Genomic DNA, 57,671 nt, shown 5'->3' with positions numbered 1-57,671 from the left:
CTACTCGATAAATATGAGGCGGTTGTATACCTCGCTCGTTATTTCGGTACCCATATTACAGAAGATAATAAAAAAGAGTTTATCGACTCTACTTTTTACGATATATATGCGGAAGATATCGGATACACTGAAGCGGAGCTGACAGAAAAGCTCCGCAACGAACATGATGCGGCAATCGACCGCTATCTCGCAATCGCGCACATAAAACGAAAGACACGAAGGAAAAACAAAAACAGTATACGGCGGATACAGCCATTGCACTGTTGAAAAGAAAACCCTCCCCAACCCGACTGGAACGTATCAGCCTTTGGAGATGGGTACGAAGACGTGCAAGCGAAGCCGATATCCAAAAACTTTCGAATGTATTTCTTGAAGCTGAACTGCCGTTGAAAAAAAGACTTATCCGATTATTCGAAGAACGGCAAATCAAAATTCCTGCACAGGTACTCTTCGATTCTTTTGAAGCAACTGAAAATAAGCCGTTTCGGCAAGATATTATCGAAGCGCTTGTTCCCTTCAATGATCCTGCCGTCTATGATTTTTTAAAAGACCGGTATGACGACAATACCAGAAATGCCTTTATAAAAGTCTGCTTGAAATATTACTCTGAAAACAAAAAGACTGAGCTTTTTAACTTGCTTGAGCTGTGCACTATCTTCGATATACATGAGATAAAACATACGGCTCTAGAGTCAAAGGCGTTAGCCGAAGATCCCGTGTTTAACGATATTCTCCGGATACTGTATCGTAACATGAAATGCCCCCTCTGCCGTAACACCATCGTTGAAAAGATGATTGAACGCCGCTGTATTGACGATAATCTCTATGAAGAAATACAATACGATGTAGATCCCGATACACGGGCATTGGCACGGAGGGAGCGATAGTAAGCAGTGGTAAAAGAGAAACCTCTAAAAACTTCTGTTTTTAGAGGTTTCCCATATCATTTTCATAGGCTTGATCCGAACCGAATTACAAATCGATACCTATAATACCTCGTTTATTTGTTCAAAATGGTAGGATTCTTCACCTTTATCAAAGGTGTAGTTATACGATTTTGCAGACTCTACGCTGATTTCCTGCTTGCTCGGTCCGTAGGATGTTGTAACGGTACGGTAAAAAAATCCGGGACGTGTTTTTGAAAAAGAAGATTCAACAACATGTGTTCCGGCAGCAACATAGAAACCTACCGAAAGTTTTTCTCTAAAAAAGAGCGGGCGCTGTCCGTCTACACTAATAACGTTCAGATGATTCCATGCTTTGGACAGGAAGCCGAGTAATGAAGTGGGCTTGGCGATATATACTTTTGCCGCATTCGGATTTTCATTCAGCCAGCCGGCAATGTGCGCTTTATCGGTTTTCACTTTAAAAAACATATACGCCAGATAGATAGCCACCGCTATTGGAATAATAATAAAATAATAAACTCGTGCCATTTGAATTCTCCTAGTTATTGTCTTTAGTGTGTACCGGTTCTTCGAGCTTAGTTACGGTATCTCCCGTAATCCCCAAATTCCCCAACAACTCGTTAAACTGGGAAACACCGATAAGTTCACAATCAACGGATACTTCCTGTTCACCCTGCCTCGTCAAATACAGTGTGCAGGATGTATCGCTGCCAGCTCGAGATCGGCCGTATGTTGTGGTAACGAGTTCTGCTCTGACGGCCGTTGTTGCAAGATCATACACATCCGTTTTTTTGCCTTTTTTTACAGTCAGCGTTTTTTCATCGACTTCTATAGTAATCAGATTACCAATAATAACAAGCCAAACATATCCCGCCAGAACAGCAATAAAAATAAGGGCTCTTATTATATTGCTCGATATAAAAAAACCTGCAACCACACTTATAACTGCAGCAACTGCCAATCCCATAGCGATATTTACAAGAATCCTGTAAATCCGCGCCTTGTAGGTGTGTATCATTATAAACTCCTAAAATAAAAATGTGTTAGAATCAAGCATTAGAGATGCATTGGAATAGGTCTCGAACAAAACATACCTTTACCAATGCCAATAATCGAATCCAACGAATCACCGCTCTTTAGATTAAGAAGTGAAAACCTCGTTTTGTAAAATCGGATTTACAAAACAAGGTTTTATTAGCGTGATTATAATTATTTGCCGTTCTTTGTCAATCGAAGATTCAGGGGTGATCAGTGATGGTAAGCTCAAAAGCCGCCAATAACACGAAATCCTTTGTATGTTGAATTCCTTTTTCAAATATTCCCTCTGCCGCAACACCATCATTGAAAAGATGATTGAACGCCGCTGTATTGACGATAATCTCTATGAAGAAATACAATACGATGTAGATCCCGATACACGGGCATTGGCACGGCTGGGGCGATAGTAAGCAGCGGTAGAATGAGAGTCGTATATTTCCAAAATATTGATGCATTTTATGGAAGGGAAAGATGACACAAAAGGAACGGCGTATTTTTTTAATCGAATATCTTTTAAGGGAAAATCCCAACTATCGCGATGTGCAGATGCCGAATGATGAGGATGAACAGAAGAACCTGCTCCGTTCTCTGATGAACGTTCGTCCGCCGCAGCATACAAGCGAAGAATTCTTGCGCATACAGGACAGCTATTTGCAGGAAGCGATCCGGCAGCGCGGCATTACCGACCTTGCCAATTTAAAACCGGCTACCGGACGGGGTAACGGGGATTGGTATGTGTGGCGGGGTGACATTACAACGCTTAAGGTCGATGCGATTGTGAACGCGGCGAACAGCGGTATGACCGGATGCTGGCAACCCTGCCATGCATGTATCGACAACTGCATCCACACCTTCGCAGGTATTCAGCTGCGCGCCGTGTGTGCCGACATTATGCAAAAACAAGGACACAAAGAGCCGATCGGAACAGCAAAGATTACGCCTGCGTTTAACCTGCCATGTAAGTATGTGCTGCATACCGTAGGGCCGATTATCAGCGGTCAACTTACCGACCGCGACTGCACGCTGCTTGCAAACTGCTACACGTCCTGTCTGAACCTCGCAGCGGAAAACGGCGTAGGATCTGTTGCCTTTTGCTGTATTTCCACCGGTGTGTTCCGGTTCCCTGCTCAAAAAGCTGCGGAGATTGCCGTCTCAACGGTTGAAGACTGGAAAGCAAAAAACAACAGCACAATGAAAATCGTGTTTAATGTATTCAGCAAACAGGATGAAGCCATTTATAACAAATTGATGTCTTGAGACATCCCCTGCTACTATAAGTAGCGAAAATTTCTCGGATTGTAATGTATCATTTCTTTCATAATTGCAGCTGCAAGGTTATTATCCGTCTAACATTACGGATGCCGAAGAACATCCGTGAAGGAGATGGATTATGAACTTTTCGAAAAAATCAGAAACCTTGCGACAGCAAAAGAATCTTGTGCAGGAAGAACTTACAGAAAAATGCAGTCAAAATCGTCAGGCAATAACCATATCGGTAGATTGCATAAACAAACCCTATATATACAGACCCGTAAGGTTTTATGTTACGACCATTCTAGCAACATGGGGCTTTTGGTTTTGCGCGCTTATTTTTAAAGAAGGTTTTATTTGTACACTCACAATGCTGCTCGGACTCCTTTCACCGGCAATAATTGCACTCATCACCGTGTTTGGTTCAAAAAGTAAAGAACTAAAAGCGGACTTTAAACGCAAGATCTTCAGGTTTTATAAATTAAGACTGAAATACATTTTTGCTGCCGTAATTGTTTTTGCACTGATAGTCAGCTGCTCAATTTTACTTTCAACGTTGTGGGGGCAGTCTTTAAATCAGTTTTCCGTCACGGAGGGTTTTTCTTTTACCGGAGCAGGAGTCACTTCCGCATTTTTAACGATTTTGCTTGCTTCGGTTTTGGAAGAAGTAGGTTGGCGCGGTTACGGTGAAGACTCAATCGCTCAATATTGCAGTTGGTTCACAGAATCGATTATATTCGGCTTTGTATGGGCATTATGGCACCTACCGCTGTTTTTCATCCCAGGCACCTACCATTTTGGAATACGTGAAATAAATGTTTTGTATATGTTCAACTTTTTTATTTCCGTTATTCCGTTCGGTTTTATAACAACATGGGTTTACGTGAAAAATAACCGAAGCATGCTTGCAAGTATTATTTTTCACCTTTTTGTAAACTTCATGCAGGAAAAGATTGCGATGACCCAAACGACAAAATGCGTCGAAACAATCTGTGTTACAGTTGCCGCTGTAATTATCGTTTTTACAAACAAAGATATGTTCTTTGAAAAACGCCATATAGGGAGAATATTGGAAAGCTGAGTTCAGGAAAAGGGTGGATGGTTGAATTTATCAACTAAACTTTCAAGTTACTATGCGGCATCTCTAAAAACCCGGTTGGTTTTCAAAGGTGCCCTATAGAATATTTCCAAAGTTTATCATTATTTCCACGGACGGTTTTTATCCCGCCATCCCTTTTCCTGCCAATAATCCGTATCTGCCCGATTCCGGATTTTATTTTGTAAGAGGCGTATGATATTGAACATCAGTTTTGTTTTTATTCCGGGCTTCGCTTTACCGTACTTATCGGTAATTTTTTTTGCAAGAGAGCTTAATGCTTTATCTATGGATTTTTTATCTTTTTCACTTACATCTTGCCATTTTACAGCCTGAACAGCTTTGCCGTATGTGTAAATTTCAGCAACTCCCCAAAAAAACAAACTGTCTGCCATATCTTTATTTGCAGATTTCATACCCCCACCCGCGGCAGTGGAAATACACACACCCTGCTTCGAAAACATTGTTTCCTCCGGCCGGTGTACCATCCAACGATATCCGTAATGATCTAAAAATGCTTTCATAGAACCCGTTGGGTGCATTACATATACGGGACTTGCAAGAATAATCAAATCGGCTTTGTCTATCGTCTCGGTAATAGGGTTAAGTCTGTCGAAATGCGGACATTGTTTTTCCGATTCTAAAAAACACTTTGTACAACCGGTACAAAACTCACCGAAATCTTTCGGCAAAAAAAACTCTTTTATGTTTCCCCCGACTTTCAATGCCAGATTGTTCGCAATATGATATGTTGATCCCTTATGATTTTGTCCGTGTATAATCACTGTTTCCATCGTCTAAAAATCATCTCCTCGGATTTCGATTTTACCGTTTATTTCATTGACGATGATATGATGATTCTCATCTTCAATAATTGTGTTCCATGTATTTTCCAGACGACTTGAATTTTCCGGAATATCTTTTTCGTGTAAAAACAGATATAGATTCAATAATTCAGACAAATCTTCTTTAACCGCTTCTCTTACCATAATCATAACTCCCCGGCCGATCTTTAGCTGCCCGCATTATATCACAAGTATTGAGCACTATCCATATTTCGTTTAGAATGCGGTGGAGTTTTGTATGAAAAATGCGGTTGTATATATACACGGAAAAGGCGGTTCTGCCGATGAAGCGCTTTACTATAAAAAGTTTTTTAATGATGATTATGAGCTTTTAGGTTTTAATTATGAATCGGAATTACCTTGGCAGGCCAATGAAGAATTTCAAAACTATTTTGATTCCATTATTCCGAATTATAATGAAATCCTATTAATTGCAAACAGTATAGGGGCATATTTTTCTATGTTGTCCTTATCGGAAAAACCGATCAAAAAAGCACTGTTTGTTTCCCCCATTGTCGATATGGAAAATATCATTTTACACATGATGAAACGGGCAAAGATATCTGAAGAAAAACTTAGACTGAAAAAAATCATCAACATTCCGTTCGGCGAACCTTTATCGTGGGAATATCTTTCTTTTGTTAGAAAAAATCCTATAGCATGGAACATTCCTACCGGCATTCTTTACGGTAAAAAAGACGATATGACTTCTTTAGAGACAATGACGAATTTTGCGAATAAAATACATGCGGACCTAACGGTTTTTGATAATGGAGAACATTGGTTTCATACTGAAGAACAAATGAATTTTTTGGATACTTGGTTTAGAAGATTCATTCAATAGATTTTTGTTCGAAGAGCTTTGTTGCTGTAAGAGATGAGCAAAAAAAGATATTAAAAGGGTTAGCGATGGGTTATCCTACGGCAGTCATCACCTTACCGATAAAGTAAATTCCCCAGATTACTCCGCCTATAATCAACAGCCTTACCAGAGACAGAAAAGCGATGGACCATGACTTTCTTTTTATATTTGTATCTCTTTGAAAACTCAAAGCAATAACAGCAAACTTCAATAAAATGCTGATGATGGCTATGGTTAGTCCGTACCGGAAAACAAGACCTACCATAAAAAAGCCGATCTCCACACTTCCAAGTCCCAGTGAAAAACCGATAACAAAGCATACACAAAGAGTGATGTCTAGGGCTATGGAGTCCCCCAGTATATATTTAATGAGCTTTTCGCTTTTATCCATACAAAGTTCCATACATTTGATGTTACCCTACTTAATCCAAATGAATTCCCTTGGTTTCCAAATTCTTGAGACACTCACGATAATAGCAATCATCATGTTCAGTATATATGGGGTTGAGTACTTCGATGACCGCTAAATTGTTATATGACGGACATCTCCTGCCGCGATAGTCTTTGTCCAACCACTCCGGACTGACCCTGTAGCCTCGCCGATTCATCTCTGCCATAATGAGTCGGTGATAACAATAAAGCAGATAGGGTGAATAACGAAAAACATAATTGACAGTTGCATGCTGCCTGCCCCAGCCGTTTCCGCGCAAGGCACAACACTCCCTATGTTGTCCCAACAGCTGTTGACGCGGGAGTTTGCTAATCATATCTTGATGCCACAGTCTCATCTTGTTCTCCGAATAATAGATGCGATTGCTGCAAATACTTGTTAGGGTAGACTGCAAGGAGCTTGCGCACAGCGCCCAACAAAATTTCCTGTTCCGCCTGACCGCTGCGATATTGCTCCAAACAATACATAAACTCCGCCTTTTCATCCTGAGTAGCCTGCTTCTTAAAATATCCCCAGATATGCTGAAACGCGTTGCAGACTTGTCCTCGATCCTCCGGTAAAGTGCACGCCTGATCAATGAGAGTCAACACATGCTGCACTTGTGCATTCTCCCGCTTTAAATACTCGCGAATCTCGTTATAAATAGAGCCGGACTTGCTGAGAACGAGATACTTATGTACTGCCCAAAGTTTCTGACATTCTTTTAATTGATTCGATTCTCTCATATCGTTTCTTTAAGTCTCGAACAAATTCGCTCAAGGTCAGGTTTTCGAGATGCCCTATCACTTATTCGGAATCCCCTGAAAAAATCGCTTTTAATTGACACTATGCGATTATACAAAAAAATATAAGTATTGAGAATATAGGCAATCCGACGTTGATCTGCCGACTGATAGAAAATGTATCTTAAAAACGATATACTATTTATAAATAAGAAGAGATAAAAATTGGCATAACGGAGATATAAAATGAAAACAGTACAGACAGAAATCGGCAGAGTATATGCGGATATAGTCGGAAAAACGGAAGAAGGCAGAACAGTGTATTCTATATTGAGCGTCCCCTATGCACAAGGAAAAAGATTTGAATATGCAAAAATTCTTAATAAAAAAGACTATACACCGGAAACAGTAATTAACCGAACGGAGACAGTATGCTTTCCGCAGAGAAAATATCCGCTGTTTTTAAATATTTTAATGAAACATCATATGCTGCGTCCGGAATTTCAACCGTTAAAAGATACCCAAACGGAAAATGCATTTGTAGTAAACATATGGGCACCTGACAATTTTACGAAAAAGAAACCGGTGCTTGTATTTTTACACGGCGGAGGAGAAGGATCGGGAACGGTTCCGATATACACAATGGCGCATATTGCCGAACAAGGTATTGTAGCGGTTACAATTACTTATCGAATAGGAAACTTCGGCTATATGCCTGTTTTTGAAAAAGGAGAAGTAAGAGGGTCGCTTTCCTACCTTGATCAGCAAGCAGCTTTAACTTGGATTCATAATAATATCAACTCATTCGGCGGAGATAATACAAACATTACACTTATGGGGCATTGCGGAGGCGCAGTCGCAGCCCTGTATCATTATTTAAATCCGCTGAGTAATAATCTGTTTCATAAACTCATGCTTTGTGCGGGAAATGTCCCGATACTGTCTGAATATGATTTCGCAAAAAATGAATATGAAAAAATGCTGTCAAAAAATCATTTAAACGGACTTGAAGACCTGAAAAAATTGTCGGCTAAAAAATTGATGAAACTAAAAGGAGGTCAAAATGATATCATTGACGGCAAGTTTTTTACAGAGCACCCGATGAATCTGTTGGAACGAGGATCATTCCCTTGTATGCCGGTACTGATAGGGTCAAATAAAGATGAATTTTCCATGATTGAATTACCGATGTACTACAAAGCCCTTGGAATTACAAAGAACAAAGAACATTTAAAAGAATTTCTGTTGAAAAAATACGGAGAATTTGCAGATTCTCTTGAATCCGAACTAAAACCGGAAGCGAACGGAATCGTAGACTTACAAATTCAAATCATGGAGTTGCTTGTATTTCACTCAAGTGCACTGTTCCTCATGGAAAAAATCGGAGAAAAATCTCCCGTATACGGATATAGAATGAATTATATTCCTAATCTATATAATGGACTTCGCGGCTCATATCATGGGGCGGAACTTGCATTTTTCTTCGGCACCATAGATAACATGAATATACACATTACCGATGAAAATAAGGCTGCCGTTATTGCAATTCAAAAGGACTGGATACAGTTTATTAAGTTCGGCAAAATAGAAGGGCGTCCGCTTTTTAATGAAACCGGAAAAATTACAGAATATGATAAAGATATCAAAACCATACCGTTTCCGCATGCAAATCTTATTCACCATATTCAAAAGAGCGGTATTGCCGATAAGCTCAGAAAAGAATATATACAGAACCGTAGATAAGTTTCCGTAAAAACAACAGAAAGGCATTGTGAAAAAATTATACAGCTCATAAAGAACTGAGCGAAGGGGAATATAAAAGAGGTTGTATGGAAAAAGATTTATGCTTTAAAGCACTGTTAAAGTTTTCTCTCGGCGTGGTGGCCATAGGAATTTTATTGTTTTTACCTGCAGGAACTTTTCATTATTGGAAAGCATGGTTGTTGATGGGGATATTAAAAGTTTCATTTTCAAATGGAAATGATTTTGTCATATCGCCTTGAACTGTGTTGATTTTTAAGCCTTCTCGTTTAGCAACCATATCATCTCTTTGTAATTGTGATTTAGAAAAATCCATTATGGTTACATCATAACCTTTTATAGCAAAAACCGGTCCCTGCTGTCCACCACCACAAGCTAAACCTAATATCTTTTTTCCGTTGGCTTTTTCAAACCATTCTTTCGGAACTTTTTTCCCAACAGTTAATGCAACAGAAATTGGATTATTTCTAACTTCTTCTAATTCTTCATGTGTCAATGGCTCAGTATAGTCATTTTTTACATTATTCCATCTATCTTCATTTAATTTTATATAATTGTTCATCTTATAATCTTCTCGTCCGTCTCATTATATCACTTTTTCCACATTTTGCCATTTACTCAAGCTAAATATCAATTAACCTGTGTGCTTATATTCAATCCTCTTGCTTTATTTCTTTGCTTTCTGTATAGATGTCAAACATTTGTTACAAAAATATATTAAAAAAAATGTTTCTTTCCTAATGTATCTTTAACCTACTGATTTTGCTTGTACTCTTTTAACACTTCATTTGGACTCTTAAAGCCTAGTACTTTTCTTGATATGTTGTTGTATCTTGTATTGTATTTCCTTATTGCCCTTAACAGTTCTTCCTTGCTTTTAAATTTCTTGTCTGCATAGTACTTGCTGTCAAGCCTGTGGCTTCTTTCCACTTTTCCATTCTCCCATGGCGAATATGGACGGGTTGTCACGTACTCTATCCCCTTCTCCTCCAGTTTCAGCTCAAACAGTGTTTTCTTATCACTTTCAGAATTTGTGAACTCTTTCCCATTGTCTGTCTGAACTTTCTTTATGTCAAATCCCTGCTCCCTTTCCAAGTTCTCTAGAAACTTTGCGGTCTGATAGGTGCTTTTTTCATCTGCTATCCTTAACACTCTTTTTCTTGTATATTCATCTAATGCCGTTATTTGATAATACTTCTGGTCACGTGTACCAAACTGTATGCATTCTTCCGGAACATATTTTATGTCTATCTGTACTCTTTCCCCAGGGTACTTCGCCTGTTCAACCTTTTTTTTTCTTTTATGCAGCTTTTTAGGCTTTTCTTTGGCATTGCCCTTCATTTTCCTTATTATCTTGCACATTGAATCGTATGTACGGCTATAGCCTTCCTTTCTCGCTTTGACATAAACTTCTGCCAGCCCTTCATAGCCAAATTTCCTGTACTTTTTCATAACCATCCCTACTTCTTCTTGCGTGTGCTGGTTTGGGTGGCTTTTAGGTCTTCTGCTTTTTGGCAGGAGAGACTGGACTGTGCCGTCGTATCTGTCTCTCCAACGTTTTATCTGCTGACGTGATGTCTTATACTTCACTGCTGCCTTTGAATTATTATTATGTTTTATTGCATACTCAATTGCCCGTTGACGAACACGGTATATTTCTGATATACTACTCATATGAAAGGTTTCTCCTTAATGTGGTTTGGTAGATTTACATTATATCAGAAACCTTTCTTTCTTCTAAATCGGTTAAATTTACACTCATAGACGCATCAACTGTATTTACTGACTTGAATTCATCTATTGATAGAATATTTTTTCTTCTCCTATCTTCAGTTAAACGGAGTATTCTGGCAATATTAGTAGGAGATACACAGTGTTCTCTTGCAATTAGGTCCATTGACTTAGTCTCACATAGGTTTAAAACTATAGACCTCTTAACATCATTCGATATGAAGCACCCCTTATCTACGATAGGTGTTTTAGCCATAAATGTTGACTCGCAATGCTTACAGAAAAATCTCTGCTTTTAACCATCAATATCAAAGGGGTTGTATTAACCCTATTAAAAAGTATTTTTACAGTCTGACTCCCATTTCTAATAATGTCATAATTTTCATTGACTATACCACACTTAGGGCAGCAAGCTGGCCTATATGAAAGCTTTCCCCTTAAGACTGTATATTCTATCTCCTTAATATTTTCTTTTTCGTTACCTAAAATTACTAAATTCTTATCGTTAATTCCTAAGATTTCTGTTATACTAGCATTAGAACACATATCATTTCTCCTTGTTTTTTATTTTGTGCGATTTAAATTATACACGAGATTTGATGTGTGTTCCTATTTTTTTGTAAAAATTTAGCGTTGGGAGAGGATTTTTTCTCTCACCAACGCTAAATATTATACAACCACTTTTCCTTAAAATAAATGTATGAATCTATCTATCTTATCTACTCAAATAACTAATGTATGCATATTGCTACTACAAGAGGACCTAAGACTGTAAGTAAAATATTTCCCATTGCATATCCTGGTGTATATGCTATAGCAAAAATACTTGAATCATATTCCTCCACAACTCCGTTAAGTGCTGCTGTACACGTTCCAGCACCACATAGAGCACCAATGATATCTACAGCATCCAACTTTAACACAAATCTTCCAAAGTAAACGGAAGCAATATGAGGCAAAATGGTTACCAAAACACCGATTAAAAGTACCTTTACGCCCATCGATTGCAGGGCGGATAAGAAGGATGCACCGGATGTAAGCCCCACAATGGCGATAAATAGATTCAGTCCCACACTCTTGCAAAACCACCGTGTTGCTTTCGGCATCAGTCCATAGTTAGAATGTTTGTCCTGATAATATCCGAATAAAAGCCCTCCAATCAAGGCACCTCCGCCGGATCCGAGTGTAATCGGAATTCCGGATACTACGAAGCTGATTGCACCGATTAATAAACCGAATACAAGCCCCATGCTGATGAAGGATACATCTGTCTCGGTACCTGTATCCTTCACATAACCAAGTTTCTTTACAACCTTCGCAATCAAGGCTTTCGGTCCCACCAATATCAAGTGATCAAGAGCCTTTAACTCCTCCTCTTCAGGGAGAATATTGTTATCTCTCATCCTTTCTGAAATGACGATTCCATTTTTTGAAAGATTCTTTATAACATCTAGAGAGAAATTGTTAGTTAAAACTATTTCTTGCTTTACCACATCTAGCCTAAGAGCTTCTGAATCATTAGTTTCCTCCATGCCAGAAGCTTCAAAATGCAATACTGCATCAAGAAGTCCGATAATCGTAACCGTATCCCCTTCCAGGAGCTGCACATCCGGTGCAAGGTTCACCTGTGTACCCTTTCGAATGATTTTCGTTATTGTAAGATCATCCCCGTACTGCTCTTCCACTGAACCTATTGTTTTACCAATAAATTCTGCACCATTTTCTATGCAAAATGCACGTGCTTTGATATTTCCAACAACAGTATTTTCCGAAGAAGACTCATGGAAATTTGTTTGATCGATTTTCTTCTTAACAGTATCTGTCAGATTTACACCAATTAACTTCGCTGCACCGTTTTTCAAAAACACCACTACCCCAACGGTTCCGAAAACATAGGTAAGCGCATAGGCAATTGCCATCTGACTTTCCGCTGTTTTCAGTTCTGTGCCTGAAAGCATTCCCTTCATCGTGGAATCCGCTGTTCCCAGGATTGCAGACTGTGTAAGGCTACCGGCCAAAATTCCGCCGGCTTCTCCCGCTCCGATACCAAAAGCCTTAAACAAAACAATCGAAACTGCAAAAGCTACCACGGCGAAGAAAAGGGATAGGATAATAATCTTAAGGCCGGAGCTTTTTAAACTTGCAAAAAATGAAGGTCCCACCTCATATCCGATAGCAAAAATAAACAGTGAGAAAAAGATTGTCTTTACAGTTCCGTCAATCTCATAGGTTCCCGCCCCCTTAAATACCAGGGATATGAGAAGTCCTACCAGCAAAGTTCCTACAGTGGCACCTATAGTAAAGGATTTGATTTTTAGCTTTCCAATAAGATACCCTAGTGCAAGACATATAAAGATAGAAATAACCGGATTTGCAATCAAATAATGGGCTATATCGGAAAAACCTGTTATCGTAATATGCTGTGCTGTTTCCAACACTTCATGTGAGATTAATCCTATATTCATATGAAATCCCCCTTATCCTATTTATCCTTTTTCTCTTTTGCATACTTTTCGTAATACTCCTTCAAAAGGGACAGGATACGATTTGCTATTTTCTTATAATCATTGTCCGCTAAGTTTGCTTCTGAAACTCTGACTGTACCCGGAGTTGCTCCAAAACCAACTCCTTCCATCAACACAACACCATCTTCCTTTGCTAGATGTAAAAGAAAATCTATTTCCTCAAATTCATTTCTAAGCCATGTTGCGAAGTTCTTATCATAATTTGTCTCTGCAAGTTGATATATGTCAATCAGTGTATAATATTTAGCATTGGAATCACTGTTATCCTCAGGTAAGCCTAATGTAGACATTAAATTGTGGTAACGAATCGCTGTAATTTCTTTACAAGCTTCAATGTATTGATCCTTTTCATTTTCAAGAACCAAATGAGTCATAGAAAAAAGAACCATCATAATCTGCTGTGGTGTAGATAGCCCGCTTGTATGATACAATCCAATAGATCTGCTGTCTGCACATATCCTTTCAACAAAGCTCATTTCCGAAGGATTAAATGTAACGATAGAATAATCGCTTTCTAGTTCTTTTTTCTTCTTCTCAGGAAGCTTCTTAATCAGTTCATCAAAAACATTATCTTCATTAATTGCTATAACTCCGAGTCTCCATCCTGTAACACCATAAAGCTTTGAATACGAATAAACCAAAATAGTGTTTCTTGGGCAAACGGAATAAACAGTGCGGAATCCATTTACAAAAGTACCGTATACATCATCTGTTATAATAATAAGATCCGGACGCTTTACAACTACCTTTCTTAACTGTTCCAAAGACTCATCTGTAAGACTACGAGAACCCGGATTTGATGGATTCACTAAGAAAAATGCCTTGACAGAAGGGTCCAAAAGCTTTTCAAATTCAGAATCTGGAATATGCCACTGATTTTCTTCCCTTGCTTGAAGATCGACCTCTGCTAAATCAAAATTTGATAGTCTCGGAATCTGAATATAAGGAGTAAATACCGGTGTGTTGATTGCAATGTGGTCTCCATCATTAAGTAGTCCATTATGCTTTAAGGAATCAAATATATAAACAATTGCAGCCGTACCGCCTTCTACTGGAAATACCTTAGTATTTTTTCTTAAATTAGCCTTCCCATATAGAATGCTTTGAAGAAATGCATTGATGATGTGCTCCGTATTCTCCAAACAACGGCTAGGAACCGGATAATTATTTCCTATAATGCCATTTGTAAGCTCCAAAATAAGGCTTTTCTTATCTAAATCTAGATGGTCTACGCTATACTCCACGATCTTTTTAAGAAATACATCCACCTCATCGTCACGATTTAAAAAAGCATTGTACCTCTCCTCAATTCCATTGGAGTCAACATATCCAGCTAAATCTCCTTTATCTAGAGTTCTTTTGCATTCTGACACGCCAAATTCCATCAGTCTTGCAAAAGCTAATCTTCCCAAGGTATTAATCCAATTAGGATTTCCTCTTCCTGCATTCAAAAATTTCAAATGTTTCTCATTCTTTTCTGATAATTTCAACATATCAAAGCTAATTTCAAATGCACCAAGTTTTTCTAATTTTCTTTCGAAGCTCTTTGTAATCATCTTTAATTCTCCTTTCCTTCTAACTGCATAAGTTTTTCTAACCACAATACAAAAAAACCATCAACATCTTTTATATTTAAATTATATCATTTAATTATATCATTCGCAAGCCATTTTGTATATTCTTGTCACATATGTATTATCTCACAACACCTCTTGCTTTATTTCTTTGCTTTCTAAGTTCCAGTTATTGAGTTCAGCAAATGAACTCACCACCTTTTTCTTCACAGTTTTCTCTCTACATATTTGCCGATATTATACCATTTTTAAGGCTTTTTTCCACTGTCAGATTTTTCCCCCACCCGAACGCAGTGAGGGGAACCTCCATATAATTATTTATGTACCTTCCAACTTGCAGCTTCGCGACGCTCGCCGATAAAGTTTCGGTAAATGCCGTCCTGCTCCATCAGTTCGGCATGTGTGCCCTGCTGTACAATCTTGCCGTGGTCTACGACGATGATTTGATCGGCTCTCTCAACGGTTTTCAGCCGGTGGGCTATCATGATGACGGTCTTTTCGGCGGTAAGCGCTTGGACGGCGTGCATCAGTTCGTTTTCATTTTCGGGATCAACGTTGGCGGTTGCCTCATCCAAAAAGATGACCGGTGCGTTTTTCATCATGGCGCGGGCAATAGAGATGCGCTGCTTTTCGCCGCCGGAAAGGCTTGCGCCGCCTTCACCGACAACCGTATCGTATCCTTGGGGAAGGCTTGAGATAAAGTCATGGCAGCAGGCTTTTTTTGCCGCAGCGATCACATCCGCCATCGGAGCGCCGGGCTGACCAAAGCGGATATTGTTGGCGATGGTGTCGTGGAATAAATAGACCGATTGGAACACAAAACTGAAATTCGCCATCAAGGAATCCATATCGTAATCTTTCACATTCCGGCCGCCCAGCATAACGGTTCCCCCGTCTACATCCCAGAACCGTGCAAGCAGATTTACTAAGGTGGTTTTTCCTCCGCCGGAAGGTCCGACAATCGCCGTCGTGGTCTTTTCAGGAATATGCAATGAAATCCCGTCGATGATCTTTCGCTTCTCATACGAAAATGCTATATCCTGCGCAGTAATATCACGCACTGCCGGTGTAATATTTTCTCCGGATATATCCATCTGCGGCGTGTTCAGAATTTCCTGCGCCCGGTCAACACTCATATCAACTACGCGCAGCAGTGACGAGTATTGTCCTGCCGTTTCCAGACTGGTATAGATGATAAATGAGGAGATTACCATGACAACAGCATTCAGCGCGTCCATACTTCCGGCACAATAAAATACGCATGAAAAAGCTACCATTGCCGCACCGGTAAGCTTGGCGATAAAACTCTGCAATGCTATGCGCGGCACCAGTGTCATTTCCATGTCGATATTGATCTTACTGTTTTCCGAGATAGCCTCATTTAATTCCTTGCTCTTAACTCCCGTCAACCGGTAAGCCTTAACCTCGGTCATTCCTTGCAGGTATTCCAGAACCTTTTCTACGAGTCTTTCATCTGCGCGTATCTTTTTTCCCGACACCTTTTCGGAAGCAATCCGGAGACGGCTGTTTGCAAAAAGAAACAGCGAAAAACCGCAGAGCAGTACACAGGCGATTCTCCAATCGAAGAAAAACAACATGATGACAATAAGCGAAGTTGTAAGCAGACCGTCGCAGACAAGCATTACCACACGGGTTGCAATATTTTCAAGGCTTTCCATTATATTAGTTGTGATAGACGTAATCTGCCCGAGGCTGTTGGCGTTAAAGTATCCCATCGGAAGATACCGCAGATGCTCCGCAATCTCCACTCGTTTTTTCGCACAAGTGTCATAGCCCCCTTCGGTCTGCAAGATAACAGCCTTTGATTTTAGCAATCCCGATCCGGCAATGCTGATCAGCATAATCCCTAACGAGAGCAGGATATCGTTTGTGTCTACCGTTCCGTTCATCAGCGCCCGAATCATCACTGCAATCGCCGGAATCTTTAGCGCCTCAAACAGCGCCTGGATAACATTGAGCCGAATGGAAGTGATAAATTTCCGGCGGTTTTCTTCACCGCAGAACGCAAAAAACTTTCTAATAACTTTAAGCATGATCTTTCACCTCAATATGTGCATTCCACATCGTTTCATATAACCCGTGATGAGAAAGAAGCTCATCATGAGTTCCGCTGTCTGCAACGGCGCCGTCTTTAATGACATAAATACAATCCGCAGAGGAGACCGTCGAGAGCCGGTGCGCAATCACGATGAGCGTCTTCCCCTCCGTCAGCTTCGAGATAGAGCGCTGAATGACCGCCTCGTTTTCAGGATCGGTGTATGCGGTTGCTTCATCCAAAATGATAATGGGCGCCGCTTTCAGCATTGCTCTGGCAATGGAAATACGCTGCCGCTCGCCGCCGGAAAGATGCCCGCCGGAAGTGCCTACCAAAGTATCGTAACCGTTTTCCAGCTCCATAATGAATTCATGGCAACCGCTTTGTCTCGCCGCTTCCTCCACTTCCGCATCAGTTGCATCCGCCCGTCCGATGCGGATATTTTCCCTGACCGTCATGTTGAATAGATAATTATCCTGCGAGACAAAGGCAATCTTATCCGAATAGGCCTCTTGCGGAATTGCGCGAATGTCCGTATCCCCCAGCAAAATTGAGCCGCTGCTCACATCCCAAAGCGAAGCGATGAGGCGCGCAATGGTACTCTTTCCGCTGCCGGAAGGACCGACCAGCGCAATAAAACGGCCCTCCGGGATTTCCATCGAAATGCCGTGAAGCACTTCCTTTTCCTTATACGAAAAATGAACATCCTGCAGTTTCAGCGTATTTCTCTTTGGAACAGTTCCGTCTACAGGGCGCTCCATTTCGGGAGCATACAGAATACTTTGAACTTCACCGAAGATGGTTCCCATGGTTCGAAAATCGTCCGAATAACTCATCAAGGTTATAAGCGGTGTGATGATGCCGACAGACAGAATAATAATTGTTACCAGATTCTGCGGAGAAAGAGAGCCGCCTTTTACCAAAAGACCGCCGATGGGGAGCACGGAAACCATTGTAGCGGGCATGATTACCGTGGCGAATGTAAAGGTGAGAATGCAGGAGCGCATCCAATCGATATAGCTGTGAGCGGCTTCATAGGCATCATGCACAAAGCGGTCGTAGGAACTTTTTGTATTTCCGAAAACTTTGATGACTTGAATACCGCCGATATATTCAACCGCCGTATCATTGAGCGCTTTGGTGGCTGTAACCGTGCGTTGATAAAATTGAGGACTGCCCTTCATCATAAGACTATAACAGAAAAATCCCACCGGTATCGTTGCAAGCGAAGCCAGCCCCATACGCCAATCAATGGTAAAAATGTAGATCAAAATGATGACGGGGATCAGTAAATTTGCGGTGAACTCCGGAACGATATGCGCCAGTGTTGTTTCAATGCTGTCGATACGTTCGATGAGCGTATTTTTGAGCGCCCCGGAACTTTGCTCCAGCACCGCCCCCAGCGGCATTCTTGTCAGTTTTTCCGTGCAGCGTTTTCGGAGTTCAGCGAGTACTGCAAACGTTGCTCTATGACTTGTCGATGTACTGAGCGCATGAAACAGTACACGGCAAAACCAGAACGCTGCGATAATCAGACAACGTATCATATAATATGAAAGGTCTTTGTTTCCGCCCATCAAACCATGTACGATGCCGGCAACAACAAAATACGGTGCGATGGAAAAGGCCACACCGATGACTGCGAGGATAACACTCAAAACATATTGTCCTTTGTGTTCCCCTGTTTGTCCCAACGCCCACGCGATAGGCGAAGGACTTTTTTCTTTTTCCTTCATAAGCAAACTTCCTTTTGTTAGCTAACAAACAATAGTTAGCATTAGCTAACATTTACTTAAACTCATCGCCACTCTTCACACACGAGGCGGTGTGTCTTTTAACACTATTCAATTATGCAAGCTATCAGAACCCTAACAACTGCTTCCAGCCCGGAACAAAGAATGCCTCTACCGTTGTTAAGCAGCGGAGTGCTTCTTTCACGCTGTAATTATGGATAACCGGTTCAAAAAGAGCAGTCGTATATGCTGAAAGCAAAAGATGCAGCTCCTTTGGAGTAATATCCCTCACCGCGTAGCCTTGCGCTTTCAGCATCGGCATATATTGTAAAAGCTGCGCTTGCTGCCCCTCTGTAAGATCGTGGAGGAAATGCTCGTACTTACTCCCCCGCGATTTTGCCAGCAATAGATGATATTCTTCCATGTTCGGATAGATAATCTCACGCATCATGTCGATTTCAGAATCCCGCCACTGTATACGTTCTTCGTGATGGACTGCATCCACATACCGCGCAACGTGCGCATCCAACCAAGCGTTTATGCGATCCACCGCAGGAGCGACAATTTGATCAAAGAGGTCTGCTTTATCCACACAATGCCGATATATTCCCGCAGCCGTCATACCGCAGCGTTCAGCAATGCGCCGCATGGAAGACTTATCAAAGCCCATCTCCATAAATTCGGCTTTTGCCGCAGCTATAATTTTTATATGATTGGCGGTTTTGTCTCTCGGCATGGATTCCTTCTTTTGCATACAGCGTTAGCTAACACATATAAAAATACAACCGATTGGGGTAGGTGTCAAGGGGATGAGTGTATCTATTCCGAAGAACGCGAAACAAATCTGCGTGAGTTTTTTAGAGATATCCTATCCATAGTATTTTCGCTATAAATATGTTATTATGTTGTAGCACTGCAATAGAAGTTGCAATAATTGCGATCTTTTCTATAAGATTCCGGTTTGTAGAAAATGATCAAAAATCTTACGATACAAAGGGAGCATACTATGAAGGTCGGTTTTGGATGCGATCATGCATCGGTTGGATTAAAACATATCTTAATGGAACATGTACGAAACAAAGGGTATGAATGTGTCGATTACGGAACGACAGATCCGAAGGTTCCGGTCGATTATCCCGAATTCGGTTTAAAGGTTGCTGAGGCAATTAAATCGAAGGAGGTTGAAAAAGGAATATTGATCTGCGGATCAGGTATCGGTATTTCCCTCGCCGCAAATAAGGTTCCGGGAATCCGTGCTGCCGCGTGTAGTGAACCGTGCACCGCAAAATTGGCTGTTGAGCACAGTGATATCAATATCGTTTCTATGGGGGTATGTATTGTAGGCCCTGAAATAGCAAAAGCAATTGTCGATGCTTTTTTTGATGCACAGTTTGAAGGCGGCAGCTACACAAAACGCGTCAATATGATCGGCGATATAGAAAAGAAGTACAGTAAATAATATCATAGGCGGGCGGTATAATGTAACAAACCGCTCCGCCCCCTGCTCATAGCCTTAGTCTATAGAGAGATAATGTATACCGCTACAATAGGATTAGCGATGGGAGCTTCTGATTCACATCACGGACATCCTTGTCCGTATAGAAACGAAGCGGAGAAATGGAGCGAAAGCGAAACAGCAGACGTAGCGACCCGAACGGAGTGAGAAAACCACCATATAAAAACAAGACCTTAGATTATCACTGCATAAAACTTTAGATTACAACCCGTCAAAACTTTAGATTATCACCATATAAAACTTTGGATTATTCCCAATATTGACTTTAGGATTCTCCCATAGTATACTTTGGATTATCATCTCCAATGCTAGACCTCTTCAGCAACAGAAGGGGTAAACAGGTCTACTTGTAATCGGATTAAAAAAGGAGCGGCGATATGGTTAAAAGGACAGCGGAAGAGGCGTTGCGGCGGTTGGCTTCTCAGTTTCCGGTGATTGGGATAACCGGGCCGCGGCAGAGCGGGAAGTCAACACTGGCAAAAGCGGTTTTCCCTGATAAAAAATATGTGACGTTTGATGACCGGACAATGCGGGATCTTGCAGCGTCGAATCCGAATGACTTTATTATGGCGTTTCCCGATGGTGCGGTGATTGATGAGGCGCAGAAAGTACCGGAAATCTTTGATGCGATAAAACTGCATGTGGATCGGGAACAGAGCGCTCCGGGAACGTTTATCGTAACGGGTTCCAGTCAGCTCCGGTTAAAAGCAAATATGACGGACAGTTTGGCGGGGCGAGCAGCGTTTTTGAAGCTGCTGCCGTTTTCCATTCACGAATTACAGACGGGCGGTGTGCTGCCGGACAATCCGTATACGCTGATTTTTTCGGGTCAATATCCGCCCCTCTATGATACTGCCCGGCATTTTATTCCGGAGGATTGGTATGAAAATTATATCGATACCTACTTGGACTTGGATATACGGGATCAGATTAATTCCGGCAATATTTCGCTGTTTAAGAAGTTTGTTCAAATATGTGCGGTGCAGAGCGGGCAGCTGCTTTCTATGGATAGCATTGCGCGGGATACCGGTATTTCCGCACCGACGGTCAAGAGCTGGCTTTCTATTTTAGAGGCTTCGTTTATTATCCACTTCCTTGAACCGAACACCAATAATCTTGGAAGAAGTATTGTAAAAACGCCGAAGCTCTATTTTGTTGATTCAGGACTGCTGTGTCATCTTTTACGGCTGGAGACAAAAGAGGCTTTGCTCTTGAGCAGATACAAGGGAGCAGCGGTTGAGACCTTTGCCGTTTCAGAATTACTGAAATATCGCATGAATCAGGGCAAAAAAGCGAATCTGACCTTTTTTAGAGACAGCAAGGGCTTGGAGGTAGATACGATTGCGGATTGGAACCGTACTTTTGCGATTGAGATAAAAAGCTCCAATGCCCCGGATGCAAAGCTGTCGCGCAGCACAAAAAAATATTTACAGCTGCTGAATGATGAAACGGCAAAAAATGCGGTGTTTTATTTATCCGATATGAGTATGGACATCAACGGTACTTCCTATGTGAGCTGGCGCGATTGGGAAAAGCATTTACGGTGAGCTTTTACGATTATTGCTGTAGATAATACCGCTACAATACATATAATAGAACAGGGTAAATTTTTATGCTGGTTTTGTATAAAAAGTAGGAGAGGTGCTGATGGATATTCATTTTAACAGGCTGACTGCAAAATATAAAAAAGAAACAATCGATATTTTCAATTATTATATTGAACACACAACAGCAGCATACCGTTCCGAAAAAGTTGGGTATGACTTCTTTAACACCCTCGTTGATGACGATGTTGTCAGCGCATACGCGATAATGAATAATGCAAACGAGGTTATCGGATTTTGTATGCTGGAAAAATATAAAAACATCCGAACATTTAACGAACTCGGCGATTGCATGTATTTCATTAAACAGGAAATGACCGGAAAAGGTGTGGGACGGGAAATCGTATCATTGCTGGAAAATGACGCAAAACAACACAGCATGAAAAAGCTTGTTGTTGATATATCCGATGAGAATGAGCAAAGCATTGCATTTCATAAGAAGCATGGGTTTATTGAATACGGAAGATTGAAGAACTGTTGGCGGAAATTCGGCAGGAACATCGGAATAGTATATATGTGCAAGGAGATATAAGCTCTGTGCTGCCCACAGGGTTAGCGATAGGAGCTGCTGATTCACATCACGGACATCCTTGTCCGTACAGAAACGAAGTGGAGGAATGGAGCGAAAGCGGAACAGCGGACGTAGCGCCCCGAACGGAGTGAGGCCCCCAGATAAAACTTTAGACTATGCAGGATAGTACAATCATGTATTCTATGTTAAACTTAAATAAATAGATTTATCAAAGCGTTTTTTCCATTCCATAAAATGATTAGGAGGCTATGATGTTCAATTTTGTTTTTGATGTACCGGTAAAGATACTGTTCGGGAAAGGCAGTGTCGAAGGGCTTGCCGATGAAATACTAAAGTACGGCAATAGAGTGTTGCTCTGTTACGGCGGCGGGAGTATCAAGAAAATCGGGCTTTACGATACGGTAACGGCGCAGTTAAAATCAAAAGGTATCTTTTATGCGGAGCTGTCAGGCATCTCTCCCAACCCCCGGATAGAAGAAGTTGAAAAAGGAATCGCGCTGGTACGGGAACATAAGCTTAATTTTATTCTCCCTGTCGGCGGAGGAAGTTCCATCGATTGTGCTAAGGCAATCGCTGCCGGTGCGCACTATAACGGCGACCCGTGGGACATTGTTACCCGGAAGGCATCAGCGGAGAACGTCCTCCCGCTCGGTACTGTCTTAACCCTTGCAGCGACGGGTTCCGAAATGAATTGCGGAGCCGTTATTACCAATTTTAAAACCAAGGAAAAGCTCGGCTTTGAAGTACCGTCTGCAATGCCTAAATTCTCGGTGATGGATCCGTGCTACACGTTCTCGGTACCCAAAGAGCATACGGCCGCCGGTACTGCGGATATTATGAGTCATACGTTTGAAAATTATTTTTCGTTGGATGACGGGGCTTACTTACAAGACCGGTCCGCCGAAGCGGTACTCAAGACTTGTATCCACTACGGCCCCATTGCGCTGAAGGAACCCGATAATTATGACGCCCGCGCCAATCTGATGTGGGCAGGAACATGGGCAATTAACGGCTTGTTGGGTTGCGGAAAAATGACGATGTGGTCGGCTCATCCGATGGAACATGAGCTGAGCGCCTTTTATGACATTACGCATGGGGTAGGACTTGCAATCCTGACCCCTCACTGGATGCGGCACGTACTGAACGATAATACCGTGCATAAGCTTGCCGAATACGGTGTCAACGTGTGGGGCTTGCCCGCAGACGCGGATGTCTATAAAACGGCAAACGCCGCCATCGATAAGACATCGGAATTTTTTGCATCGCTCGGTATCCCGATGACGCTGCGTGAAGTCGGTATCGGCGAAGAGCATCTTAAAGAGATGGCGGAAGCGGCTGTGATGCACCGGAGCCGCAGCGGAAAAATCCGCGGCTTCCAAACCTTAACGGCAGCCGATGTTCTTGCAATTTATAAAGCGGCGCTGTAAAAGAGTTTTTACACTGATAGCGTTTTTTTATGAATTTTAACTGGACTAATATACTGTATTCGCTGCCCAGAGTGATTATCGGCCTTACCGTACATGAATTCAGCCATGCCTTCGTTGCGGATAAACTCGGCGATGGCACGGCAGTCATGTATTTTTATCGGGACTCAATTTAAGCAATGAAGTTGAGCGGAAAATAACACAATACGGCACTCTTACTTTGTTTGCTGCCATAATCATCGAAAACATAATCGATATCGATTTACTCCCTATCGGTACATTTACTCATTGGGTTGTAAATTTAGTTTTTCGTTAACTAATGGGAATCAACAAACATATTTGAAGCACGGCTGCGCTGCGCCGGAAATCCGATGCGTTTACTCTAATATGAAATGTAGCATTCGCTACCAAAATCCGTACACTTATGATATAATACTTCTCATAGTTTTGATTATACAATCATAGGCATCTGCAAAAAACTCAGGTATAATTTCTAGAGATGCTCGCAAAAAGAAGGCAAGTACACTCAACATTTTTTAAATATTTGCCCTGGTGCATTCTCACTTTCCTCTAGCCAAGGCCTCGATAAACTCATACAATAAGACGTCTGTTTTTTTCACGCGGTGTTTCATTTAGAGCACAGCAGCGCCGGAACAGTAGTCTCCTGCGTTCTGCCGTGAAAAAATATGAGATAACCCGGTGTCGAGTTAGAGCAAAGCACTCTCTCGCCCGGCTGGACTAATTGGGTTCGATTCCCAACTGCACTTCACGCAGCGTATGGTAACACAGCTTCTGAAAAGAAGCACCACAACACATACGGAATACTTGCCCTCGCTGTCTGCGGCAAAGGCGCTGATGTCTCGGCGCTTTTGCATACTGTTTCTATCTGATGCCGTGCCGTCCCGAGGACTTGTGCGGGGTCAGGTGAGGAGCTTGCAGACGGCAACCGGCGGATAACTTAGCATTGCAGCAGATACCGGAATGTAGAGCGCAGCTGCCGAAACTCAGTACGCTACGGTTCTCTTTTTAGAAAGAGCGCCTAACCGTACCGAGCATAGAAGCATTGCAGCATTCCTAAAGCCGCGATCCGTTCTTCGACGGCAGGACAGGTCTTCCGTATTCTTTTTAATCTCAGGGCAATTGCCTCAGCTATTACAGGGAGTAAGTATGTATATTAGGTTTGATCAAAAGGTATTGCTATTTAAGCACGGAAAGTTTATCAAAATCCTAAAGCCTGGATTTTTTTTGAATTGGAAAAGCTATACGCTTGAATATCATTCGGTTTTTGAAGAACTGCATACCGCAGGCGATCCGGCTGAACTGCTTGCCGACGAGGCATTCCGCAATCAAACGGAAACCGTTACGGTGAGTGCCGGTCATATTGCGCTCTATTTTGACGATGAGTTTTTAAAAGACGTGTTAACACCGGGACAGCATATTTTTTGGAATAATAGCCGCGTTAAAACATTTCAGCAGATTGATTTGAACAATCCTGAAATCAGCGCGGATATTGATCGGAATATCCTCACTGCCGATGTATTGAAACCCTACGTTATCAGCTATGGAGTTGAACCATACGAGAAGGGGCTTCTCTACTTTGATAAACAATTCATCAAAATACTTGAACCGGGGAATTATTTTTTCTGGAAAGGTGTTCAGTCCATCAATGTGATAAAAGCCGATATGCGTGCACGGCAACTTGAAATTTCAGGTCAAGAAATATTGACAAAGGATAAAATCCTGCTCCGGCTTAATTTTATGTGCCGGTATAAAATAAACGATCCGGTTACTGCGCTGGTTGCAAATGTCGATTATGAAAATCAGCTGTATGTGTGCTTTCAACTTGCATTGCGCGAGTATGTCGGCACGCTCCTTTTTGATGAGCTGCTGCAAAAAAAACAGGAAATCAATGCCTTTGTCATGGAGACTCTAAAACCGTATCAAGCGCAATTCGGTATCGAAGTGCTTTCATGCGGACTGAAAGATACTATTTTACCGGGAGAGATTCGGGATATTGTCAATCAAGTGTTGATTGCCGAAAAGAAAGCGCAGGCGAATATCATCACCCGCCGCGAAGAAACCGCTTCGACGCGGAGCCTCCTCAATACCGCTAAATTGATGGAGGAAAATCCCTTGTTGCTAAAACTCAAGGAACTTGAATATGTCGATAAGATGAGCGAAAAGATCAGCCAAATTTCCATTACCGGCGGCGGGCAGATTTTAGATCAACTTAAAGAATTGCTGACGGGAAATCTTAGCCAAAAGTAACATGAGAACGATGGAAGAAACGTGCGGATATTTATCGGTTTTAAATCCTGAACAACTTGAAGCCGTGTGTCATACCGGCTCGCCGCTTTTGATTTTGGCTGGTGCGGGTTCGGGGAAGACGCGGGTTATTACAACAAAAATTGCGTGGCTCATTGCAGAACAAGATGTGCGTCCTGAATCGATTTTGGCAGTTACCTTTACCAACAAGGCTGCTCGGGAAATGGCGGAACGGGCACAGGCACTGGATGAACGCGCAGCCAGGTCGAGTATCCGCACCTTTCACTCTTTCGGTGCGTGGATGCTGCGCCGGTATGCCGAATGGGCGGGGCTTTCTCCCAATTTTACGATTTACGATGATGATGATTCGGTAACGCTGTTGATGAAAGTGCTGCCTCAGCTAAATAAGCAGGAGGCGCAGCGCTTTATACGGAAAATCTCCCGCGCGAAAGATTATTGCCTGTTGCCTGATAACCCGCAGCTTACGATGATCGACCCCGCGCCTGAGTTCGCTGTAATCTACCGTGCGTATCAACAGCGGCTCCGTGAAACAGGGAATGCCGACTTCGGCGATTTGATTATGCTGCCGGTTCAGCTGCTGCAAGAACATACCGCTATTGCCCAGCAGCTTCATAGACGCTTTAAAGTGATCCTCGTGGATGAGTATCAGGATTCAAACAGCGCTCAGTTTCAGCTATTGCGGGAATTGACCGGCGAAGACACGTATGTCTGTGTTGTCGGCGATGACGATCAGTCTATTTACCGGTTCCGCGGCGCGGAGGTGCAGAACATCCTGACCTTTGACCGTCAATTTCCGCACACAAAGATTATCCGGCTGGTGCGGAACTACCGCTCGTATGAACCGATTTTGCGCGTCGCCGACTCGGTGGTTTCCCGCAATGAGGGCCGGCTCGGTAAAACGCTGATTGCAGCACGCGGAACCGGCGGACAAAAGCCCTGCCTTTATTACCTACCGTCTCAAGACGCGGAGGCAGAGCTGTGTGTGCAGCTCATCAAAAAGGCGGTACGGGCAGGCGGTGCCTATTCAGATTGGGCAATTTTGTACCGCACCAATGCACAGTCGCTCAACTTTGAAACAACTTTCCTGCACGAAAAAATTCCTCACAAAGTAGTCGGTACGCTCAAGTTCTACGAACGCGAAGAAATTAAAGATGCGCTTGCTCTTTTGGCGCTTATCGCAAACGGACGCGATGAAATTGCCTTCCGCCGTATGGTGAATAAACCCGCGCGGGGAATCGGCGAAACCACACAAAATAAGTTGGTTGCGTACGCTCGCGCAGCATTTACAAATTTATCCGCAAATACAGGTTCAGCGGCAACTGTGGAAGAAGCGGCAACCATAGAACCACCGGCATATACAGGTGTATTGGCATTCGGCAGTTCACCGGAACAAGACAGTGGAAGCGCTCAACAAGAGTTCACTCAACTGCAAGAACCCACTGCCCTACCCTTGCGACAACAAGCAGAAGCTATACCGCAACAAGGAGCCGACTATATTACTGTACTACTCGGCGCAGGAGCAAAGCTCCCGATACCCAAGAAAGCAGGTACCGCGCTGCAGGAGTTTTTAAACACATTGCATTCGCTCCGCAGCCTTCTTGCCGAATACGATTCCGCAAATACCGCCGGCGCTGCGGCGTTTGATACGGCAGTGGACATCGATGCACAAGCCGACGACCTGCGGTCTGATGCCCCAATCGGCAGTACCATAGACACCGGCGCCTCTGAACAGGCAATTACGCAAAAACACGGACAGCAGGGCGAGCGGCTCGCTGCCTTTGTACTGGCGGTTATCGAGCAAACAGGTTTAGGCGTTTTTCACCGGAATCAGGACGAAGTGATGGGTACGCAGAAAACAGCGAACTTGCAGGAACTTGCCAATACCGCCTCGCTGTACCCCTGCTCGGCTGCCGGACTGACTTCCTTTTTGGAGCATATCGAACTGGACCGCAGCCTTGCGGAAACCGATGCAGGAGCCGATGCCGTGCAGCTTATCACTATGCACAACACAAAAGGGCTTGAGTTCCGCAATGTAATTATCACCGGTCTTGAAAACGGTATTTTTCCGCGCAATGACGAAAGCGCCGAAGATATGGAAGAGGAGCGGCGGTTGATGTACGTTGCCTGTACCCGTGCACAGGACGCGCTGTATATGACCAGCTGCGCAGCACGGCGGATGTACGGAAAGCTGTCGTATATGGAACCAAGCCGCTTTTTAGCGGAAATTGACAGCGGTCTTGTCGACGTGATAGGACAGTCCATTGCAAGCTTTACCTCTCCCGCCGACGAAGAAGCTGCATTATGGAAGTGCGGGCAGCAGATCTTTCACGACGACTACGGCTACGGCTATGTCGTACAGTCAAGGCAAAGCGGCGGCGAATTGGTGATTACCGTACAGTTTGAAAACGGCAGCCAGAAACGCTTTTTCCCTGTGTATCAGAAGAGTCAACTTTTTCGTGTCGACTAGTCTTTTGCAAATATACGACGCATCTACTGCGTCGCACGCCGAAAATAAATGCTCAACGTATATAAATACGCCTGCGCTTTATTTTCGGCTAACTCCTTGTATCTACGCCGTCTCTTTGCAAAAGCGCTGGATGTGTGTATCTACTTTGTTGCTGCGAACAAATTAGTCTTCGACGTATCAGAACTGCCATGGACGGCGGTGGTTCTACGCAGCAGCGTGTTTGCGCAGCAAACACGTAGGTAAAAAATGTACAGGACGTACATTTTTTACCGTGCCTGCGGGTGTTTTTTGTACGCTCCTAGCATCTATACCGTCTCTTTGCAAAAGCTTACGGAAGCTTTTTTTCGAAAGCGCCCTTTTGCAAATATACGGGGGCATCGGCTTAGTTTGCGCGAGATGGGGTCATTAGGGGCAGAGCCGCTAATTGACTTTAAATTGAGCGACTGCTTCCGTCAAATTCCCAATATTCCGCTTATTCTTCTGCGTGATTTCGTTTACTTCTTGTATGGCGTTACTAATCCGCACCGCACCGGAAGCCATTTCATTCATGCTGTCGGTTATGATACGAGTAAGTTCATCGAGTTTATGCATTTCGCCCGTAACACTTTCTCCGCCTTTTAACATTTCTTCGGAGCCGGCCTGTACTTCTATCGTCACCGTGTTGATGCTCTTAATGGCAGTCAACACTTCCCTACTTCCATTCTCCTGTTCCCGCATTGCCTCAGTCAGGCGGTCGCTCATTTCTTTTACTTGCCCGGTAAGAGTGAAAATTACATTGAACTTTTCTTCTACCGTTTTAGACGAGGCTGGGGTAATTGGAAATATAATTACGCATCACCAATTACCCATTGCCAATTCTTTGCCCTGCCCTTTTCTACTCTTTTACCGCTCCGGCGGCAAGGGACTTTAATAGGAATTTCTGTCCTGCCATAAACAGCAGCGTAAAGGGCACTGCTACGAGCAGCGCGCCTGCAGCAAACATCGTAAAGTTATCGTTTGCGCGGCCGTTAATCAGCTCGAAAAGGCCGAGTGCCAAGGTCTTTTTATCATCGCTGCGCAAAATAAGGCGCGGGAAGATAAAGTCCATCCACGGTGCGGTAAAGCTGGTAAGCGCAAGGAACATAATCATCGGCTTTACCATCGGCAGTACGATTTTCACGTATGTGGTAAACGAACCGGCACCGTCGACATGGGCGGCTTCTTCAACGCTTTTCGGCACCGTATCAAAATAGCCTTTCATCAGCCATACGTTAAAAGGCACACTGCCCGCCGCATATACCAAAAGGAGTCCCCAATGGGTATTTAAGCCGTTTATCTTCCATAGCAGTACATACGTTGCAACCATTCCGATAAAGCTTGGGAACATCTGCAGCACAATCATAGAAGCGAGCAGCGGCTTCCGCAGCGGGAACCTAAACCGGGAAAAGATATAGGCGGCGGTTACACAGACAGCCAAGGTCAAAAGAACATTGAACACCGCAATTTTGAGGGTATTTCCGTACCATTTAACGTAGTTTGTACCACGTACATCGGTTGTACCTTCGACGATTTTGTCGGCAGGTGTTAAAAGCCGTTTAAACTGATACACCGACGGTTCCTTGGGAATAGGAGAAATGCTTGTTGCCGCCAACGAATTGGTTTTGGTAAACGCCGCGCCGACGGTAAAGGCAACGGGATAGAGGACAAAGAGCACCGTCGAAATAAGGACGGTATACAGGATAATCAGCACCAGTATGGTACTCAGAGAATGCTTTTTCATTACAGTTCTCCTTCTTTAAACGCCTTGGTATGCGTAAAATTATAGACTGCGAACGGCACCAGCACGACAAACACGAGGATGGAAAGTACCGAGGCAAGGTTATACAAAGTCGGCGTATCATACGTGAGTTTATAAATCCACGAAATCAACAGATCGGTTGCGCCCGCCTTTGTCTGAATACTGTCGTCAAGATTCGGACCGCCGGCAGTAAGGAAGAATACCGCACCGAAGTTGTTGATATTGGCAGCAAACTGCATAATGAGAATGGGCATCGTTTGGAACAACACCAACGGAAGGGTGATGCGGAAGAATTGCTGCAATTTATTCGCACCGTCGATGGTTGCCGCCTCATAAATATCCGCAGGGATGGCCGTCATATTGCTGGTAATCAATATCATACTATATGGAAAACCGATCCAAATATTGACCAACAGCATCGTAATCTTTGCCATAAACGGGTCGGAAAGCCACTTAATCGGTTCACTCAAAAGACCGAACTGCATCAGCGAGCGGTTGATGGGGCCGAATGTTCCGTTTAAAAGGTTCGCCCAAATGAACAAACTCAGCATAACCGGAATAGCATATGGTAGGATAAACACGGTTCGGAAGAATTTCGGCAGCTTGATGCGCTTGTCGACGAGGATAACCGCGAAGATCATACCGGTAAAGTAACAGGTTGTGGTTGCAAAGAATGCCCAGATAACCGTCCACAGAGCGACGCGCCCGAAGGCGGAGAACCAGCTGTTTGCCATCTTTGAATTAAACATCGTGATAAAGTTTTCAAAACCGACCCAGTCGACAAGGTTGTTCGGCGGAATGTGCTTGGGCGATGAGTAATTCGTAAAGGCGACCAGCGCCGAAAAGATGAGCGGCAAAACAGTGAAAAACAGCATCAACAGGATCGCAGGGCTCAATCCGAGATACGGAAACGCCGATTCGACAAACTTCTTGCGGGCTTCCTCAACGGATGGATAACGCTGCTTTTCGACGATATATGCTGCCGTTTTTTTCGCAGTGATCACGTTCGCGACATACACGCAGATAAACACGACGAGCAGCAATACGGTGATAAGACCGCCGATCATCATGAAGATGGAATGATCCTTCATCTTGATGGGGACATTCGGTTTTTCATCTCCGAGTGTGATAAGGCCGATCAGACTCCGCACGATAGGGCCTTTTCCATTGAACTGCATAACCGTCTGATCAAAAAAGATCAAAAATAAGACCGCCAATTCCATCAAAGCGAAAAAGGCGCCGCGCACGTATTGCTTTAAATAGAGAATCTGACCGAGCCCCATAAAGCACGTCGATGCGGTTGATGTCTTTTTGATAATTGATTTGTCGATAACGGCAGCGCCTTGTAAGGTCGTTGTAGCCATTAAAACTCCTCCTATAAAAACTTTTGCAGGATGTTTAAACATCCGAAAAAGTTTTTAGCCGTGCGCATGTCCTGCAACGAGGAGCTTTGCTCCGAAGTTCAGGACGGCGCACCCGTAAATAATCGAGTTTGCACCGCAAACTTTACCGCCACGGATGGCGGTGGTTATAACAGAAGCGATATTTTGGCATTGCCAAAATTCGCCATCAACCGATGTACACGGAAGTTCATCGGTTGATGAGGTGTTCAAAAAAGATAAAGCCGCCGGGCTGTACCGTTTTATCCCTGCAGCGCAGGGAGAGGTATACCCGTGCCTTTTCATCTATTACCTGTGCGATTGATACCGGAGCCGTACCGCAATTGAGAATGAGGTCTATGCTCCGCGTAATCGGAATTTCCGCGCTTTCAACGGTCTCCGTAGTTTCCGCAGGTTCTACCGTTTCGGCATACTTTTGCAAATGAATAATTCTATTCGGTTCGCTTTCGGTAAGCGGCACGTCATGCAGATATGAGTAACCGGAAGCGGTCATTGCCGGATGCGTATAGCGCAAAGCAATCAACTGCCGCATCATGCTCATCGGTTCGGCGTATTCACCTGCTTCGATAGCCTGCCACGGCATACAGCGGCGGCAATCGGGATCATTTCCGCCTGCAAGCAAAACCTCGCTGCCGTAATAGATACACGGCGAACCGGGCAGGCTCAACAGCAGGGCGTATTGCTGCCATACGGCGGACACATCGCCGCCGTTGCGGGTAAAAAGGCGCGGCGTATCATGGGAGTCCAGCAGATTAAACAGGCCTACGGTAACAGGTTCGGGATAGGCCGTAAAAACAGCGTTTATGTCCTGCTCCAAAGTCAGGGCAGGCAGCGTTTTATCGTAAAAGAATTTCCAAAAGCACAGCGCGAGCGGATAATTCATTACCGAATCCAACTCGCCGCCGCGCAGCCACGGCAAGGCACTGCGCCATATTTCACCGAGCAGGTAAAAGCCTTTTTTAAGACTGCGCATCCGCCGATAAAGCTGCCTGCAAAATGTGTGCGAAAGCTCATTCGCAACATCGAGCCGGAGCCCGTCAATATCATAACTGCGCACCCATGTTTCGCATACGTTCAGCAGATAATCGATGACGGCAGGATTATTGGTATTCAGCTTTGGCATCGTATCGACATACGCAAAAACGCTGTATCGTCCGCTTTTTCCGTTTGTACCGGACGGTCGGCTCGCGGCGGCTTCACATTCCGGTTCTGCAACGGTTTCAAACGGCCATTCTTGTACGATAAACCAATCGAAATACGGCGAGGCTTTTCCGTTGCGGACAACATCCTGCCACAGTGCAAAGTCCCAGCCGCAGTGGTTAAAGACACCGTCCAGCATCACTTTTATACCGCGTGCATGGGCTTCTTTCACCAACATGCATAAGTCTTCCGCAGTACCGAATGCAGGATCGATATTCAAATAATCGGATGTATCATACTTATGCACACTCGGCGAAGCATTAACCGGATTAAGATATAAACCGGTAATGTTCAAATCGGCAAGATAGTCGAGCTTTTCGATAATACCCCGAAGCGTACCGCCATAGTGTTCATTGTTGGTAACGGCATCCTCGGCAGCGGGCCACGGCAAAGCATTCGGTTTCTGCGAAGCGGTATCCCTGCAAAACCGATCGGGAAAAATTTGATACCACACCGTGCGGGGTACCCAATCCGGTACGCGGACGCATTCGGCGCCGTCCAGCCACGGAAACTCAAAACCGGGAAAATTACCGGTTATTCGGCGCAGCGTAACAAGCTCCTCTGCCGTGTAAAACCCGTTTTCCAGACAGTAGCGGACATCGCCTTCATCTTGACCGTGCAGTTCAAAGCAGTATTTACACCGTCCATAAGGAAGCGTAACCGTTACCTGCCACCATGTATGATACGGAAGATCTTTTTTGCGAGTGATTTCCTGCCGTTTGCCTTCCCATGCCCAGCCGTCCGGTGTTACCGAACCGTCGAACGGATCTCCGTAGATAATAAATACACGCCGTATGTCGCTGCCGGTTTTAATGCCGATCATGAGCTCATTTTCATTGAGGGGATAACAAAAATTATCCGTACTGCGATGTTCTATTGCCGAAAACTGCATACCAAGCACCTATATCCAAGGAAACTGTCCAAAAACTGTTTCGCAATTCACTTTAGCGGATATAACGAATAATTTCCTTACAGAAAAAGTCGATAGGCTTTCAGTTTTTGGACAGCCCCAATACCCTATTGTATCGTCTCCATTGTAGCCGCAGCAGCATTCAGTTTTTCCGTAACATTGCCGCCGTCCCAGATATTCGTAAAAGTTGCATTCATTGCAGACCAGTATTTGCCCATTTCGGGAATGGTGGGCATCGGTGTTGCGTATTGCGCCTGCGCTAAAATACCTTGGCTTAACGGATCGCTGATGGTGATATCGGAGCGGGGCGGAATTTGCTTGGTCATTTCATACCGTTTTTCCAATATCGGCTTTGAAGTAAGGAATTTTGCAAAGTCTTGCGCTTCCGCCGGATGATCACTGTAAGCGCTGACAAAGGCCATGCGAAGACCGGAGAACGATGCCGGAGGATTGGTCATGCCGGGGAAGACCGGAATGGGTGCAATACCGTAGTTAAGGCCTGTTTTTGAAAAATCGGAGATCTTCCACGGGCCGGTAATAATCATCGCGGCTTTACCTTCCGTAAACGAGGAATTGCAGAAATCATCGGTAATGTCGCCTGACGGAACATCGAGCATCTTCTTGCGAAGGCTCTGGAAATAGGTTAAGCCGGTAATAGCATTGGGGCTATTGACGTTGTGCTGTTTGGGATCATCGCCGTTCGGGCCGAAAAGCGGTGCGCCGAAACCGCTCATAAAAATATAGTTAAAGTATGCGTTTCCGACACCCCAGACCAATGCATATTTATTTTGAGCTTTATCGTTCCACGTCTTTGCAAATGCTTCCACCGCGTCCCATGTCTTGGGGGCTTCCGGTAGAAGGTCTTTATTATAGAACAATGCGTAGGTTTCGATTGCAAGCGGATACCCGTAGTTTTTTCCCTCATACGCGGCGGATGTCAATGCAGCGGGAATAAAGTTGTCGAGGATGGACGCATCGTCAAAGGGGAGAATATGACCGCCTGCGACAAGGGCGCCGATATGGTCGTGCGGTGCAACAAAGATATCTGCGCCTACACCTGCGGGGCCGTCCATTTCGATCTTTGTGCGCGCATCGGTCGACTGAACCGGTTCATACACAAAGGATACGTTCGGATGCGTTTTCTTGTATTCTTCCGCAGCAAACAGCATAAAATCTTTTTCGGGGCCTTCGGATTCCCATATTTTGATGGTAACCGTTTCGCCTTTCATAGCGCCGGCTTTATCGTCCTTCTTCTCGGAACCTCCGCCGCAGCTCGTAAGAGCAAGAAGAAGCATCAATGATACACAGGCAGAAAGCCTTATAATTGCTTTTTTCATATAACACCTCCAGTCTGTTATGAAAAAAATCTATTTACTGCGAACAATAGCCGCAGTGTACGGATCTAGTATGATCCGGTTTTGCTCAAATCGTATACCGGACGGATGTGTAATACCGTCCGGCGATGCCGCCGCTCCGTCGACAAAAACCACAGGCTTTTGTAATGCGCCGCCAAGTGTAAAACAGTGTTCCGTTCCCGCGGCATTAAACAACAAAAACCACGTGCCGTCCGTCCAGTCAAGTGTGTACCCGAATGCCTGCCCGTACTGCTTCTCCGTTTCGGACAATGCTCCGGCATCACTCTTTACGGCACATCGGTTACCGCTGCAATCCCCCGATGCAGCAACCGCTGCGTCTTCTGCGGGCAAAAACGCGGCGACTTGTGCAATGCGTCCGGCATTTCCTATTTTAAACACGTCAAACCGTTTCCGCAACGCGATAAGCCCGCGCGTGTATGCGAGCAGCTCAGCGTAATCTTCATCGAGCGTCCATACAATGCGGTTAACGCTGTCCGAAGCGTCATAGCTGTTGCGGACAAAAGCACCGGTACATTCTTCCGCCGCTCCGTGCACATTCGGCTTAGTACGACCCCGCTCCTGTCCGGCGTGTAAGAATGCGATCCCTTGACAGGTAAGCGCCAGCGCGTTGCCGAGTTTGATACGGGCAATCAGCTCCTGCCGTTGCGAGGGGATACGTTCATCAAGCCCTGCATTATGAGCGATGCAGTCGTGCAGCGTAAGCCCGTCGTGGCAAACAAGGTACTGTACGTTATCACCCGGGCTATCGGCGGTGTAATTGCACTGAGGCAAACCGATACAGTTGCAAAAGAGCTGTCTAAGATCGACGTTGCCGCCGGTTAAAAAGCCCTTTCCTTCCTCATTCACACCGCCTGCTTTCACCAAATCGCGAAACTCATCGTTAAAGACGGCAACGCTGTCGGTTTCGGTCATGTACCGCTGATCCATACCGACGGTACCTTCGGCTCCGTTATACATCTTCCAGCCTTCCCCGATAAACAGCACCGACGGATTGAGTTCCTTGCAGCGGTTGTACGCCTCCAACACCGTTTCGGTATCGAGCAGTCCCATCAGGTCAAACCGGAAGCCGTCGGCCTTATAGTTTTTAACCCAGTGTACCGCCGAATCTACGATGAGCTTTCGTACCATCGTCCGCTCCGAAGCAATATCGTTCCCGCAGCACGAGCCGTTGGTATAGCTGCCGTCGGAATTTGTCCGAAAATAATAGCCCGGAACAATCGCGTCGAAAAGATCGGTGCGCGCAACATGATTATACACCACGTCGAGCACTACACCGAGCCCTGCCCGATGGCACTCATTAATCAGCTCCCGCAATTCGCGTACGCGGCTTTCGGGATTTTCAGGCTCGCTTGCATACCAGCCTTCGGGCGTAAAATAGTTGTGCGGATCGTAGCCCCAGTTATAGTTGTTGTTATGCACGGTACCGGCATCTTCATACTGCTGATTTGTCTCGTCCGTGTAGTAAAAGTTCAGCACCGGCATCAGCTGAATATGCGTAATGCCCAATTCGCGTAAATAGGGGATTTTTTCGATAAAGGCTTTATACGTACCGGGGATATTTTTAACGCCGGAGTCGGGGCTTGCGGTAAAATCGCGGACGGACACTTCGTAAATAATCGCATCCTCCCGTTTTTGCAAGGTGATATACGGATATTCCCGCTCCGGTTTGAGCGTTTCTTTTTGCAGGTTGATAATAGCGCCCCGTCCGATACCACCGCTGCCGGTACAAGCCGCCATCGAGAGGCTGTACGGATCGAGCACGGTATGCGTTCCCGTTTCGTTTGTCAGCGTGTAATCGTAAAAGAACAGTTCCGGATCCCGTTCCGCAAAGATGCCGCACCACAGACCGGTTACATCGTCATACCGAAGAGGAAGCGTAAAAGCAGGCGATGAATCACCGGCGTTTTGATAGAGGTTTACCGACACATCGCGGGAAGTCGGCGCCCATAAAGAAAAACGGCAGCTTTGAGCGGCGGCATCATACACAGCGCCGAGCTGCATATCGCGAGGCGGAATTGTCTGTTCAAACGTTCGGACGAATGATTTCATACATCTCCATCGCAAGTAAATCTAAGGAAAACTTCTAAAAACTGAAGCTTTTTAGAAGTTCCCTTTACTGTCTTATAATAGCATATAAACGTCGCATCGCCAATATATAAATATTTTTTTATTCGTACGAAGGATTTAATCTAAGGCTGCTGTCCGGCAGTTGAATCGGCTGTATGATTCTGTTGGCTGTATTCCTGCAACGTGTGATAAAAGGAGCGCATAGCCGGACAGTACTGCTTATCCTCGTAAGCAATATGCGACAGTATCCAATCCCTAAGGTAGTCGGCAAACTCAAAACCGATCGTTACGGTCATTTCGTCAAAGTCCATCAATACCCGAGTAATTGTTTGGACAAACTCCTTGTGCCGCTGTTTATGAGCTTCATAGCCGGAAAAGCCACACGCCTTCATCAATTTTTCTTCATCGATAAAGTGTGTTTGAGTATAGTCTACTGCTTGCCGCAGTACGTTACCTACGGTCACCAGCCATTCATCTTTACTCCGTTTCTGACGGTTCATCAGCGCTTCACGCAGCTCATTGCACATTGCCACCAGCTTACGATGCTGACTGTCGATTCGCGGAATACCGAGTTCCAGTTTTTTATCCCATTGTACCCAAGCGGTATTCAATTCTTCCGTATTTTTTGTTTCTGTTGCCATACTTTTTTCATCCCTTTATATACTGAATCGTTCGAAAGAAGCGGTTACTCTTAGACGATTTTCGTATTAGTAATCGTTATTAGAATAAAACGATATGGCTATAATGTCAAATAGAAAGTTGTCGTACCCCGCTTATTTTTATGATACACCCCATCCCATAAAAAAAGCGGGCACATTCATAATGAATGTGTCTGCTTGTTCAAAATCCTGTACGGTTTTTAATGTATTTGCATACTACGCAGCTGTAAAAAGCTCTTTCTGAACTTTTTACAGCTGAGAGCTTATTTATAAAAGTTGTCGGCTAGTGTTTACTCAGCCAATCCAGCCACTGGGCTTCAGCTTTGTCTAGGGTAATTACTTCACCCACATACCTATCAGTAGCGAATGCATTGTTTGGATAGTTAAAAATGTAAGGGCGACCATCTCTATAGTAGATTCCATAAGGGAATATCCTGTTTTCTTTATAATTATTGTCAACAACATAGATTGCAATAATATTTTCCTCTTCATCAAAGACCGCACCCCAAAGTGTTATTGCATGGCCATAATCTTTTCCGCCCTTTGTACCCCGCATGTGTAGTCCGATTGCTTTTTTAGAATTAAGCGCTTCGGTTATTACTGTTTCAAACTCAACTTTGTTCATAACAATTTTATCTTCAATAGGAGTGTCTTCTTTGCTAAACACATCTTTGAATAAAGCAGGTCCTTCGTATGTGGGGGTGCTGGGGTGTGATGCACTTGTATTACCGTAGAGATACCATGCAAGACCGCTTATAACATATCCCCCCAGCTCTCCGTTATGTGCCTTTGTCCTGAAAGTTTTTGCTATATAACTTTTCTCCGGCTCTTGATTACCGGAAAAATTCCGGTAATAAAAATGTTGATATTCATCCTTTTTAGGACTTGTTATATTTTTCTTTGCTATGTACTGATTTATATTGTTTTCATTCTGCTCAAACCACCAATGCAGCATATTGGAAGCGGTTTTACCCCAGCATTGGTTGCTATCGCCGCCGTCGGTAGCAACTGCACCTACGGGCTTTGCCTTTCTATTGTTGAACCATTTCGTATTCGCATTTTCATACCAGAAGAAAATATTTTCATCATTCCAATAAAATTTTTTAGCTTGACCGACATGAGGAACTTCAATTTTTGTTTTTTCATCTGCAGTCGGAGCATCTATTCCGTGTACCCATTTTATTGTTACGTTCGGGTTCTCGTTCTCTTTCTGAACTACTTTTACTTCGAGTTTTTCCCCCTTGGCATTTTTGATCACTTGATTGGATCCATCCTCGAAGTTAATATAGGCAGTTCGCTTCCATACAGTTTTATTTTGAATAGCTTTTAGGTATATGGTATCTTTCTCCATATCTGTAGTGTTGTCTGTACTGATAATGCTCAGCCAACCGCTTCCTTCTCCAACAATTTTAGGCGTATATGAAAGCTTGCCATGGAGCGTTTTTATTTCAAGATTCAGATTTGATTCACTGCTTTCACTCGTAATTTCTTCTGTTATCAGTTCAATTGAGGGTCTTTGTTTTATAGTGATAGTAACCGTCGCTGTAATTTCGGGATTGCTTTGGGACTTTACTGTTATGTTTACACTCCCTTCCGATTGAGCGGTTACCGTACCATCGGAAGTTACATGTGCTTTATTATTGTCTGCGGTGTAGGAAAGCTCTTTATTCGTTGCTTCATCAGGTTGGGCTTTTGCCATGATTCTATAGCTTTGACCGATAAATAAAGAGGCAGGTGTCGTTCCCTCAATTACAATGCTTGTAACCGGGACCGGCTCCGGAGTAACAGTCAGATTCACCGTTTTTGAAATACCGTCTGCTGCTTTTATGGTAATGAGTGCATTTCCAACCGCTTTTGCGGTAATCAACCCTTTATCGTCGATGGAAGCAATAGTTGGGTTGTCCGAAGTATAGGCGAGCCTTTTATTCGTTGCATTATCGGGCTTTGCCTTTGCATTAAGCTGATATGTTTCATCCTTGGCAAGCGAAATTGGATTTGTGGAAAGTTCCGGTTCAAATGCAATACCCGTAACAGGGATGGTCGTGGGATAATTGTTATTACATGCTGAAAAGAACAAAATAGACAGGATTGAAAGAAAGATAATTAAAGGTTTCTTCACGAGTAGACTCCATAATAAAAAATGCGGGATTCACTGATGCAACGCATCAGGGAACTTTATATTTTAATTGCCGTATATATACAAATTAATCGAATATCCGTCAAGTGTATATAAGAATTTCTACTGAGAATTCCCGATGCTGTCCTAAATATCGGCCTTATGCTATAATCGCTCCGTATAATTTTATAAAAAGCATAGGAATGTTTATTTTCAGCGGTACAAATGGTACCGCTGAAAAACACGTCAAGTTTGCTTTGTGCAAACTTGCAGATTGTATGTGCGCTGCCTGCGCACGAATTGAACACCTTCCAAAGTTAACACTTTGTTCAGATGTTCAATTGTAAGGAGCCTATTAATGAATACACCGGAAATGAAGCAATTTACCGCCCTTCCCTATACCCGCCCCGATATGGAGGCATTAAAAACGGCATTTAAAAAAGCGGAACAGCAGTTCGAAGCCGCACATTCGGCAGCAGAGCAGATCGCGCTCATTGATGAAATACAAAAACTCAAATCTCATTATCAAACCATGCAGACCCTTGCGGAAATACGGCATAGTATCGACACCCGTGACGGTTTTTACGATGCCGAAAATACGTTTTTTGATGAATCAAACCCGTTTTATATCGAAATGACCAATAGCTTTAATAAAAAACTGCTTGCCTCATCGTTCCGTAAAGAGCTGGAAAAAGAACTCGGGACGCATATCTTCGCAATGACCGAACTTGATATGAAGGTGTTTTCACCCTCTATTATGGAAGATTTAGCAGAAGAAAACAAACTTACCAGCAGCTACGACAAACTGATTGCTTCGGCAGAAATCGAATTTGCAGGAGAAAAACGCACGCTCGCGCAGCTGACTCCTTTTATGCAGGATCAAGACCGTGCAACACGGAAAAAAGCGGCAAAAGCCTACTACGGTTTTTTTGCGGAACACGAAGCAGAATTCGATTCCATCTACGATAATTTAGTCAAAGTGCGTACACGCATCGCAAAAAAACTCGGATATCAAAACTTCGTGCAGCTCGGATACGACCGGATGGGCAGAACCGACTACAATGCCGAGATGGTTGCTGCCTATCGGAATCAAATCTACCGCGAAATTGTGCCGATAGCCGTGAACTTACGAAAACGGCAGGCGAAACGGTTGGGGTTGGAACGGCTATACTACTATGATGAACCGCTTGAATATACCACCGGCAATGCGATTCCTCACGGCAATCCCGATTGGATTTTGGCAAATGCCAAAAAGATGTATGCGGAACTTTCCCCGGAAACCGATGAATTTTTTACTTTCATGACTTCGCATCAGATGCTCGATGTGCTTGCAAAAAAAGGAAAGGCAGCAGGCGGTTATTGTACCACAATTCCCGATTACAAGGCGCCGTTTATTTTTGCCAACTTTAACAATACGCAGCACGATGTGGAGGTAATGACCCATGAAGCAGGGCACGCATTCCAAGCCTATCAGAGCCGTAATGCCCGCCTGCTGGAGTACGTATGGCCGACCTACGAAGCCTGCGAAATACACTCGATGAGTATGGAATTCTTTACATGGCCGTGGATGAATCTGTTTTTTGAAGAGCAAACCGATAAGTTCCGCTTTACCCATCTATCCGGAGCGCTCCTGTTTTTACCCTACGGCGTTACGGTAGACGAGTTTCAACACTGGGTATATGAGCATCCCGAAGCAAGCCCCGCAGAACGAAAAGCTGCATGGCGCAGTATCGAAAAAAAGTACCTACCTGCACGGGATTACGACGATAACGATTTCTTGAACCGCGGCGGTTATTGGATGCGCCAAGGACATATCTTCAGTACGCCGTTTTATTACATCGATTACACACTTGCTCAAGTATGCGCATTGCAATTCTGGGCAAAAAGCCTTTCCGACCGCAAAACGGCCTGGGAAGATTATCTGCGTCTCTGTAAAGCGGGCGGCCGCGACTCCTTCCTCCGCCTGGTGGAACTGGCCAACTTGAAAAATCCCTTTAAAGAAGGCTGCATTGCTTCCGTAGTACCGGCGTGTACGGAGTGGCTTAATAGCATCAACGACACAGCCTTTTGAAATATACGGCATATCTACTGCGTCGTACGCTGAAAATAAATGCTCAACGTATCATAGATACGCCTCCGCTTTATTTTCAGCTAGCTCCTTGTATCTATACCGTCTATTTCAAAAGCGTTGGAGATACGGTGCATCTACTGCGTCGCATCATTAAAAGTGTACATCCGTGTACACTTTTAATGGCGAATTTCGGCAAAGCCGAAATATCGCTTCTGTTTAAATCAGCGGCATCCGTGCCGCTTCTGCAATAAATGCTCAACGTATCATTTCCGCCACGGATGGCGGTGGTTCTAGTCAGTAGCGTGTTTGCAGGGCAAACACGTAGGTACAAAATGTACAGGGATGTACATTTTGTACCGTGCCTGCGGTACTTTTTTGCCTAACTCCTAGCATCTGCATCGTCTATTTGCAAAAGCGTTGGAGAGGCAGAACCGCCATGGATGGCGGTGGTTCCAAGCAGTAGCGAGATTACGGAAAGTTTCTTTTATACGGAGGGTAAACGCATCAGGCACGGTAGATGAAAATCGCAGAATTATTGAGGCTGTGAGACCATTTGAACCGCGAAGAGGTTCAATTCTGGTTGAACAGCCTCAATAATTCTGCGGGGTTGTTAAAAAACAGCCTGATGCGTTTACCCGATTGACTCGACAAAAAAACGAATATACGGTATGCTTTTGTATACAAGCTTTATTATTAGGAGAGCATCGTTATGAAAACTTTACATTGTGACATTTGCAAAAAAGAATTGGTTAATCCCATAACCGGAAGAACCTATTGGCATATCCGCGAATATGATATTTGCGAAGCCTGCAAGGACACCATCGAAGCAAAAGTTCGGCCGATTGTCCGCCAGCATGCACCCTATTCCCAAGATTGGTATGAAGATCAACTGATATCACTGATCGAAAAAGGAGTAGCTGCACGCCATCCGTAAAAGAGGCGGCGGTACAATATTGTATTACCGAGAAAATGAATAGGAGGCTGTTCAAAGATAGAACATTTTGAATGGTCTCCTGCTCTATAGTATTCCGTCACCGGTAGTTTTGGTGTTCAACACAGATTCAAAATGAGCGTTGTCTATCGTATCATTTTATGATATTCTAACTGGGTATGGCTGTTTTACTATTATTTTGTCTTCCGCTCATTTTTTTCTCTTACGCCTTTCAATTAGAAGAAAAAAATAAGCATATCTTTATGTTTTTTGTCGGTATTACCGCGGCTACGCTGTTCTTACTGATTGTATCTTTTTTTTCTGCAAGAGTGGATCGCTATATCGGTTCGTTAGGCAGTTATTTTTTTTATTCCTTCTTTGTGGATACCCTTATCCCTTTCTGCATTGTATTATTGATCGCCTTGATCTTTTCCGGTTTTAACGTTTTACCGGTTCCGGCAGCGCTATTTGGTCTATTTACCGTAAAGATATATCAACAGCTATTTCTTGCAAGCACACATCTCCGCATCATACCTATTGTACTCTGCATCATTCTGTATGCAAGCGCGCTGTTTATTCTGGATGCACTCTTACATTTTTGTACCGATATCACCTTCTATTACGCCGTTGCCTGCGTCCTTTGCTTTCTTCTATATATAGGAATCCTTATACTGGGTACTTTTGCGCTGGGGCTTCATTATTTTAAAGGGAATCCGCTCATCTACGGCTCTATTTTAGCGGGACTCACTTTCATCGGTGCGGTACTCCACTTTATACTATACCGGCAAGGAAACGCCGGCTAAACATCCTAACAAAAAATAAAAAAAACGTCTAGCCCTTGTATATTTTGCTTACTCTGCCGATACTGTAGGCAGAGTTCTTCATCCGCTGCGGAATTGATGCTCCATGAGGTTTGGGGATTACCGAGTTGTTTGACAAAGTTTTCTTTTCAGACTATAATGGGTATGATTTCTTAGAATATCGGCGGAAATAAAAGGAGTTGTGAATGAAACAAGGCGTTGTTATTACGGTCTTTGTTCTGATGTTTGCAGTCGTTTGTACTCCATTGGCAGCGCAGGATAGCGGTGTTAATTATCAAACGTATATGGTGGAGACTTTTGACTCCCCCGAATCATCAGAGATAACATGGAATGCTATTGGAAGCAAGTTTATCACCGAAGGTTATCCTATTTTAAAGTATTTTGACGGAATGCCGAACGCTCTGCGGGTTATGCAATCCGATTCCGATAAAGAATACAAATTTTTAGGAATGCAGTTTAAATTTAACCGCCAAGGCGATAACTGGGTCGATCTTTATCCGACAAAGAGCTCAGGCGATAATGCCGCTCCTTATGAAATCCCCTTAAAAGGGGTTGTCCAAAGATTTGATCTTTGGGTCTGGGGCGCAGGCTATGCGTATGACCTTGAAATTCTGGTACGCGATTGCAACGGACGGATACATACATTACCGGTCGGAACATTAAATTACCATGGATGGAAAAATTTAGCAGTTACCGTTCCCACGAATATTCAACAGCGGTCACGCTATTTATCACAGCTTAAATATATGACCTTTGTCGCATTTAGAATCCGCACTCAGCCTACAGAGAATGTTGATGACTTTTATGTTTTCTTTGATGAATTCAAGGCATTAACAAATACTCGTACAGCTTCTTATGACGGTTTTGAGTTAGAGAATGCCAAGTTTGATGATGCCGATTCAAATAAGGAGGGCGGAAAATAATGACAAAAAAATATTTTACCGTAGCAGCATTATTATCAGCATTATCGTTGTTTGCATTTGCTCAAGAGAACACTCGCGATGGTTTGGCATTGGATCAAGTCGATGCTTCCCGCATCGGCGTTGAATCTGCAGAACAGCGCTTAAAAGAAGTTTCAGTTGATAAGTTCGAAAATGAAGGCTCTTGGGTTTGTTCCATGTCGTCTGACGAAGGCGTTATTCAAGGACGTTTGTTTGACGGCGCACCCAAACAGAAGAAAGCAATTCCGGACGAGGAAAACTTGAATCTTCCTGACAGCAAAGTTTACGGTACAAAGGTGTCCTTCTACCGCCGTGGTTATAACAGCTTTGAAGTCCGTGCCGTTAAACCGATTCCGGTCGAAGGTATTACTAAAACCGTCAGCGTTTGGGTTGTCGGAAGAAGTTATCCGCATGTTTTAAAGCTCATCCTCGAAGATTATATGGGACAGCGCTTTGAACTCTATGTAGGAAAACTGAATCATGCAGGATGGAAATTGATGACCGTTGCGGTTCCCCCGCAGAATGCAGCAGGAACGGGAATTGTACAAAAAGATTATCACTACGGCACCAGCATGGGCTTAAAGATTGTAGGTTTCCGCATTGAATGCAATCCCTGGGAAGCTTATGGAAATTACTACATCTACTTCGATGATCTCCGTGCTGTTACCGACCTCTATGAAGTTGATATGCGCGATGATGACGATATGAAAGACAGCTGGTAAACCGCTGTTCTAACTCGTATCAATCGATTGAAAACCGGTACCTATTCGGTACCGGTTTTTTTATATACATGATAGCGCCCCGCCTTTGTATAAAAGACTATTTTTTGACATTTTTTTAAAAACGATAGGATATATGATGCATAGACACCGGCGCCTAATTTTCTTACATCGGTACTGATAAATGCATCGGGCAGCTTTGCCATAAGCCGAACAGTCAAGCTATCGATACCGTGAAACTCCTCCTCCCGATGTATCTTTAACAGCTTTTTATCGATAATACGCGGTCTCTTATATCTGCTTCTCCCCTGCTTATCATCTATTTTGATAACTTCGCAATCGATATACAAAATCCGTATTGTAAGATTCGGATTATCGAGACAGTGAACAATTCCTAACAGTTCTCTAAAAATTTGATAGAAATTCCCGTGTTTCGGACTTTTCCGGCAGCTTCGTTTACTGCCGTCTTCGTTAAGCATCAGTATATAGGCATTTTCTATGATGGGATAAACAATCTGAATAGGATACCGCGGCAAAAGCTTTTCCAATTTAACCCGTAGAGCGAAAAGTTTGGAGGTTTGTATTTCTATTATCCGCCCTGTATCGTAAATATCACAGATAAAACCTTCTATCGATGTTTCCTGCACGGCGCTGTCACTGCTGTACAAGTCTTTTAGGGTGCGGTGCAGGTGTGTTTCATTATAGGTGTTGATCATTCGTTAGACGTATGCACGTAATTCTGCAGCATCCAACTGTTCCAGCGCGTAATAGGTTGCCACAATACCTCTTTCTTCACGGGTACGTTTCCCGCATACCTGATACACAATCATCTTATTTGTCGGAAGCGGCAGCATTAATCGCCTACCATTGATATCGTACAGAGATCCGACCATAAGTTCATCGGAAACTTCCTGCATATCGCCATCGGGAAATACCATATAATATTCATAAAGCGTCATACCGACACTATAGCAGTTTTTTTTTAAAACATACAAGCGCACGTTTCCAGAAAAACGCCTTAGCTGGGCGGATTTTCCGCTCTTGGATAAGCTGTGAAACGAGGCTGCTAATGTCGCCGGCGCGCCAGAGCGGGAGATTTTCGTGTAATAGACGGATAAGCTGCGGAGCGGTAAATTTCCGCTTATTTGCCGCCACAAACGAAAGCAATTCCCGTTCATCCTGCGGATATAATAGCGCGGTTCCGTTACAGATATCGCAGCCGGAACAGGCAATACTTTCATCTCCTGTATGAAGCGGAACTGCCCGCACTTCTCCGAGCGCTTCGAGCAGAACCTCGCGCCGGCAGCGGCCGCTTTCGGCAAAATTAACGAGTATTTCCGCCCGTTTCCGCTGCTTTTCCGGTAACAGCGCAATCCGTGCCTTGTCTTCCGGACTCCACAGTAACACCGCCTGCGCAGGGTTTCCGTCCCGCCCTCCCCTGCCCGCTTCTTGTACATAAGCTTCGGCGGTGGGCGACGCATTCAGATGAATCACGGTGCGTACGTTCTTTTTATCGACGCCCATCCCCCACGCACAGGTCGTTACCAATATCGCGCTGTCGTGCCCGTGGAACCATTGCTCCACCTCATCTTTTTCATCCCGCTGCAAACCTGCATGATAAAACCGAATCGCCCGATCCCGCAACGTGTAGCGTAAAAACGCAGCGGTTTGTTCCGTACCGTTCCGCGTTGCACAGAAAATAACCATCGGCCGCTGCCGCTGCATAACCTCTTGCAAGAGGGCAGGCGCCTTTACGCGGCATTGCCGTACATAATAAGCAATGTTGGTACGATCCGACTCTCCGCGTACCAGATGCGCCCGTCCGTCAAAGAGTACCTCACCGATACGCTTTAATACCTCGTTTCCCGCTGTTGCGGTAAAAGCGGTAACGGCGGGCGGTTTCAACGTTTCGATAACCTGCTTAAGCGTTTGATAGGCAGGCCGAAAGCTGTCTCCCCATTCACTAACGCAGTGCGCCTCGTCTATAGCAAGGTGGGCAATGCCGCGCTTTGCAATACGGTTTAACACTTCTTCCTGCATCAGAATTTCGGGATTGGCAATGATGAGTTTCGCAGGAGGTTTACCGTCCGTACCTTCGAGACGGGCATACTGCGCGGCTCGTTCCTGTCCGCTCTGGCCGCCGCGGAACAAGACCGGTTCAAGATTGCCTTCACACATCCGGCGCATCTGGTCGCTCATCAAGGCTAAAAGCGGATAGATAATGAGTGTCGGCTTATCCAACAACAGCGCCGGCACCTGAAAACACAGCGATTTTCCCGCGCCGGTCGGCAACAAGACAATCTGCCTGCCCCGTAACACGCCGTCCTCGTCGTAAAGCTCGCTTAAAGGTTCCCCCGTGCCGGACAGAAAGTCGTCCTCTACGTGCGGTACCGCGGTTTCGTACGGCGCTGCGACATATTGTCCATACTGCCGTTCGGCGTGCGACGCCGTAGTACCGGCAGGCGATGCGGCAGCTTCGACCGCTTCGGCGGCGTGCACGGCATCGAGGATATTGGCAATCACGAGCCGCTGCCACGGGTACAACGCCGGAATCCCGAATACGGTCTGTGCGCAGATAGAAACGGCATCGGCTGTTTTTTCCAAGCTGTATTCGGGATTATCCGATTCAAAAATCACGGGACAGCTTTCCGTATCGGGCAGCGCCGTCTCCGGTTCAAAAAGGTAGGAGATTTCGCCATCAGGCGCTTTGTTATTGATGATATTCATACCATATATATGCATCACCAATAACAAAATGGCTTACAATTTTGCAAAAAAGTAGGAAACGGGTTATCAAAAAAGTAACCGACTTTTGAGACAGCCCCGTTCTCTTTCGATTTATATTAAACCTGTTCGGAAACTTCCGTTTCTGAACAGGTTACCGTGAAATGCGATGTTCTAAATCGTACTATTTGTGCGATTTAGAACTCGTCGACCTATTCGAAAACGCAGTTATCGAATAGGTCTATTTATTCGGCGATAATTGCCTCAAGTGCGGTTTGCATCATTGCAGTGAACGATGTCTGCCGCTCTTCTGCCGTGGTTTCTTCATGGGTAACCATATTGTCGGATATGGTAAGCAGTGCGAGCGCCTGCCGTTTGTACTGTGCGGCAAGGGTGTACAGCTCGGCGGCTTCCATCTCAATCGCTAAAAGACCGTACTTCGACCAGAGTTTCCACGTTTCAAGCTCGTCATAGAACACATCCGAAGAGGCGATGGGGCCAACCAAGGGGTTATACCCTAAGCGGACAGCCGCATCATAGGCATGCTTTAAGAGCTTCCAGTCCGCTGTAGGCGCAAACTGGGTTCCGCGGAAACGGAGCGTATTTGAACCGGAATTGGTCGCAGCGCTCATTCCGATAATCAAAGACCGCAACGGAATCTCTTTTTGCAAGGCTCCCGCCGTACCGATACGGATAGCTTTCTGCACGCCGTATTCACGGAAAAGCTCATTCACATAGATGGAAATGGAAGGCTGCCCCATGCCCGTTCCCTGCACGGAAACCGGCACTCCTTTATACGTGCCGGTAAATCCGTACATACCGCGGACTTCATTGTAACAGCGTGCATTTTCCAAAAAATTTTCAGCAACGAATTTTGCCCGCAGCGGATCGCCCGGCAGCAAAATCCGTTCGGCAATTTCACCTTCTTTTGCTCCAATATGAACACTCATCATATCCTCCCTAGTATTGTCAAATGTATCAAAATCATTATGAGGAATATCTAAAAATCCACCGAGTTTTTAGATGTCCCTATATTCATCAGTCTTTCCACGGAAAAATAAAATTTCGAATAGACCGGCTGCCAAGTGTTTCCCGATCTTCCGCCAGTAACTCATCCCACGGAATTTGTTTCCGTGCAGTTTGAATCGGTATTTCAGGATGCTGCTCAATCCAATCATATTTATACATTCTCAGTTTAAAGGCATTGTTCCATGCAAGCAAGAGGCCTGAAAAGCCCGGCACCAAAAAAGCTAAGAACGGGGTCATGATAATAAGAACGACACTGTACAGCAGCATAAAAAGCGTAAATCCGGTATTATCAAAAAAAACGATAAAGCACTTTTTAAGACACTTGCCAAAATTCGATTCCAGCCGGCTCCGTATCGGGAAAAACCATAAAAGCGACAGCTGTATGACCGCAAAAATCCATACGACAGTAACACCGAGAAAGAGTCCGAGAAAATTCCGAAATGAAAAATAGTAGGGGACGGCAACTCCGGCAACAACCCAACAAAAAGTTTCGATTAATGCGAACAAAACACCATGCCGCCACGTATGTTTTATTTCTCCGCCGATTTCTTTCAATGAAAAAGATTTATAGTCGGCAATACGCGACATCAAATTGGAAACGGCTAACAGCAGCACTCCCATTCCAATGATACACATAAACAAAATGAGTACCGGCAGTACCGATACCGCTGAAACTAAATAAGCTAAACCGAAAAACACTGAAAAAATCAATATAATCGCAACATTAAAGATCATAAGCGGGAGAAAATTGTCCCACCCGTCAAAAAAATTCTTTTTGAGAAAAAATCCGATCATGCGGCGATAGTAACACAAAAGAGAGAATAATACTATCTATGCCGTAGAAAAGCGGAAACCACAGCGGACGATTGCATAAAGACCTCAATTATAGTAGACTGGCGCACGCAATTAACTCAAAGGAACCGCTAAAAACTGTTTTAGCAGTCCTTCAAATTTGGAGAAAGTGATGAAATCATTTTTAATTGGTGATATGTCCCGCCAAAACGTCGGAAAGTTGTTGCGGTATGTTAAACCGTTCTTTTTCGTACTTTGCCTATCAACACTCCTTGTTTGTTCATGCAGCAAAAAGGAACAAAAGCCGCTTACCATGGTTTTTTATCCCAATGAATCAAGCGAATCCATGAAGGATGCCCGTGCTGCATTCCAAGAAATTTTAAAAGAAGCTGTCGGCCGAGACGTTAAAATTCTTACCACGACCGATTATAACATCGCATTGGAAGCGCTCGTTTCCGGTAAGGCTGATATGGCCTATGTCGGTGCCGAAGGATACATTACTGCACATAAACGGAACAGCGCCGTTATCCCTGTTGCAACGAATTCGGGGCCCAGCGGAACGCTTGACGATGCAAAGTATTACAGCTTTATCGGCGTCCAGAGGAAAGATGCCGATATCTATAGAAAAGCCGACGGCAGTTTTGATTTAAGCCTATTGCAAGGCAAAAGAATGTCGTTTGTAGCGGCAAGTTCCACATCGGGTTTTGTTATTCCCGCACGCGTTTTAGCAGCGGCTTTTTCTATTGACAACACCGATGATCTTATCTTGAGCGACAAGGTATTTTCCAAAGTGCTGTTTGCCGGTTCTCATCAGGGCTCACAGGTAAATCTTTTCCGTGGTGATGCTGATGCGGCGGCCTTTGCGATCCCGCAGACAATCGGTGTGTATGAACTGCTCGACGGGGAAGATTATAAAACAGGCGCCGTATACCGCGTAACCGTAGGAGCCGACGAACCCTTCACATCCTTTGCAGGAAGTGAAATGACCGTCATCCGCTCAATTCCGGTCTTAAATGCGCCGATTACCGTTAATACGAATACGGTTTCAGCCTCGGATATACAAAAGATACGAGATGCGCTGACATCGGATAAGACGGCAAATAATCCCGGCATTTTTAATGTAAAGGATTCCGGTAAAAAAGGCATATATCCTAAGTATTCCGAAAAGACACGGCTGGTTGCTACCGATGATGCCTGGTATGATGAGCTGAGAAATTCTACTAAGTAATGAATACCCTCTGCTATCTTGCTTAAATATGTAACCGATATACCCCGGCGTAAAGCGTCGGGGTATTAAACCCTCCGTACGAATAAGGTTTGAATTGTTGATTACTTTTAAAAATGTTTCAAAACAATATGCAGGCGGCCGATGTGCGCTTAATTCCATCGATCTTACGATTGAACAGGGAACAATCGTTTCCGTTATCGGATCTTCGGGGGCGGGTAAAACAACCTTTATCCGTTGTATCAACCGACTCATCGACTGTACTGCCGGTACGGTTGAAATCGACGGTGAAGCATTGCAAAAAATGACCGGGCGCCGCTTAAAACAACTCCGTAGAAAAATCGGAATGATTTTTCAAAACTATAATCTGGTAGAACGGCTCACCGTTCTGGAGAACACGCTCCATGGCTGTCTCGGCGCACTGCCGTTGTACCGCAGCCTATTCGGGCTGTATACGCAGGAGGAAAGAGCACGGGCACTGGCGATGCTGGAAGAGCTCGGACTTTCTGATTACCTGTATCAGCGGTGTACGGATTTAAGTGGCGGCCAAAAACAGCGTACCGGCATTGCGCGGGCATTGATGCAAAATCCGGAAATACTCTTATGCGATGAACCGGTGTCTTCGCTTGATCCGCAAAACGCACAAGATATCCTTGATTATATCGAAAAGATCGTCAGAACGCGGAATCTTACCTGCATCATGAATCTGCATCATGTTGAATATGCAAAACGATATTCCGACAGAATTATCGGTTTAGGTAACGGGAAAGTGGTTTTTGACGGAAAACCGGAAGAACTGTCGGAAGAAGCGCTGCACGCTATTTTTTCTTCCGGATCCCATACCGAAAAGAAAGACGGCCATGAAATTTGATATTCCGATAGGCAGACAATACCATGCCTTTGAACCACACCGGCACCGTCACTCACCTTCTTCGGAAGCTTTCTTCAAAAAAAAGAAAGTAAGAACATTGACTCTTTTTTTCACGGCTGCCGTGTTATATGTTGCTTCGGCAATTATGACGGGACTTACGGCATGGAATGCGGTAACCGGCATCCCACGCGGACTGTATTGGCTGATACGAAACTTTTTCCCATCGGCGCAATCGATTGCGGTGCTGCCGCTTATTTTTAAGACTTCGCTGCACACCGCCGTTATCGCGATAACGGCATCAACTACGGCTTTTGGCGTTGCCTGCATAGCGGCAGTTGCCGGTTCTCAAACAACCGGACGCTTCCGTGTACTGCGTATTGTCTGTTCCGGCGCGGCATCTTTTTTTAGAAACATCCCCCTCCCCGCATGGTCTATTCTCTTGCTATTATCCTTTAAGCAAAATGCCATAACCGGTTTTTTGGCTCTTTTTTTTATCACGGCAGGACATTTAACGCGGGCATTTACCGAAATTATAGACTCTCATGCGGAAGAATCGTATACGGCATTGGAAGCGGCCGGTGTACCGTATATGCCGATTATCATTCACGGGGTATTACCGAATGTTCTCCCGCTTTTTATTTCATGGCTGCTTTATGCAATAGAAACCAATGTCAGAGACTCGGCACTGATCGGTATCTTAACGGGTACGGGTATCGGATTTCTCTTCAATCTGTATTTTAAGAGCTTCCGCTATCCCGAAGCAGGGCTCATCATCTGTGTATTGATGATACTCGTACTCTGCATCGACAGTATTTCCAACAGGGTACGAAGGATCTTACTATGAAAACCCATACCAATATTGACCGCTGCCGATTGCCGAGAAAAAAACAATATACGCTCTCTCTTGTATTTGCAGTTCTTTTCGGCATCAGCATCTGGGGATACTTGCTCCTTGCGCAGGAAACAATCGATTGGAAAAGTTCATGGGATAATCTGCTCCATTACGGGCGCATCCTTTTTTTACAACCGAAGCGGTCAGATCATTTACCGATTGGTGAACTCGTGTACTCACTCGGCATCAGTTTCGCACTGTCGATTTTAACAACAATCGGCGGCGCCGCTATTGCGTTTTTCTTGGCGCTCGGAGCTGCCCGCAACATTGCCCCTCCGGCTGTTGTAAAAGTAATCCGCATTATCGCCGCAGTTATCCGGTCAATCCCCACCATCATTTGGGTACTGGTTTTCTCGGTTACGGTTAATATCGGTACCGATGCCGCCGTTATCGGTATGTGCTTTCACAGCATTGCCTATTTGGTAAAAGTGTTTTCCGAAAGCTTTGAACAGATTAACCGTGACACGATCGATGCTTTGCGGGCATGCGGGGCGGGATTTTCCGGCATTATTACGCAAGCGGTTATTCCGGTGGCTGCAACTTCCATTATTTCATGGACATTCTTCCGTTTTGAAATTAATTTTATCAATGCCGTTGCGATCGGTGCCGCTGCAGGATCAGGCGGTATCGGGTACTATTTATTCATGGCAGGGAATCTCTATTATGATATACGGGAAGTCGGCGTTATCACCTACGTTATTTTCGGTACTGTCATTTTACTTGAGATGCTCTCTCTGCGCTTGCGAAAAGGAATCAAGCAGCACTGAAAAAATACCGAAACTGTAAAGGGAGTTTGAAATGAAAAAATTTATCGCACGTATCTTTGTTTGTTTTTCGATGATATACACCGCCGCAGCCTTAGAGGTTAATGTGCCTGAATTTAACTTCGGGATATTGGCAGGTAAACAGCCGGGCGGCTTGTCACAATTCAGTATAGTCCAAGAATCGTCCGTTAATTTCCGTTTACTGCACGGAGAACGTTTTTACAGCGACTTAAACCTTGCGCTCTATATTCCTGATGTGCTGCGTTTTTTCCATCCGGAACAACTGTCGCGGATACCGGGACAATTCACCTGTGTTGATTTTTCTCTGAACTTTCCGAATTTTATAGGCCAGCCGCTGATTTTATCAGTCTTTACGGGAGAGCACCAAAGTCTTACCGGCGAACAGTATAGTTTTTATTTTCTTAAGCAGCGTATACGGCCGGTAAAAATGTATGAAAACGATATTGCCGCGCTTTTTACACCGCCGCGTCCTCGTGAAGGCTTAGGTGTCAGTGCTGCAGGACTCATTTTGAATACCGGGTATGTAGGAGGCTCTTTCAGCTGGAACGGAGGGATAAATGATAAACAAGAATACAGCCTATACGCACAGGGAGGTGTTTTCACCAATATTGCACTTATCAATGCAAACTTCTCCTTTCATATTAGCGATAAAGCGGCAAAAGTATCTCTTGCCACATCAGCTTCGGCACTTTTTACCGTTCATGATAATGTCGGTATTTTTACGCAGGTTGGGTTGCATAAAACGAATTTTAGAAGCGCAACACTGCAACAGGATTTTATCGGCAATCTCTTTGCATTTTTTGAACCGCGTATCGCACTTGAACGTATGGACTTTGATTTTACATTCTTTATTTCCAAGATTCGGGACACTCAATCCGGCGGGCTTTTTCCTGCTGCACCGCTTATAAAGCCTTTTACTATCGTTCATAATGAGCTCTACGGCGGGTTAAATATGTTCTTTGGTTTTGGAAGGATGGAATTAAATAAAATGCAGGGGGGATTTCACAGTCTGATTGCCCTGCCGATAACACGCCCGACGAATATGCAGCTCGTAGTACTCGCCTTTACGCCGTTCTATACACTGAATATCGGACCGTGCGATCTTGATTTCCGTTTTTCGTTTTACCCGCTTCTTTACAGTACTCCAACTTCTATGTTTGAAGCCAAGATAGCACTGAAACGTAATTTATAAATGAATAAAATGCTACCCCCTATTGTAGAAAATCATGAGCGGATATAAATGTTATTTTTGTGCCGAATGCGACGGATACGGCTGTCTCGGCGAGCTGCCCGGAATGGGCGGCGTATTTCAAAGCGCCAATTTTATCAGCAACTGTTCTGCATGGCGAAAATATTATAGCGATACGCTATGTGATGATGTGTTGCCTCCCATTAGATTGGCGCCTATTACCGGCGGTGTCGAAAATGTCGGCTACGAAGACGAGGCCGCGTTTTATTTCGATTTAATTGAAGCCTGTGCCGAAGCAGGGTTCCTGCTCAGCATTGGAGACGGCTACCCCGATGCAAAGATACAGGGAGGCCTTGCAGCCCTCCGGCGGTACGGAAAAACCGGAGCGGTGTTCATTAAGCCGTATCCTAATCCCCGTATCTTTGAACGGATAGATTGGGTACGCGATTCTGCCGATCTGATAGGGATCGATATCGATTCCTATAATATTGTAACGATGCGCAACCTGGTTCAGCTTGAACAAAAAGATGCACAGAGTCTGAAAGAAATACAGCGGTATGCACAAAAGCCTTTTGCAATTAAAGGAATATTTTTACCCGAAAATGTGGAGCTGGTAAAAGAGCTGCGTCCCGATATTGCCGTTATTTCCAATCACGGCGGCAGGATAGAAACAAGGCGCGGCAGTACGGCGGATTTCTTAGCCGAGTACGGCAGTACGCTCCGTAAGTTTGCAGGCGAGGTGTGGGTAGACGGCGGATTGCGGAGCCGCGCGGATATTGCCGCTGCGAAACGGCTCGGTGCAACGCAGGTCATGATCGGGCGCCCCTGCATTACTGCACTACTGAAAGACAGAACCGAAGGTGTACGGAAACTGTACCGCCGCCTGACTACGGGTTAAACGCCATTTACAGAGCATGCTTGTAAGAATAGATAAAATACTCGCTGCGAACGGATTGGGGTCGCGGAAAGATATACGGCGGCTTTTGCGTAAAGAAGATTTCCGAATCAACGGCACACGGGTAACCGATGCAGGGACGCTGCTTGACCCTGAACACGATACGCTTTTACACAACGGGGAACAACTGTATCTCCGTACCTGCTGTTACCTTATGCTGAACAAACCGGCTGGGGTTGTTACTTCTACCTCCGATCCGCTGCACCGCACCGTTATGGAGCTGCTGCCGCCGCCTTTTTCCGCAATGAATCTTTTCCCCATCGGGCGGCTCGACCTCGATACCGAAGGGCTGCTCATCATTACCGATGACGGGGAACTCACCCACCGGCTTACCGCTCCGAAATCAGCCTGCATCAAAAGCTATTATCTTGAAACGGCAGCCCCTTTCCCCGAAGCTGAATTTAATGCCGCCCAAACAGCCTGTAGTCAAGGATTACCGCTCGGAAAAAACTTCATCTGCCTTCCAGCAACCTTTGAACGCACGGAAGCTCAAAACATAAAAACCGAATGGGCATTTTTGATGCATATATGTGAAGGGAAATACCATCAAGTAAAAAAAATGATAAAAGCACTGGGAAATGAAGTAGTCTACCTCAAGCGGATTTCGATGGGCGGCGTCATGCTCGACCGGCAATTACCTGCCGGTTCTTGCCGCGAGCTTACCCCCGATGAAGTTGCCGCACTCAAAAAAATATAGAATAAACCTGTTCGGCAACGCAGTTATCGAACAGGTCTCATCATTACCGCTCTTCCGCCGGAGCATACAGCTCAAAGTGAGTAACGGCATTTTCGCCTCTCGTAAAGGCCGGAATTGACACCATCACCGCATCTTCAAAAAGCGGAATGGTGATAGTACCGGTAACATCTTCTTGTCCGTTAAAGAAGCTAACCTTTACATGATGAGTCTGACCCCGCAGCATAATTTTATCGCGGTCGCCCTTAAACATCTCGATCGGCTTTTCACCGTTAAACGAAATGGTACAGCCGTCAATCGCTTTATATGCGCCGTTCGGATCGCTATTGTTGTCTATCAGCACGGTATGAGAGCGGCCGAATAAAAACATAAGCGCCATAATGAGCAAATAAAAAACAACCAAGCCTATTTTAACCAGCCGCTGACCTTTTTTTGAACGTACCCGAATCATTATGCCCTCCCGCTTTCGGCCCGCAGCGCAGCCCGCTGTTTTTCCGCATTCTTTTGATTACGCGCTGCGTGCATGACAAGCGATAACGCAATCGCCGCATAGCCGGAAAACTGTCTAAAGTATTCACCGATCATCGCAGAATCAAAAAGGTGCTGTCCCGCCATCGGCGTAACGATGTACAAAAAGTGCAGCAAGATAATGCCGATAAAGACATTTTTAATATTTGCCTTATTTACCGAAGCGCCTCCGACAAGGATTGCCGCGGCGGCAAAGAAACCGGTTTGATCATGCGCGTTATAGGTGCTCATGTTTCCCATATTCTGCAAGAAGATAATCTGCCCGATACAGGCGAGTACCGTCGAAATAACAATCGAAATAATCCGTGTCCGCTCAACTGCAATACCCGAAGCGAGCGCAACCGTCTGATTCTGCCCGATTGCCCGCATATCCTGTCCAAGCTTTGTCTTTCTAAACCACACGATAAAGAAACACAATGCAATAATAATCAGATACGAAAGAATCGGAATTTTAAACCCTGCAATCGTCACCGGAATGGCCGTATCGAGCATCTGCCGTACGGGCGCCAACTCAAGCGTATTGCGCACCCCGTAGCCGCGGGAAAGCATAATCGCCTTATTGTGCATCGGAATAACCGACCCAAGTATATACAGCACAAAGAATTGATAAATCCCGT

Annotated in this window: 56 protein-coding genes and 2 pseudogenes (2 of these 58 running past the window's edge); 26 read left to right on the top strand and 32 right to left on the bottom strand. The window is 44.5% G+C overall.

The window, feature by feature from the left end; all coding sequences use genetic code 11:
- Both QI63_RS08985 and QI63_RS08980 read left to right on the top strand, forming a co-directional pair.
- Nucleotides 1-267, top strand: partial view of a hypothetical protein gene (locus QI63_RS08985; protein ID WP_044015690.1) — the 3' portion only. The gene continues 396 nt to the left of window position 1, outside the view; 267 of the gene's 663 nt are visible here — the last part of the coding sequence; its start codon lies beyond the left edge, outside the window; it ends in the stop codon at nucleotides 265-267.
- Nucleotides 264-887, top strand: coding sequence for a hypothetical protein (locus QI63_RS08980; RefSeq protein WP_044015688.1), 624 nt, complete (start codon nucleotides 264-266; stop codon nucleotides 885-887). Before QI63_RS08985 ends, QI63_RS08980 begins: the two co-directional genes overlap by 4 nt.
- A 99-nt stretch (nucleotides 888-986) precedes the next feature.
- On the opposite strand, the gene QI63_RS08975 is transcribed toward QI63_RS08980, so the two are convergent.
- The gene (locus QI63_RS08975) at nucleotides 987-1,436 is read right to left on the bottom strand and encodes a hypothetical protein (RefSeq protein ID WP_044015685.1); all 450 of its coding nucleotides are present in this window, start codon (nucleotides 1,434-1,436) and stop codon (nucleotides 987-989) included.
- Between the two features lie 10 nt (nucleotides 1,437-1,446).
- Nucleotides 1,447-1,926 carry a hypothetical protein gene (locus QI63_RS08970; protein WP_044015683.1) on the bottom strand — a complete coding sequence of 160 codons (480 nt, stop codon included), beginning with the start codon at nucleotides 1,924-1,926 and terminating at the stop codon, nucleotides 1,447-1,449.
- A gap of 277 nt (nucleotides 1,927-2,203) precedes the next feature.
- Here QI63_RS08970 and QI63_RS12970 point away from each other — a divergent pair, with 277 nt between their 5' ends.
- The 3 genes from QI63_RS12970 to QI63_RS08960 all read left to right on the top strand — a co-directional run bounded on the left by QI63_RS12970 (nucleotide 2,204) and on the right by QI63_RS08960 (nucleotide 4,278).
- Nucleotides 2,204-2,353, top strand: coding sequence for a hypothetical protein (locus QI63_RS12970; RefSeq protein WP_158506663.1), 150 nt, complete (start codon nucleotides 2,204-2,206; stop codon nucleotides 2,351-2,353).
- Nucleotides 2,354-2,417: 64 nt separating this feature from the next.
- The gene (locus tag QI63_RS08965) at nucleotides 2,418-3,203 is read left to right on the top strand and encodes a protein-ADP-ribose hydrolase (protein ID WP_044015681.1); all 786 of its coding nucleotides are present in this window, start codon (nucleotides 2,418-2,420) and stop codon (nucleotides 3,201-3,203) included.
- A 133-nt stretch (nucleotides 3,204-3,336) separates the two neighbouring features.
- On the top strand, nucleotides 3,337-4,278 hold the full coding sequence (locus tag QI63_RS08960; RefSeq protein WP_235619675.1) for a type II CAAX endopeptidase family protein: 942 nt from the start codon (nucleotides 3,337-3,339) through the stop codon (nucleotides 4,276-4,278).
- A 119-nt stretch (nucleotides 4,279-4,397) separates the two neighbouring features.
- Here QI63_RS08960 and QI63_RS08955 read toward each other — a convergent pair whose 3' ends face one another.
- Together QI63_RS08955 and QI63_RS08950 are read right to left on the bottom strand one after the other, a co-directional pair.
- On the bottom strand, nucleotides 4,398-5,087 hold the full coding sequence (locus QI63_RS08955; RefSeq protein WP_044015679.1) for a flavodoxin family protein: 690 nt from the start codon (nucleotides 5,085-5,087) through the stop codon (nucleotides 4,398-4,400).
- Between the two features lie 3 nt (nucleotides 5,088-5,090).
- Nucleotides 5,091-5,282 (bottom strand): hypothetical protein, encoded by a 192-nt coding sequence (locus QI63_RS08950; protein ID WP_044015677.1) that lies wholly within the window; start codon nucleotides 5,280-5,282, stop codon nucleotides 5,091-5,093.
- Nucleotides 5,283-5,376: 94 nt separating this feature from the next.
- Here QI63_RS08950 and QI63_RS08945 point away from each other — a divergent pair, with 94 nt between their 5' ends.
- Nucleotides 5,377-5,982, top strand: a complete 606-nt coding sequence (locus tag QI63_RS08945; protein ID WP_044015675.1) for an alpha/beta hydrolase — start codon at nucleotides 5,377-5,379, stop codon at nucleotides 5,980-5,982.
- Between the two features lie 70 nt (nucleotides 5,983-6,052).
- Here QI63_RS08945 and QI63_RS08940 read toward each other — a convergent pair whose 3' ends face one another.
- The 3 genes from QI63_RS08940 to QI63_RS08935 are packed head-to-tail and all read right to left on the bottom strand — an operon-like array spanning nucleotide 6,053 to nucleotide 7,176.
- Nucleotides 6,053-6,403: a hypothetical protein gene (locus tag QI63_RS08940; protein WP_235619674.1), complete on the bottom strand. Its 351-nt coding sequence runs from the start codon at nucleotides 6,401-6,403 to the stop codon at nucleotides 6,053-6,055.
- Nucleotides 6,404-6,422: 19 nt separating this feature from the next.
- Nucleotides 6,423-6,767 (bottom strand): TIGR02328 family protein, encoded by a 345-nt coding sequence (locus QI63_RS12695; protein ID WP_230978144.1) that lies wholly within the window; start codon nucleotides 6,765-6,767, stop codon nucleotides 6,423-6,425.
- Nucleotides 6,760-7,176, bottom strand: coding sequence for a YbgA family protein (locus QI63_RS08935; RefSeq protein WP_044015673.1), 417 nt, complete (start codon nucleotides 7,174-7,176; stop codon nucleotides 6,760-6,762). Before QI63_RS08935 ends, QI63_RS12695 begins: the two co-directional genes overlap by 8 nt.
- A 243-nt stretch (nucleotides 7,177-7,419) precedes the next feature.
- Between QI63_RS08935 and QI63_RS08930 the strand changes: the two genes are divergently transcribed.
- On the top strand, nucleotides 7,420-8,916 hold the full coding sequence (locus tag QI63_RS08930; RefSeq protein WP_044015672.1) for a carboxylesterase family protein: 1,497 nt from the start codon (nucleotides 7,420-7,422) through the stop codon (nucleotides 8,914-8,916).
- A 199-nt stretch (nucleotides 8,917-9,115) separates the two neighbouring features.
- On the opposite strand, the pseudogene QI63_RS08925 reads toward QI63_RS08930, so the two are convergent.
- The 9 genes and pseudogenes from QI63_RS08925 to QI63_RS08890 all read right to left on the bottom strand — a co-directional run.
- Nucleotides 9,116-9,496: pseudogene (locus tag QI63_RS08925) on the bottom strand (class I SAM-dependent methyltransferase); the annotation flags it as partial.
- 191 nt (nucleotides 9,497-9,687) lie between these two features.
- A complete protein-coding gene (locus QI63_RS08920) occupies nucleotides 9,688-10,608 on the bottom strand; it encodes an IS481 family transposase (protein ID WP_016525501.1) in 921 nt (306 codons plus the stop codon).
- Nucleotides 10,609-10,642: 34 nt separating this feature from the next.
- Nucleotides 10,643-10,921 (bottom strand): helix-turn-helix domain-containing protein, encoded by a 279-nt coding sequence (locus tag QI63_RS13550; RefSeq protein ID WP_200877749.1) that lies wholly within the window; start codon nucleotides 10,919-10,921, stop codon nucleotides 10,643-10,645.
- Entirely contained in the window at nucleotides 10,900-11,211 is a 312-nt protein-coding gene (locus QI63_RS13065; RefSeq protein ID WP_200877747.1) for a transposase family protein, read from the bottom strand. The genes QI63_RS13550 and QI63_RS13065 overlap by 22 nt, the downstream gene beginning before the upstream one ends.
- Before the next feature lie 185 nt (nucleotides 11,212-11,396).
- Nucleotides 11,397-13,130 carry an aspartate-alanine antiporter gene (gene aspT, locus QI63_RS08910; RefSeq protein WP_044015666.1) on the bottom strand — a complete coding sequence of 578 codons (1,734 nt, stop codon included), beginning with the start codon at nucleotides 13,128-13,130 and terminating at the stop codon, nucleotides 11,397-11,399.
- A 17-nt stretch (nucleotides 13,131-13,147) separates the two neighbouring features.
- On the bottom strand, nucleotides 13,148-14,746 hold the full coding sequence (locus QI63_RS08905; protein ID WP_044015664.1) for a bifunctional aspartate transaminase/aspartate 4-decarboxylase: 1,599 nt from the start codon (nucleotides 14,744-14,746) through the stop codon (nucleotides 13,148-13,150).
- Between the two features lie 332 nt (nucleotides 14,747-15,078).
- Nucleotides 15,079-16,818: an ABC transporter ATP-binding protein gene (locus QI63_RS08900; protein ID WP_044015662.1), complete on the bottom strand. Its 1,740-nt coding sequence runs from the start codon at nucleotides 16,816-16,818 to the stop codon at nucleotides 15,079-15,081.
- Entirely contained in the window at nucleotides 16,811-18,556 is a 1,746-nt protein-coding gene (locus QI63_RS08895) for an ABC transporter ATP-binding protein (protein WP_044015661.1), read from the bottom strand. The genes QI63_RS08900 and QI63_RS08895 overlap by 8 nt, the downstream gene beginning before the upstream one ends.
- 124 nt (nucleotides 18,557-18,680) lie before the next feature.
- Nucleotides 18,681-19,289 (bottom strand): TetR/AcrR family transcriptional regulator, encoded by a 609-nt coding sequence (locus tag QI63_RS08890; RefSeq protein ID WP_044015658.1) that lies wholly within the window; start codon nucleotides 19,287-19,289, stop codon nucleotides 18,681-18,683.
- Nucleotides 19,290-19,559: 270 nt separating this feature from the next.
- Between QI63_RS08890 and rpiB the strand changes: the two genes are divergently transcribed.
- From rpiB to QI63_RS08860, 7 genes are all read left to right on the top strand, one after another.
- Nucleotides 19,560-20,012 carry a ribose 5-phosphate isomerase B gene (gene rpiB / locus QI63_RS08885; protein WP_044015656.1) on the top strand — a complete coding sequence of 151 codons (453 nt, stop codon included), beginning with the start codon at nucleotides 19,560-19,562 and terminating at the stop codon, nucleotides 20,010-20,012.
- A 434-nt stretch (nucleotides 20,013-20,446) separates the two neighbouring features.
- Nucleotides 20,447-21,616, top strand: a complete 1,170-nt coding sequence (locus QI63_RS08880; protein WP_044015654.1) for an ATP-binding protein — start codon at nucleotides 20,447-20,449, stop codon at nucleotides 21,614-21,616.
- A gap of 100 nt (nucleotides 21,617-21,716) precedes the next feature.
- Nucleotides 21,717-22,205, top strand: coding sequence for a GNAT family N-acetyltransferase (locus QI63_RS08875; protein ID WP_044015651.1), 489 nt, complete (start codon nucleotides 21,717-21,719; stop codon nucleotides 22,203-22,205).
- Nucleotides 22,206-22,456: 251 nt separating this feature from the next.
- Nucleotides 22,457-23,632: an iron-containing alcohol dehydrogenase gene (locus tag QI63_RS08870; RefSeq protein WP_044015649.1), complete on the top strand. Its 1,176-nt coding sequence runs from the start codon at nucleotides 22,457-22,459 to the stop codon at nucleotides 23,630-23,632.
- Between the two features lie 29 nt (nucleotides 23,633-23,661).
- Nucleotides 23,662-23,805 (top strand): hypothetical protein, encoded by a 144-nt coding sequence (locus tag QI63_RS12875; protein WP_200877745.1) that lies wholly within the window; start codon nucleotides 23,662-23,664, stop codon nucleotides 23,803-23,805.
- A 991-nt stretch (nucleotides 23,806-24,796) separates the two neighbouring features.
- A complete protein-coding gene (locus tag QI63_RS08865; protein ID WP_044015647.1) occupies nucleotides 24,797-25,897 on the top strand; it encodes a slipin family protein in 1,101 nt (366 codons plus the stop codon).
- Between the two features lie 10 nt (nucleotides 25,898-25,907).
- A complete protein-coding gene (locus QI63_RS08860; RefSeq protein WP_044015645.1) occupies nucleotides 25,908-28,382 on the top strand; it encodes an ATP-dependent helicase in 2,475 nt (824 codons plus the stop codon).
- Nucleotides 28,383-28,802: 420 nt separating this feature from the next.
- Here QI63_RS08860 and QI63_RS08855 read toward each other — a convergent pair.
- The 9 genes and pseudogenes from QI63_RS08855 to QI63_RS08815 all read right to left on the bottom strand — a co-directional run.
- Nucleotides 28,803-29,186 (bottom strand): annotated as a pseudogene (locus QI63_RS08855) (methyl-accepting chemotaxis protein); the annotation flags it as partial.
- Nucleotides 29,187-29,256: 70 nt separating this feature from the next.
- Nucleotides 29,257-30,141, bottom strand: a complete 885-nt coding sequence (locus tag QI63_RS08850; protein WP_016524050.1) for a sugar ABC transporter permease — start codon at nucleotides 30,139-30,141, stop codon at nucleotides 29,257-29,259.
- Complete coding sequence (locus tag QI63_RS08845; RefSeq protein ID WP_044015642.1) at nucleotides 30,141-31,523, bottom strand: carbohydrate ABC transporter permease; 1,383 nt, start codon at nucleotides 31,521-31,523, stop codon at nucleotides 30,141-30,143. Before QI63_RS08845 ends, QI63_RS08850 begins: the two co-directional genes overlap by 1 nt.
- A gap of 54 nt (nucleotides 31,524-31,577) precedes the next feature.
- The gene (locus QI63_RS08840; RefSeq protein WP_044015640.1) at nucleotides 31,578-31,772 is read right to left on the bottom strand and encodes a hypothetical protein; all 195 of its coding nucleotides are present in this window, start codon (nucleotides 31,770-31,772) and stop codon (nucleotides 31,578-31,580) included.
- Nucleotides 31,750-33,651: a glycoside hydrolase family 13 protein gene (locus QI63_RS08835; protein ID WP_044015637.1), complete on the bottom strand. Its 1,902-nt coding sequence runs from the start codon at nucleotides 33,649-33,651 to the stop codon at nucleotides 31,750-31,752. Before QI63_RS08835 ends, QI63_RS08840 begins: the two co-directional genes overlap by 23 nt.
- A gap of 125 nt (nucleotides 33,652-33,776) precedes the next feature.
- Nucleotides 33,777-35,006 (bottom strand): sugar ABC transporter substrate-binding protein, encoded by a 1,230-nt coding sequence (locus tag QI63_RS08830; protein WP_044015635.1) that lies wholly within the window; start codon nucleotides 35,004-35,006, stop codon nucleotides 33,777-33,779.
- 30 nt (nucleotides 35,007-35,036) lie between these two features.
- Nucleotides 35,037-37,094: an alpha-amylase family glycosyl hydrolase gene (locus QI63_RS08825; protein ID WP_044015633.1), complete on the bottom strand. Its 2,058-nt coding sequence runs from the start codon at nucleotides 37,092-37,094 to the stop codon at nucleotides 35,037-35,039.
- 140 nt (nucleotides 37,095-37,234) lie between these two features.
- Complete coding sequence (locus QI63_RS08820) at nucleotides 37,235-37,753, bottom strand: bacteriohemerythrin (RefSeq protein ID WP_044015631.1); 519 nt, start codon at nucleotides 37,751-37,753, stop codon at nucleotides 37,235-37,237.
- 301 nt (nucleotides 37,754-38,054) lie between these two features.
- Nucleotides 38,055-39,890, bottom strand: a complete 1,836-nt coding sequence (locus QI63_RS08815) for an IdeS/Mac family cysteine endopeptidase (protein WP_052185531.1) — start codon at nucleotides 39,888-39,890, stop codon at nucleotides 38,055-38,057.
- A 355-nt stretch (nucleotides 39,891-40,245) separates the two neighbouring features.
- Between QI63_RS08815 and QI63_RS08810 the strand changes: the two genes are divergently transcribed.
- The 5 genes from QI63_RS08810 to QI63_RS08785 all read left to right on the top strand — a co-directional run bounded on the left by QI63_RS08810 (nucleotide 40,246) and on the right by QI63_RS08785 (nucleotide 45,373).
- Nucleotides 40,246-41,958, top strand: a complete 1,713-nt coding sequence (locus QI63_RS08810; protein ID WP_044015629.1) for a M3 family oligoendopeptidase — start codon at nucleotides 40,246-40,248, stop codon at nucleotides 41,956-41,958.
- Nucleotides 41,959-42,667: 709 nt separating this feature from the next.
- Nucleotides 42,668-42,892, top strand: coding sequence for a hypothetical protein (locus QI63_RS08800; RefSeq protein ID WP_044015625.1), 225 nt, complete (start codon nucleotides 42,668-42,670; stop codon nucleotides 42,890-42,892).
- A 176-nt stretch (nucleotides 42,893-43,068) separates the two neighbouring features.
- Nucleotides 43,069-43,692 carry an LTA synthase family protein gene (locus tag QI63_RS08795; RefSeq protein ID WP_044015623.1) on the top strand — a complete coding sequence of 208 codons (624 nt, stop codon included), beginning with the start codon at nucleotides 43,069-43,071 and terminating at the stop codon, nucleotides 43,690-43,692.
- A gap of 203 nt (nucleotides 43,693-43,895) precedes the next feature.
- Nucleotides 43,896-44,633 carry a flagellar filament outer layer protein FlaA gene (locus QI63_RS08790; RefSeq protein WP_044015621.1) on the top strand — a complete coding sequence of 246 codons (738 nt, stop codon included), beginning with the start codon at nucleotides 43,896-43,898 and terminating at the stop codon, nucleotides 44,631-44,633.
- On the top strand, nucleotides 44,633-45,373 hold the full coding sequence (locus tag QI63_RS08785; protein WP_044015618.1) for a flagellar filament outer layer protein FlaA: 741 nt from the start codon (nucleotides 44,633-44,635) through the stop codon (nucleotides 45,371-45,373). Before QI63_RS08790 ends, QI63_RS08785 begins: the two co-directional genes overlap by 1 nt.
- 41 nt (nucleotides 45,374-45,414) lie before the next feature.
- Here the strand turns inward: QI63_RS08785 and QI63_RS08780 are convergent, their stop codons facing one another.
- From QI63_RS08780 to QI63_RS08760, 5 genes are all read right to left on the bottom strand, one after another.
- The gene (locus QI63_RS08780; protein WP_044015616.1) at nucleotides 45,415-46,086 is read right to left on the bottom strand and encodes a DUF8091 domain-containing protein; all 672 of its coding nucleotides are present in this window, start codon (nucleotides 46,084-46,086) and stop codon (nucleotides 45,415-45,417) included.
- Between the two features lie 3 nt (nucleotides 46,087-46,089).
- A complete protein-coding gene (locus QI63_RS08775; protein WP_044017247.1) occupies nucleotides 46,090-46,329 on the bottom strand; it encodes a hypothetical protein in 240 nt (79 codons plus the stop codon).
- A 7-nt stretch (nucleotides 46,330-46,336) separates the two neighbouring features.
- Complete coding sequence (locus QI63_RS08770) at nucleotides 46,337-48,097, bottom strand: RecQ family ATP-dependent DNA helicase (RefSeq protein WP_144389681.1); 1,761 nt, start codon at nucleotides 48,095-48,097, stop codon at nucleotides 46,337-46,339.
- A 242-nt stretch (nucleotides 48,098-48,339) separates the two neighbouring features.
- Entirely contained in the window at nucleotides 48,340-49,044 is a 705-nt protein-coding gene (gene deoD / locus QI63_RS08765; protein ID WP_044015614.1) for a purine-nucleoside phosphorylase, read from the bottom strand.
- Between the two features lie 88 nt (nucleotides 49,045-49,132).
- Nucleotides 49,133-49,918, bottom strand: coding sequence for a YesL family protein (locus QI63_RS08760; protein WP_044015613.1), 786 nt, complete (start codon nucleotides 49,916-49,918; stop codon nucleotides 49,133-49,135).
- A gap of 169 nt (nucleotides 49,919-50,087) precedes the next feature.
- Here QI63_RS08760 and QI63_RS08755 point away from each other — a divergent pair, with 169 nt between their 5' ends.
- From QI63_RS08755 to QI63_RS08725, 7 genes are all read left to right on the top strand, one after another.
- Nucleotides 50,088-51,143, top strand: a complete 1,056-nt coding sequence (locus QI63_RS08755) for a phosphate/phosphite/phosphonate ABC transporter substrate-binding protein (RefSeq protein WP_144389680.1) — start codon at nucleotides 50,088-50,090, stop codon at nucleotides 51,141-51,143.
- A 94-nt stretch (nucleotides 51,144-51,237) separates the two neighbouring features.
- Nucleotides 51,238-52,011: a phosphonate ABC transporter ATP-binding protein gene (gene phnC / locus QI63_RS08750; protein ID WP_200877743.1), complete on the top strand. Its 774-nt coding sequence runs from the start codon at nucleotides 51,238-51,240 to the stop codon at nucleotides 52,009-52,011.
- Nucleotides 52,001-52,855 (top strand): ABC transporter permease subunit, encoded by an 855-nt coding sequence (locus tag QI63_RS08745; protein WP_044015607.1) that lies wholly within the window; start codon nucleotides 52,001-52,003, stop codon nucleotides 52,853-52,855. Before phnC ends, QI63_RS08745 begins: the two co-directional genes overlap by 11 nt.
- Nucleotides 52,852-53,670, top strand: a complete 819-nt coding sequence (locus QI63_RS08740; protein WP_044015605.1) for a PhnE/PtxC family ABC transporter permease — start codon at nucleotides 52,852-52,854, stop codon at nucleotides 53,668-53,670. Before QI63_RS08745 ends, QI63_RS08740 begins: the two co-directional genes overlap by 4 nt.
- Nucleotides 53,671-53,701: 31 nt before the next feature.
- Complete coding sequence (locus QI63_RS08735; protein ID WP_044015602.1) at nucleotides 53,702-54,880, top strand: hypothetical protein; 1,179 nt, start codon at nucleotides 53,702-53,704, stop codon at nucleotides 54,878-54,880.
- A 34-nt stretch (nucleotides 54,881-54,914) separates the two neighbouring features.
- Nucleotides 54,915-55,775, top strand: coding sequence for an alpha-hydroxy-acid oxidizing protein (locus tag QI63_RS08730; protein ID WP_044015600.1), 861 nt, complete (start codon nucleotides 54,915-54,917; stop codon nucleotides 55,773-55,775).
- Nucleotides 55,776-55,791: 16 nt separating this feature from the next.
- The gene (locus QI63_RS08725; RefSeq protein WP_044015598.1) at nucleotides 55,792-56,529 is read left to right on the top strand and encodes a pseudouridine synthase; all 738 of its coding nucleotides are present in this window, start codon (nucleotides 55,792-55,794) and stop codon (nucleotides 56,527-56,529) included.
- Nucleotides 56,530-56,572: 43 nt separating this feature from the next.
- Here the strand turns inward: QI63_RS08725 and QI63_RS08720 are convergent, their stop codons facing one another.
- Together QI63_RS08720 and QI63_RS08715 are read right to left on the bottom strand one after the other, a co-directional pair.
- Nucleotides 56,573-56,977 carry a DUF6672 family protein gene (locus QI63_RS08720; protein WP_044015595.1) on the bottom strand — a complete coding sequence of 135 codons (405 nt, stop codon included), beginning with the start codon at nucleotides 56,975-56,977 and terminating at the stop codon, nucleotides 56,573-56,575.
- Nucleotides 56,977-57,671 carry the 3' portion of an ABC transporter permease subunit gene (locus QI63_RS08715; protein ID WP_235619673.1) on the bottom strand. 418 nt of this gene lie beyond the right edge of the window, so only the last 695 of its 1,113 coding nucleotides appear in the window; its start codon lies beyond the right edge, outside the window; the stop codon is at nucleotides 56,977-56,979. Before QI63_RS08715 ends, QI63_RS08720 begins: the two co-directional genes overlap by 1 nt.

It is taken from the genome of Treponema sp. OMZ 838, from assembly GCF_000775995.1.
In the GTDB taxonomy this organism is placed as follows: Bacteria; Spirochaetota; Spirochaetia; order Treponematales; family Treponemataceae; genus Treponema.
Note: the sequence above shows the minus strand (reverse complement) of the source record. Positions and strands in the feature narration are given on the sequence as shown.

Coding starts and splice junctions, on each gene's coding strand:
- QI63_RS08975 (WP_044015685.1), bottom strand. CDS start 1,436: ATGGCACGAGTTTATTATTTTATTATTATTCCAATAGCGGTGGCTATC.
- QI63_RS08970 (WP_044015683.1), bottom strand. CDS start 1,926: ATGATACACACCTACAAGGCGCGGATTTACAGGATTCTTGTAAATATC.
- QI63_RS12970 (WP_158506663.1), top strand. CDS start 2,204: ATGTTGAATTCCTTTTTCAAATATTCCCTCTGCCGCAACACCATCATT.
- QI63_RS08965 (WP_044015681.1), top strand. CDS start 2,418: ATGACACAAAAGGAACGGCGTATTTTTTTAATCGAATATCTTTTAAGG.
- QI63_RS08960 (WP_235619675.1), top strand. CDS start 3,337: ATGAACTTTTCGAAAAAATCAGAAACCTTGCGACAGCAAAAGAATCTT.
- QI63_RS08955 (WP_044015679.1), bottom strand. CDS start 5,087: ATGGAAACAGTGATTATACACGGACAAAATCATAAGGGATCAACATAT.
- QI63_RS08950 (WP_044015677.1), bottom strand. CDS start 5,282: ATGGTAAGAGAAGCGGTTAAAGAAGATTTGTCTGAATTATTGAATCTA.
- QI63_RS08945 (WP_044015675.1), top strand. CDS start 5,377: ATGAAAAATGCGGTTGTATATATACACGGAAAAGGCGGTTCTGCCGAT.
- QI63_RS08940 (WP_235619674.1), bottom strand. CDS start 6,403: ATGGAACTTTGTATGGATAAAAGCGAAAAGCTCATTAAATATATACTG.
- QI63_RS12695 (WP_230978144.1), bottom strand. CDS start 6,767: ATGATTAGCAAACTCCCGCGTCAACAGCTGTTGGGACAACATAGGGAG.
- QI63_RS08935 (WP_044015673.1), bottom strand. CDS start 7,176: ATGAGAGAATCGAATCAATTAAAAGAATGTCAGAAACTTTGGGCAGTA.
- QI63_RS08930 (WP_044015672.1), top strand. CDS start 7,420: ATGAAAACAGTACAGACAGAAATCGGCAGAGTATATGCGGATATAGTC.
- QI63_RS08920 (WP_016525501.1), bottom strand. CDS start 10,608: ATGAGTAGTATATCAGAAATATACCGTGTTCGTCAACGGGCAATTGAG.
- QI63_RS13550 (WP_200877749.1), bottom strand. CDS start 10,921: ATGGCTAAAACACCTATCGTAGATAAGGGGTGCTTCATATCGAATGAT.
- QI63_RS13065 (WP_200877747.1), bottom strand. CDS start 11,211: ATGTGTTCTAATGCTAGTATAACAGAAATCTTAGGAATTAACGATAAG.
- aspT (WP_044015666.1), bottom strand. CDS start 13,130: ATGAATATAGGATTAATCTCACATGAAGTGTTGGAAACAGCACAGCAT.
- QI63_RS08905 (WP_044015664.1), bottom strand. CDS start 14,746: ATGATTACAAAGAGCTTCGAAAGAAAATTAGAAAAACTTGGTGCATTT.
- QI63_RS08900 (WP_044015662.1), bottom strand. CDS start 16,818: ATGCTTAAAGTTATTAGAAAGTTTTTTGCGTTCTGCGGTGAAGAAAAC.
- QI63_RS08895 (WP_044015661.1), bottom strand. CDS start 18,556: ATGAAGGAAAAAGAAAAAAGTCCTTCGCCTATCGCGTGGGCGTTGGGA.
- QI63_RS08890 (WP_044015658.1), bottom strand. CDS start 19,289: ATGCCGAGAGACAAAACCGCCAATCATATAAAAATTATAGCTGCGGCA.
- rpiB (WP_044015656.1), top strand. CDS start 19,560: ATGAAGGTCGGTTTTGGATGCGATCATGCATCGGTTGGATTAAAACAT.
- QI63_RS08880 (WP_044015654.1), top strand. CDS start 20,447: ATGGTTAAAAGGACAGCGGAAGAGGCGTTGCGGCGGTTGGCTTCTCAG.
- QI63_RS08875 (WP_044015651.1), top strand. CDS start 21,717: ATGGATATTCATTTTAACAGGCTGACTGCAAAATATAAAAAAGAAACA.
- QI63_RS08870 (WP_044015649.1), top strand. CDS start 22,457: ATGTTCAATTTTGTTTTTGATGTACCGGTAAAGATACTGTTCGGGAAA.
- QI63_RS12875 (WP_200877745.1), top strand. CDS start 23,662: ATGAATTTTAACTGGACTAATATACTGTATTCGCTGCCCAGAGTGATT.
- QI63_RS08865 (WP_044015647.1), top strand. CDS start 24,797: ATGTATATTAGGTTTGATCAAAAGGTATTGCTATTTAAGCACGGAAAG.
- QI63_RS08860 (WP_044015645.1), top strand. CDS start 25,908: ATGGAAGAAACGTGCGGATATTTATCGGTTTTAAATCCTGAACAACTT.
- QI63_RS08850 (WP_016524050.1), bottom strand. CDS start 30,141: ATGAAAAAGCATTCTCTGAGTACCATACTGGTGCTGATTATCCTGTAT.
- QI63_RS08845 (WP_044015642.1), bottom strand. CDS start 31,523: ATGGCTACAACGACCTTACAAGGCGCTGCCGTTATCGACAAATCAATT.
- QI63_RS08835 (WP_044015637.1), bottom strand. CDS start 33,651: ATGCAGTTTTCGGCAATAGAACATCGCAGTACGGATAATTTTTGTTAT.
- QI63_RS08830 (WP_044015635.1), bottom strand. CDS start 35,006: ATGAAAAAAGCAATTATAAGGCTTTCTGCCTGTGTATCATTGATGCTT.
- QI63_RS08825 (WP_044015633.1), bottom strand. CDS start 37,094: ATGAAATCATTCGTCCGAACGTTTGAACAGACAATTCCGCCTCGCGAT.
- QI63_RS08820 (WP_044015631.1), bottom strand. CDS start 37,753: ATGGCAACAGAAACAAAAAATACGGAAGAATTGAATACCGCTTGGGTA.
- QI63_RS08810 (WP_044015629.1), top strand. CDS start 40,246: ATGAATACACCGGAAATGAAGCAATTTACCGCCCTTCCCTATACCCGC.
- QI63_RS08800 (WP_044015625.1), top strand. CDS start 42,668: ATGAAAACTTTACATTGTGACATTTGCAAAAAAGAATTGGTTAATCCC.
- QI63_RS08795 (WP_044015623.1), top strand. CDS start 43,069: ATGGCTGTTTTACTATTATTTTGTCTTCCGCTCATTTTTTTCTCTTAC.
- QI63_RS08790 (WP_044015621.1), top strand. CDS start 43,896: ATGAAACAAGGCGTTGTTATTACGGTCTTTGTTCTGATGTTTGCAGTC.
- QI63_RS08785 (WP_044015618.1), top strand. CDS start 44,633: ATGACAAAAAAATATTTTACCGTAGCAGCATTATTATCAGCATTATCG.
- QI63_RS08780 (WP_044015616.1), bottom strand. CDS start 46,086: ATGATCAACACCTATAATGAAACACACCTGCACCGCACCCTAAAAGAC.
- QI63_RS08775 (WP_044017247.1), bottom strand. CDS start 46,329: ATGACGCTTTATGAATATTATATGGTATTTCCCGATGGCGATATGCAG.
- QI63_RS08770 (WP_144389681.1), bottom strand. CDS start 48,097: ATGAATATCATCAATAACAAAGCGCCTGATGGCGAAATCTCCTACCTT.
- deoD (WP_044015614.1), bottom strand. CDS start 49,044: ATGAGTGTTCATATTGGAGCAAAAGAAGGTGAAATTGCCGAACGGATT.
- QI63_RS08760 (WP_044015613.1), bottom strand. CDS start 49,918: ATGATCGGATTTTTTCTCAAAAAGAATTTTTTTGACGGGTGGGACAAT.
- QI63_RS08755 (WP_144389680.1), top strand. CDS start 50,088: ATGAAATCATTTTTAATTGGTGATATGTCCCGCCAAAACGTCGGAAAG.
- QI63_RS08745 (WP_044015607.1), top strand. CDS start 52,001: ATGAAATTTGATATTCCGATAGGCAGACAATACCATGCCTTTGAACCA.
- QI63_RS08740 (WP_044015605.1), top strand. CDS start 52,852: ATGAAAACCCATACCAATATTGACCGCTGCCGATTGCCGAGAAAAAAA.
- QI63_RS08735 (WP_044015602.1), top strand. CDS start 53,702: ATGAAAAAATTTATCGCACGTATCTTTGTTTGTTTTTCGATGATATAC.
- QI63_RS08730 (WP_044015600.1), top strand. CDS start 54,915: ATGAGCGGATATAAATGTTATTTTTGTGCCGAATGCGACGGATACGGC.
- QI63_RS08725 (WP_044015598.1), top strand. CDS start 55,792: ATGCTTGTAAGAATAGATAAAATACTCGCTGCGAACGGATTGGGGTCG.
- QI63_RS08720 (WP_044015595.1), bottom strand. CDS start 56,977: ATGATTCGGGTACGTTCAAAAAAAGGTCAGCGGCTGGTTAAAATAGGC.